Source organism: Rhizobium sp. M10 (assembly GCF_002531955.1).
In the GTDB taxonomy this organism is placed as follows: domain Bacteria; phylum Pseudomonadota; class Alphaproteobacteria; order Rhizobiales; family Rhizobiaceae; genus Rhizobium; species Rhizobium etli_C.
The window spans coordinates 57,385-111,848 of record NZ_NWTA01000012.1 but is presented as its reverse complement, the minus strand read 5'-3'; the positions used below and the strand labels follow the sequence as shown (position 1 = coordinate 111,848).

Genomic DNA, 54,464 nt, shown 5'->3' with positions numbered 1-54,464 from the left:
TTGAACGAAGCCGGCTGGCCACCGCGAATGTCGAAGGAGAAGGTCGAGCCGGCGCCGCTGCATTGCGCGGCGAAGGTGCGGCCGGACGGCGATTCCGGATCGTGGTAGGGCAGGTAGTGGACCTTCTCGACCTTCGGGTGATCGCGCAGGAAATCGGCGATGGCCCGCGCATTGCTGTTTGCCCGCTCCATGCGCAGCTGCAATGTTTCCAGCGAACGGCCGAGCATCCAGCAGGAATGCGGATCGAGCTGGGTGCCGATCGCGCCGCGCAGCGCCTTGACCTGCCTGACGACGGCCTTGCGGCCGAGAACGGCCCCGGCGATCAGATCGGAATGACCGCCGACATATTTTGTCAGTGAATAAAGCGAAATATCGGCGCCGTGCTCGATCGGCCGCTGGAACACCGGCCCGAGCAGGGTGTTGTCGCAGACGATGATCGGCGTATGCCCCTGCTTTGCCCCGATCGCATCGGCAACGCGCCGGATCATCGCGACATCGACCAGGCTGTTGGTCGGATTGGCGGGTGTTTCGATCAGGATGACGGAGACGCGGCCCTTGGTCACCGCCTCGTCGGCCGCCTTCTGCACCGAATTTTCGCTGACACCATCGGCAAAGCCGACCGCGGCGACGCCGAAATTGAGGAAGGTCTTTGCCAGCAAGGTTTCCGTGCCGCCGTAGAGCGGCTGCGAATGCAGGATCGCATCGCCCGGCCGGACGAAGGCGAACAAGGTCGTGGCGATCGCCGCCATCCCTGAGGAAAACAGCGCGCCGCTCTCCGTCTTCTCATAGACGGCGAGCCTGTCCTCGACGATCTCGCTGTTGGGATGATTGAAGCGCGAATAGACGAGGCCCGCCCCCTTGCCGGCCGGCGGCTCGCGGCGGCCCGAGACGTAATCGAAGAAGTCTCGGCCATCCTCGGCAGAATTGAAGACGAAGGTGGAGGTGAGGAATACCGGCGGCTTGACCGCCCCTTCCGATAGCTCGGGGTCGTAGCCGTAGTTCAGCATCTGCGTTTCGGGATGCAGTGCATGATTGCCGATATGCGTTTTGGAAGGATGCGGGGCGGTCATGATCGTCTCCTCTGTCGAACCTGCCGAAGCACAAAATACATCAAAACCGCATCGAAGCAGCGGGCATCAATGCCGCTCCTTAACGATCAGCTCATGGTCTCGCCCAAAGTGTCCGCGACATAGGCCCCGCGCGCACCCATCGGCAGCGGCTGCCCCGTCGTCGTGTCCTTGGCCGTCTGATGCTCGAGCTCGGCGTTCAGTTCCGCACCGACGATGAGGATGACGACCGAAAGCCAGATCCAGATGAGGAAGCCGATCAACGCGCCGAGCGTGCCATAAGTCGCGTTATAGTTGGCGAAATGCTCGAGATAGAAGGAGAAGCCGAGCGACATGACGGCCCAGGCGAGCGTCGTCAGAGCTGCGCCCCATGTCATCCACCGCACTCTGGCGGGCTCGCGGCTCGGGCCGAAGCGATAGACCAGCATGACCGCGACCACCACCACCAGCAGCAGCAGCGGCCATCTGAGAAGGAGCGCCATTTGCTCCTTGAACTGGTCAAGCCACAGAAAGGAGAGCACAAGCGGCATCACGCCGACAAGGGCAACCATGAGGACGGCGAAGAATATTGCGCATAAGGTGAAGCAGAAGCCGATCAGGTTCAGTCGCACGAGGCTGCGTTTCTCATCCTCCTCATAGGCCACGTTCATCGCATCGAAGATCGCGAGCGTGCCGTTATGCGTGCTCCAGAGCGCGATGGCGAGACCCACGAAGAAGGTGATTCCGAGCGTGCTCTCGCGTCGTTCGATGAGCGCCTTCAGTTGGTCGGCGAGAAGATCGAAGGCTCCCGGCGGCAGGAGGACGACCAGTTCGCGAAGATGTTCGGATATCGTGAGCGGATCGGCAACCAGTCCGTAGAGGGAGACGAGCGCCGCCAGCGCCGGGAATATCGCCAGCAGCAGATAGAAGGTCACGCCGGCAGCAATGAGCGAGACCCGGTCGTTCAGGATCTCGTGGAAGACCCGCCAGAATACGTCACGAAGGCCGCTGAGCGGAATGGCCTCCGGCGTCGCCGCGCTGCGCCCATGATCGTCGTCGCCCCAGGCGATATCGCTGGTCACCGCGACAGCCCCGCGCTGCCTTGCCTGGAGGACAACAAACGCGCCGATCGCTGCGGCCATCACCGTCGCCGCGATCGAGAACCTCTTGAGGCGGAACGCATCTGCCATTAGCCTATCCTCCGATTTGCTGCGTGGATAACGCCGATTGCCGCTAAAGGATGCAAGCCATTGCTTTCCTGCGGAAATTCCCGGGGCAGGGGAGGGGCTGACGCCCCTAAAGAGGCCGGACCCATAAGGGTTTCGCAGATTGTAAGCCGCTGATTTTGTTGGAACCCTACCACACTACGGAAGCAAAACCGGACTTTGGTTTCGTTACTGCTGTGTTGGGGTTATATCGACAGGGCCGCAATGTGGCGCCCCTCAGGTCCTGAGGGTCGGAATTATGCCTGGAAAACGCGGCCTGAGGCTGAATTCCGACAGGCGAAAAAGTCCCTAAACACATCAATAGCGCCACCGGCAATGGCCAGCAATAGCCGTTGCCGTTATCCACGACAATCAGCTCCTCGAGCGGAAGGATCTGGCCTGCCGGACCGATAAAGGGAGAGGAACAGGCAGGAAATCTTATTCCGGGAGACCGGCCTTGCGCAACGCCGACGCCAGCCCCTTCATGAGCTGCGGCCGCACGACATCCATTTGCACGAAACCACCTATGGTCCAGTCCGGCGCGACCTTCAGCAATCGCGCGGCGGCCGCTCGCGCAGCCTCCAAGCGATCGAGATTGGCGTAGCTTGCCACCAGGCTAGCGTGGAGAATGCTGAAGCCCGGATTCACCTGAACTCCCAGGGCCGAGTATTTCACGGCATCCTCGAACCGCCCGCCAAACAGGCTGACCCATGCCAATGCGAGATAGGAATGATAGTTCATCGGATCGAGCGGACTGAGCCGAAGGGCCTTGAATGCGTGATCTCGGGACCGGTCATAGGTCTCGTTGAACATATGCACCATCGCACTCAGCCCGTAGGCCAGCGACGAATTGCTGTCCAGCATCAAAGCCCTATCGAGTGCGTTGATCGAGCGCTCGTAGTCATGGGTGATCGTGGCATGGACGAAGGCTCCGAGGCACAGCGCCTGCGGATCGTCCGAGCCGGTGGCGAGCGCCGCATCGGCGTGGCTGAGCGCCGCGGCCCTGTCCTTGGGTTCGAAGCCGCCGCGCAGGAAGCGCTGCTCGTACCCCCAGGCGGCATAACCGTGCGCGGCGGCATAGTTGGGATCAAGACGCAAAGCTTCGGCCAGTAGCCGCAATGCTTCGTTGGTGTCCGCGGGGGTATTGGCATAGCTGTGCGGCAATGCGCGAAGGAAAAAGTCATAAGCGTCCAGGCTGTCAGGCCGCTTGCGGCGCGCCCGCTCTATCTCCGCATGCCTGATTGTCGGCTCGAGCGTGCCGACGATGCGCTCGGTCAACTGATCCTGCAAATCGAAAATGTCTTCGGCCGCACCTTCGAACTTGTCGGCCCAGATATAGGTGGCGCTCTTCCCTTCGATCAATTGCGCGCTGATGCGCACTCGGCTTGCCGCCCGCCTGATGCTGCCTTCCAGCACGTAGCGGACGCCCAGTTCTCTGGCGATTTGCCTGACGTCGGCCGGCCTGCTTTTGTAGGCGAAGGTTGAGTTTCGCGCGATGACGAACAGGCTCGGAATCTTCGAGAGATTGGTGATGACATCCTCGACCAGCCCATCGGCAAAATACTCCTGCTCAGGATCACCGCTCATGTTCGCAAAGGCCAGCACGGCTATCGACGGCTTGTTCGGCAGAGTAGGCGGCCTGGACAGACGCTCCTGCGGGGAGGTCCCTTCCTGCACGAGACGGTGAACCGTGATCGGCTCGGCGATGTTTTTGACCTGCTGCTCACCCATCGCCTCAAACCCGAAGGCGAGCGTCTTTTCGACCTCACGCGCGACTTTGCCGGAGATGCAGACACCGCCAGGATCGGCGAGCTGCTGCAAACGCGCCGATACGTTGACGCCATCGCCATAACAGTCGTCACCATCGACGATGACTTCGCCGAGATTGAGCCCTATTCTCAATTCGAGCCGCTCGCTCTCCTTCACCCCGGCGTTGCGCTCCTTGAGCACGCCCTGCAGCGACACCGCGCATTCGACGGCATCCACGACGCTGCCGAACTCGGCGAGCAACCCGTCGCCCATGAGCTTGAAGATGCGGCCGCGCCGCTTCGCGATTTCCGGCTCGATTAGCTCTTTTCGAATCCCGACGAGACGCTCGAACGTCCCGGTCTCGTCACGCTCCATCAGCGCCGAATATCCAACGACGTCAGCCGCAAGGATGGCCGCAAGCTTCCTCTCCATGGCCCCCTCACAAGACGCCTTGCCAAACGTTAACACACAAACAAGTGGCGACCTATAGACCACGACATCGACCTCATGCGGCGCACCGACCGATGATGACACAGCGAACCGAAACGTTGATCGGCGGCAGCGGCTGCATGAGACGGAGGAGCGCCGATCATCCGGTTGTCCGCGGACAACAAGGATTGCGATGACAGTTTGCTGGAGCAAAAGGCCTCGCCTATTGCGGCGGCAGCGGGATAGTTGTCCGCGGACAACGTAGCACGGAACCGGCTGACGTAGCCGCGCCATGACGCCCTGCACCTGCGCAGTATTGACGCAACACCCAGGCTTGAATTCGCCGTACTGCCTCACTACCTCGTAACGAACCGACGCGCCATACTCCTCCTCGGCTGCGCCGGCCCGACGGACGGCACTCCTCCTCCCATGCTGTCGGTCACTATTGAAGCCCGGCGCCTTCTCCCGCGCCGGGCTTCTGCCCCTCTGAAAAGCATCAGCGCTTCCGCCTGCCCCTTCGAGCACCCCGCGGTCGGGCTTTGAGCGCCAGACCCTACACCCTCCGACATCTCTCATCGAATACCCGTCAGACATCGAACAGGACCAACAGCGCAGCAAGCGAGATTGGACATGGAAAGACTTGCACAATGCCACTGCGGATCATTCCGGGCGATCCGCTGACGGTGAGCCTGTGCCACTGCCGCGATTGCCAGCGCAGAACTGGCGCGGTGGCGGTCAGCGGCGCGATCTTTGAGAAAACCGAGGTGACGATTGAAGGAGAGCGGAAAGTTTTCGTGCGCGACGCGGCGCAGGGGCGCACCGTTCGGTTTCACTTCTGCCCGAATTGCGGGACGTCCTTATATTGGGAAGGCGACTTCAATCCGAACCTTTGCCTCGTGGCCGTCGGCGCCTTCGCGGACCCGACGTCTCCTCCGCCCTCGGTTTCCGTCTTCGAATAGTCCAAGCATGATTGGCTCCAGCTGGCTGACGACATCAAGCATGCACAGCGCGGACTGGTCTCACGCGACCCGGGCGATCATGAATCGGATGTCGGTTAGCCCGCGCTTCATTTAGGTTCGTCGTTCGAAACAGGTTCGGCGACCAACAGGATCAATTGCCGAAGATCTTATTGTTCGTTTCGAGGCAGATCATCTGTGATGTCATAATAGTCGCCCTTGTCGGCGACAAAGATATGCATTTTCAATTTGGCGTGGGTCGGGCTATCCAAGGCGCCCATCGCAACGGCGATCCAGTCGCAATGGATCGGGTCCCAAAACAGCGATGAGCCGCAGACCGCGCAAAATCCCCGTCTTACATTTTCCGAAGAGTGATACCAGGTGACGACCTCGCCTCCGCAAATCTTGATTTGATGCCTCGCAACATCCGCCGAGGCGAAAAAGTGGCCGGACTGTTTGCGGCATTTAGAGCAATGGCACGCATCCGGGGCGCGCAAGTCGCCTTCGATTTCAAACGTTACCGCGCTACAGAGGCATGATCCTTTGTGCATAGGATGTCCTTTTGCTGAAACTCATTCTTGCGCGAAAATGCTATCGGGAACCAGCTCCAATTGGGCGATGACATTGTATGGCACATCTTTCCAGAGAGGTCACGCTGCCATCGTCGCAGAAGTAGCGGAACTAAATGCCACGATAGCTTCTGCAACGCTTGACATCATAATCAAATCAACACGTTATTTTCTCTTCGCCGCCTTGTGTGTGAAGGACCCGCCAGGGTGCCGAAGAAGCCGAAGGCATCGCCTCCCATCTTGTCCATCTGCGATGGCACATTGAGTTTTCCAACTCCCTGTGCCATACGAACCCGCACTCCGTATTGCCGCGGCTGCTGAACCAAGGCACTCACGGAGCACACATGAACGCGCCATCATTCATCAGTCGCACCAGCAACATCGCTGGGCACATCGTCAGGTCAGTCGTAGCACGCGACGAGCCGGAACGAAGTTTTTTACACTCACTTACCGACCTTACGAGCGCCTTGCCGACACCGGAGGCATTGGCTCGGAAGAAGGCCTTGTTGCGGGCGGTCGCTACGACTCCTGACTTTCATCCAGGCAAACCCGTGCCCGTCGGCGTCGTAGCAGACGTCGAAGGTGCGGTTCTTCCGCACATGATTGGATCTGACATTGGCTGCGGGATGCGCATGATCGTGCTCGACAATGTGACGGCAGATCAGTTGTCGACGCCGCTGCTCGACCGTCATCTTCGCCATTTGTTTTTCCGCGGCGGGCGCGACATTGCGCTCACGGGCAAGGATCGGCACGCAATCTTGCGCGAGGGGCTGCCCGGACTCCTCGACAGCCTCCAATGGCAGAGAGCTGGCCTGCTTTCCAAACTGGATCTTGGGCGAGCGTGGGCCGATCTTGAACGACATTCGGATAACGGCGTTTTCTCCTGCGAAGACATTGATGCCGATTTTGCGGACTATGCGCAAATCGACGGCGCCCATCGTCGCGACGCAATCCTCGGCACGATCGGCGGCGGAAATCATTTCGTCGAGTTCGGTTATGTTGATCAGGTCGCGGACGGCGCCTTCGCAAGAGCGGCCGGACTGAAATCCGGCTCCGTCATCCTTGTCATCCATTCGGGCTCTCTCGATTTTGGACAGCGGGTAGGCACGGCAACCAGGGACCGGCTGAGATCCGATTGCAAACCAGGAGAGGATTGGCGAGTGCTCTCCAGGCATACCCGACCAGACCTCTACAAGAGGTACATGGACGGTCATGCGAATGCGGTAAATGCAGCCTTTGCCAATCGCTTCTTTATCGGCCTTGCCGCGGTCGAGGCCGTGGCAAGGACACTGGGACAAGAGATCGAACATCATCTCGTTTACGATGCCCCGCATAATACGATCTGGGAGAGCGGAAATATCGTACGCCACAGAAAGGGCGCCTGTCCGGCAAGAGCTGCGGGAGCCCTGGTTGGCAGCCCATATGAGTGGTTCGGCGAACCGGTCATATTGCCCGGATCGATGGGTGACGGCACCTGGCTGCTTGCCGGATGCGGATCGACCGATTTTCTGGAATCCTCCGCCCATGGAGCGGGACGCAAACTCTCACGGCAGGAAGCGCGTTCGCAAAAGAATGTCGGCAATGCGCTGCGCGTCATCGGTCCTGTCGATCCGCATAGCCCGCAATTGCAGGGCCGGCAGGATATCCTGGGCGAGCTTCAAGCCCGCCTCCGGGAAGAAGCGCCAGCGGCCTACAAGGCGATTGACAGTGTTGTGGAACCCATGGTTGACGCGCGCATGACAAGGAAAGTTGCGCGGATCAGCCCATTGGTGACGGTGAAGGGATAACGCACACGCCACCAGATGATCGCCGCGGCGCGGATTGGGAAAGGCTCGCGCGCAAGTCGCCTTCGATTTCAACCGTTACTGCGGCAACCGAAATCGCCGGCGATGACGCGTGTGACATGATGCAGGATCGCTGCCGCGCTCGCCTGCGCCGTTTTGGAAGTGACATCCAGATCCAGGGTAAACCTATGTTTGGGATCGAGAACCCGCGCTTGTCTGCTTTTGTCTATGGAGGCTTGCACATCCGTTGACTTCAACCGCTCGCGGCGCGTGGGCGTTGAAACACGGCGCGCCAATTCTTCCGCATCGCAAAGCAATCTGACCGGCACCAGCAACGCCTCGTATTGTCGGGCGGCATCGCATATCTGCTGAAACGTGCGGGCACTGCGCTCGTCACCTGCTATACCGGCATGCGTGAAAATGAAGTTCGCCGGAGCGGGCCGATAAACTACAATTGCATCCAACACCGCCTGGCGCACCCGTGCCGTATATTCCCATACTCCCGGTGGAAGTGGCGTTGTTCCATCGTCGTCCAGGAGACGCAGTATCGGATTATTGAACCAGTGATTATCGATGATCTTTGCAGGAAAGAGCGAACTCAATTCAGTCGCGATCGTCAGTTTCCCGACGCCGGGGAAGCCCATCAGCAAAACGAAAACGCCCATGACAGTGCCAGCTTTCCAATTGTCCGCTGAGGACCCGCAGCATAGGTGATCCTTCATATGTCGCAACGCCCCGATCGGCGGCACCCCATACGATATGTACGCCGAGGCCGCTCACACCACCAGCGACCCCTGCCGTTCAGCGACGGTCACCACTGCCCGCGTTCCGGCGTTAAACTCCAGAAAGTCCGCCTCGATGCCGTCGCTGAAGATCACGCCGTGTTCCGGCATTTCGGAGACGATGGTCAACGGCTGGGTATCGGAGACGAGACCGGCGACGATGGTGGCGCCGGTGGTGCGGCTCGGGAAGGGTTCGCGGACGAAATAGCGCAGGTAATCCGCATCCCAGGCGAAGGACATGTCGATCGTCCGCTCAGCGGGTTCGAGGCCGAGCGCGCTCGCGGCCCCGAGGCAGCCGGAATAGAGGCTCTTCAGCCAGCCGGTCGAGCCCATGCCTGTCGAGACGATGATGCCGCTGGAGGACTGGCGCTCCTCGCGCTCCTCGGCCTGCAGGAGATAGCGGGCCGAGACATGGCTTTGCGGGCCGATGAAGAGATCATTGACGGCATGGATGACGGCGCCGGTATTCAGCGTCGCCTTGGCCATGCTGACGCGCCTGATCGGCCGCTTGTTCCTCAGCGCCTCGCCGATCACCTTCGGAAGGCTCTTCGGGTTGAAAGGAAGGAGCAGGCCGTCCCAGCGCATCGGATCCGGGTTGACGCCGAGCACCGGCTGGCCGTCGAGATATTTCAGCGTATTGGCGACCAGCCCGTCCTGGCCGAGCACGACGACGACATCGTCGGGGCCGAAGACGAAGTTCGGGAGGTAGCGGCGGTCGAGCCGCTGCACGCGGGCGACGGCGCGCAGGCTGGCTTCCACCTCGGCGATCGCCGTTTCGTAGCGCCTCTTCTCGGCGAGGTAATCGCTGAAATCGGCGCCGAGATGCTCGACATAGAACTGCGCCTGCTGCACCGTGTTGAACCGGGCGATGAGCTCGTCGAGGCGGGTCGGGCGGACGACGAGGATGATCTTGCGTTCGTCAGTGGCTGGCACGGTCCTTGCCCTCCTGCGGCTGCAATATCTCGCGCAGAAGATCGGGCGAGACGTTGAGCTGGCCGATCTTCGTCGCATTGTCGGCAAGGTCGCGGAAGGCGAGCGCCATCAGCTGGCCGGGCTTCATGCCGACCGAGGCGAGCGCCTGCAGCACTTTCGGATCGGCCTGCTCGAAGGATTTCATCATCGCCGTCAGCGCATAGGCTTGGGCATCGGCCTCGGCCTTGGCGTTGGTCGCGGCAAGCGTCACCAGATCGCGGTTCTGCTCTTCCAGCGCGATCTTGCCGGCCATTTCTTCCCGCCGGATCTGCAGCTGCCGTTCCTGCACGGCGCGCTCGGCTTCCATCTGCGCCTCGCGCACCTGCCGCCTCTTGTTTTCCAGCGTGATCTCGGTGGCGATCTCGTTTTCCTTGATCGTCCGCTCCTGCTCGATGGCGGCATTGCGCCTGCTATAGATGGCCTCGTCGGCCTGGCGGAGCAGAGCCTCGCGGGCATGGGCTTCCAGCGCCTTGGCCGTCTCGGCCTTCGGCATGACGGCGAGCAGCGACAGGCCGAGAATTTCAAGGCCGAGCGCTTCGATCGTCGGATGTACTTTGAGGGCTTCCGCCACGCCGGCGACGAGGGCCTCTCCCGAGGCAAGAACCTCCTTCAGCGACAGCGTCTGAACTTCGGCGCGCATCGCCACCTGCACGCGGTCGATCACCCGGGTCGAAAGCTTCTGCGGATCCTCCGAGACATAGCGACCCTTGTGGTCGAGCGTGAAATTCAGGAGCGCTGCCGTGCGGCGCGGCTCGGCGATACGATAGGTGATCTGCCCCTGCACGGTCACTTCCTGGAAGTCCGACGTCACCAGCGGAAAGATGAAGGGGTCGTTGACGCTCGCCGTCGGCACCAGCACCAGCGAGCTCGACGGCGCAAAATGCCAGAAGGCCAGGCCGGCGCCTTCACGGACGGCTTTGCCGTTTTGATATTGGATGACGTATTGCGTAGGTTCCGTCTTGATGAAGCGCAGTCCGAACATGACCGTTTCCTTGTTCCAGGCGCGAGCCCCCTGCTCGTGTCGAAATGGAGAAAACATGAGTTAGTGATAAATGTCAACTAACTTAGTTGAAGATTTACACTAAGCCTCGCGCATGTTATATTCGCATCATGACAACGCATAACAATGACGCCTTCAAACCGATCGCGACCGTCGATCTTGCGATCTTCTCGCTGTCGCCGGCCGGCCTCGCCGTGCTTCTCGTGCGGCGGGCGAACGCGCCCTTTTCCGGCGACTGGGCCTTGCCCGGCGGCTGGATCCATATCGACGAGGATGCGGATCTCGAGGCCGCGGCCCGGCGCGTGCTGAAGGAAAAGACCGGCGTCGAAACACCCTATCTCGAACAGCTGCAAACCACGGGCAGCCGCACCCGCGACCCGAGGGGCTGGAGCATCAGCATCGTCTACATCGCGCTGCTTTCCGCCGATGACGTCGCCGAACGGCAGGGCGGAATCGCCGGAGAGGCCGAATGGCGGCTGATCGAGGGCGAGGGCGTCGGCTGTCCCATCGCCTTCGACCATGCGGCCCTCCTGAAGGAGGCGCTCGGCCGCATCCGCGGCAAGGTCGAATATTCGAGCCTGCCCGGACATCTGCTGCCAGTCCATTTCACAATGAGCGAGCTGCAATCGGTCTACGAGACTCTTCTCGGCCGCAAGCTCGACAAATCGGCCTTTCGAAAGCGCATGGCCGAAGCCGATTTCCTGGAGCCGGTCGAGGGCGAGATGCGCCGGGCGAGCAACCGGCCCGCCCAGGTCTTCCGATTGAAGGATACCCGGTCGCTGGCGCTCTTCGACCGGACGATCTGACACGCCCGATCAGGCGTTCAAGCTGCTGCGTCTGCCGGTCGAAGGCTCCAGACCTGCCACATATTAGTCAGCAGCCGTTGCGGAACAATGACCTGCCGGTGAGGTTGTGGATAGGCCAATACGGCAAAATTCCCCAAGGAGGATATCCCAATGCATATGAAACTCGTAGCAGCGTCGCTTTTTGCCATCGGCATGGCCACATCGGCCTTCGCCCAATCCAATCCGGCGCCGGCCGGCGCCACGATCGATAAGAACCAGGCCGATCAGGGTGGCGGCGCGACCGGCGACACGAAGGCCAAAAAGCCGATGGCAACCGATACCACCACGACCGGTTCCACGACCGGCGGCACGATGAAAATGGACAAGACCAAGTGCCCCAATCCGGTCAACAACTCGGACAATCTTCAGACGCAGGGCGGCACCAGCAATGCCACGCCGATGGATGAGGCCTGCGCCGCACACAACAATTGAGCGCTGCCTGCGAGAAAAACCCCGCTTCGGCGGGGTTTTACGCGTCTGCGCACTGCGGATCCTGACCGCCCTTTCCGAAACCCTCATTTTCGAACATCGCAAGAATTCTGGTTGAGTTGGCCACAGGGCTCAGGCAAATCTCCGGGAGGCGGCTTGCTTTTGCGTCAGCAACGCCAGCACAACTTGACTTCCAGCAAAACGACCGATATCAATTTGGGTAATCGATAACCCAAAGGGCTCCCGTGACCGCCTCACTCAACGACATAGCCGTCCGCGCAGGCGTCTCGGTCAAGACGGTGTCAGGCGCCTTGCATGGCGGCTCGGCCCGCATGTCGGAGGAAACCCGGCAGCGGATCAAGGAGATTGCCGAGGAGCTCGGCTATGTCACCAACTTCGCCGCGCGCAGCATGCGGCAGGGCTGGATGCCGCTCGTCGGCCTGGTCGCCGATGATCTGATCACCTCGCCTTTCGCCACCGAGATCATCAGGGGGCTCGACGGCGCCGTGCGCGCCGCCGACATGGCCGTCTTCGCCATGACCCTCGGCGGCCACCGGAGCATCGCCTCGATCCTCGACGAGATGCGGCGCTTTCGCCCGCGGGCGATCGCCTATGCCGCCATGTATCACAAGAGCGTCGACCTGCCGGCCGAATTTGCCGATGCGGTCGGCGTCATGATCAACTGCCGCGATGCCAACGACCGCGTCACCTCGCTGGTGCCCGATGAAACGGGGGCGGCGCTCGAGATTACCAACTATCTCATCGATGCCGACCGCCGCAACATCGCCTTCATCAATCTGCCCGGGCTGCTCGCCGGCGAACTCCGGGAACTCGGTTTCCGGCAGGCGCTCGATCAGGCCGGCATCGACGGAGCCGGCGCCATCGTCCTGCCCGCCGTCAGCAAGGCGATCTACAGCGACCGGGCGCACAGCCTCGTGGCCGCGCATGTGCATGCGCTGATGAACGGCCCCCGGCGCCCCGATGCCATCCTGTGCGGCAATGACCGCGTGGCCATGGAAGTCTATGCCGCGCTGCGCCGGGCGGGTGCTGCCATTCCCGACGACGTCGCCGTGGCGAGTTTCGACAACCAGGTCGAGATCGCCTCGCGTCTCGATCCGCCGCTGACCACGATGGCGCTTCCCCATCGCGCCATGGGCCGCCAGGCCGCGCAAATCCTGCTTGCCGAAGACCGGGTCCCGGTCGGGGTGCAGAAACTGCCGTTCCAGCTGGTGGAGCGGGCATCCGTATAAATTGAGATAGGCCCATTCAATTGAGGAGGAATTCTAATGGGTAAACGTTTACTTTGGTCACTGGTCCTGTCCTCGGCACTATCAGCCATAGGGGCGCAGGCAGCCGAGAAAACCGCAATCCAGGTCATGCATCAGGGCGACCCCGGTTTTGTCGCCGCCTATGGCAAGGTCGCCGAACGCTTCGAGGCCGCCAATCCCGATGTCGACGTGCAGTTCATTTATGCGCCGCACGATGCCTATAACGAGAAGTTCAGCGCCGCGGTCATGGCCAAGCAGCTGCCCGACGTGATGGAGCTCGATGCGCCGTTCCTCGCCAACTACGTCTGGTCGGGCTATCTTCAGCCGATCAAGCCGCTGATCGACAAGGATGTCGTCGACGACATGACGGAGTCCAATATCGCCCAGGGCACATACCCGATCGACAAGGACCTCTACGCGATCGGCCTGACCGACTCCTCGGTCGTCCTTTACGGTAACAAGAAATATCTCGAAGCGATCGGCGCCCGCATTCCGAAATCCGTCGAGGATGCCTGGACCCGGGAGGAGTTCGAAACCTATCTCGAGAAGCTTTCCAAAGTCGACGGCGTGAAGTGGCCGATCGACACCTTCCGCGGCTATGGCATCAAGACCGAATGGATCACCTATGCCTATGGCCCGATCCTGCAATCGGCCGGCTGCGATCTGATCGACCGCAAGGCCTGGAAATCCGAAGGCACGCTCGACAGCGACGCCTGCGTCGATGCGCTGGCAATGATGCAGAAATGGGTCAAGAACGGCTGGGTCGTGCCGCAATCGGCGGGAACCAACCAGTTCTTCGCCGAAGGCAATCCGGCAGCGCTGGCGCTCGGCGGACATTGGGTCTATGCGGAGGCCGCCGCGACCATGAAGGACAACATCGTCGTGCTGCCGCTTCCAAAATTCGGCGCCAAGGGCGCGAGCCCCGACGGCACCTGGATCTGGGCGGTCACCAAGACGTCGACGCATCCCGATATTGCAGGCAAGTTCGTCAGCTTCCTGCTGAAGGACAAGGAGTTCCGCGCCTACGTCGCAAGCCAGTCCGGCTATCCCGGCCTGAAGAGCTTCGCTGCCGAATCTCCGCTCTATGCTCCCGGCGGCCCGATGGCGATCGCCTTCGAGCAGGCCTCGAAGACGGCCGTCGCCCGCCCGCCGCATCCAGCCTATCCGACCATTACCTCCGCCTTCATGCAGGCCGTCGACGAGGTGTTCAATGGCGGCGATCCCAAGGAGGCGCTGACAGCGGCCGCCGAGAAGATCGACCAGGATATCGAGGACAATGACGGCTATCCGCCGTTCGGCGACGAGCAATAAGCTCGATCGCCCTGCAATGTCCCCGCCGGACATTGCAGGGCGGGACCGGCGATCGAGACTGGAGAGGAGGAGCCAATGGCCATGCAACAATCGATATCTTCGACATCCGTCCGAAAGGCTCCGGCACGCCGCCATGACAAGGGACGGCTGATGCAGGAAGCGGCCATGCTTGCGCCGGCCGTCATCCTGTTGACGCTCTTTCTGATCCTGCCGTTTCTCCTGTCCTTCTGGACGGCGATGACCAACCAGCCTTTGGTGCCGCGGCCGACGCCGGTCCGCTTCGTCTGGTTCAACAATTTCATCCGCATCTTCCAGGACGACCTGTTCTGGACAGCGCTTTGGAACGTTTCGCGCTTCACCTTCTGGATCATTCCGGCGCAGTGCGGCCTCGCTTTTGCGACGGCGCTGCTGTTGCATCAGAAGCTGCCGTTGCGCAACCTGCTGCGCGGCATGTTCTTCCTGCCGGCGATCACCTCGATGGTCGTGGTCTGCGTCATCTGGGGCACGCTGTTCCAGTATCCCACGGGGCCGTTCAACCAGATCCTCGGCTTCCTCTCCGGCGGGGCGATCCAGCCGATCGATTGGCTCGGCGATCCGCAATGGGCGATGTTCTCGCTCGTGCTGCTCTCGGCCTGGCAGGCCTACGGCTTCCAGATGATCGTCTATCTCGCCGGCCTTCAGGGCATTCCCGATGAACTCTACGATGCCGCAAAGATCGACGGCGCCAATGCTTTCCGCCGCTTCTGGCATGTGACCATGCCCGGCCTGCGGCCGACCCATGTCTTCGTGCTTGTCATCACCACCATCCAGGCGTTCAAGCTCTATACCCAGGTCGCCATCCTCACGCAGGGCGGGCCGAAGAGCAGCACCGAAACGGTGGTGCACTACATGGTCCGCGCCGGCTTCGAAGAGCAGAAGATGGGATATGCCTCCGCCGTCTCGGTCATCCTGTTCGTGATCGTTCTCGTCATCGCGCTGATCCAGCGCCAGCTCCTGAGGCGCTTCGATGTCTGATATCGCCCTCTCGATCCCGCAGGCCCGCGCAGCACGGCCCCGTTCCGCCGCGAGGGTTCTCCGCGCCATCCAAACCGTCAGCATCTTCATCATCGCATTGGTGATCGTCTCTCCTTTGCTGCTGCTGGTCGTCGCCAGCCTCAAGGACGACCGGTTCCAGATTCTCGCCGACATGGGCAGCTTCCGGGCCTTCTGGGTATCGAACCCGACGCTTTCCAATTATGCCGAAGTCGGCCACCTCTCCGGCGAACTCGCCTTCGGACGCTACCTCATCAACTCGCTGATCATCCTGGTCACCACGGTCTGCTCCGGCCTGATCGTCAATTCGATGGCCGGCTTCGTTCTGGCCTGGGGCTCGCTCAAGGGCCGCGCCGTCATCCTCTCCGTCGTGATTGCGCTCTACGTGATCCCGCAGGAAAGCATCATCATGCCGCTGGTGATCATGGTTTCGCGGGCGGGTATGTCCGATACCTTCGCGGTGCAGATCGTGCCCTGGGTCGCAAGCCCGCTTTACATCTTCCTGTTCTACCAGTTCTTCGCGCAGCTGCCGAAGGAATTGCTTGAGGCCGCCGAGATCGACGGCGCCTCGTTTTTCCGGGCCTATCGCTCCATCTTCCTGCCGCTCAGCCTGCCTGCCCTCGCCACCGTGTCGATCCTCATGGGCATCGAGACCTGGAACCAGTATCTCTGGCCGATCCTCGTCACGCAGACCGACTATGCCCGGCCGATCGCGGTGGCCATCGCCACCTTCTTCGGACAGGACAGCATCTACTGGGATCGGGCGATGGCGGCCTCCGTTTTGATGATGATCCCGATCCTGGGGCTCTACCTCGCATTCCAGCGCTGGTTCGTGAGTTCCTTTATCGGCTCTGCCGTGAAAGGTTGAATTGATGGCAAGCCAACCGATTTCTCCCTCCGATGAAGTGGAGCTGGAGACGATCCGCGCCGTGTTGCCTGCGGGCGCCACGATCCATGCCTGGATCAGAGCGTCGCATGGCAGCGCCCCGGGAAGGCTCACGGCACATGTCGACGGAGACCCGGCCGGCGCTGTCGAGACGGCAAACTCCGATGAATTCGAGTTTCGGCCGCTGACGCTGGAAAGAGGCGGAGAGACCGCCTTCTCCTACGATCCCGCGACAACCGAGGTCTCGGTCCTCTATGCCTTCCTTCAGTCCCGCGTTCTGGAAGAAGGCATCCGGCTGCTGCATGTCCGCTCCGCCAATGCCACCCCCGAAGTGCCGGGCAGCTATCATTTCCGCCCGCCTTTCGGCTGGATGAACGATCCCAACGGGTTTGGAAGGTTCGGCGGCAAGCTGCATCTCTTCTACCAGCACTATCCCCATAGCCTTCGATGGAACAACATGCATTGGGGTCATGCGGTCTCGAAGGACTACCTTTACTGGACGCATCTCCCGATCTTTCTTTTCCCTTCGGATGAACTTGCCGCGCGGGCCGACGGGCGGGGCGGGGCATTTTCCGGCTCGGCGATCGCTCTTGCCGGCGATGAAGCCGGCCTTCGCATTTTTTACACCGAGCATATGAAGGACCGGGAACCGGAGGAACAGGTTCAGTTCACCGCCACCAGCCGCGATCTTGTCACTGTCGAGCCGGCGCGCCTGATCCTGCCGGCGCGTCCGGCCGGGCTCGGCCTGACGACCGATTTCCGCGACCCTTACGTCTTCAAGGGCCCCGACGGCAGATGGAAGATGCTGCTCGGCACGCGAGACCGGGAGGGCGGCGTCATCCTGCTCTACGAAACCGCCGATCCGGCCGCGGCGGCGGGATGGACCTTCCTCGGCACGCTTCACCGCGAGAACCGCTTCGGAATGACGGCGGCGGAATGCCCCTGCATGCTGCCGCTCGACGGTCCCGCCGACGACCCTTCGACGCGCTGGGCCCTGATCTTCGGTCTGCTGACCAGCCGCGACCCGGCAACCGGCCGGCGCAACATGACGCTTGCGACCGTCGGCCGTTTCGATGGCCGCGGCTTCTCCGTGGAATTCGAGCAGGAGCTGGATTTCGGCACCGACGCCTACGCGTTCCAGGCCTTCGTCGACGAGGGCGGCCCGATCGGCATCGCCTGGCTTGCGAACTGGACGGATGTATCAAAAGAGATCGACATGCCGACGGCGATGACCCTGCCGCGCCGACTCGCATTGCAGAGCGGTGCGCTGATCACGCCGCCGGTGTCGGGGGTCGAAAGCCTGCGGCAGCGCCGGCTGGATGCCAAAGCTCTTCTGGATGGCCGGACCGTCGATCTCGCCAACGGCGCCGTCGAAATCCTGCTCACCCTCGGCCAGGCCGGCAACGCCTTCCGCCTCGATCTCGAACATCCCGAGGCAACGGTCGCGGTGCAGCTGAACGACGACGGGCTGAGCATTCCCTTCTCGGTGGCGAATGCCAAAGCATCGCCCCGCTATATCGCCGCCGGCGCACGCCCGTCGACCATCCGGATCTTTCTCGATGCCGGCTCGATCGAGGTCTTCGCCGACGACGGCCGTTGGACGGGCACCAAGCGACTACCCGGTTTCAAGGGGGTGACTGCGGTGCGTCTGACCGCACCCGAGGGAAATATCATCGCCGCCGAAATCTGGCAGCTCGGTCTTTGATCTCCGGAGGAGCCGGGGCAACGCACGGCTTGCAGAATGCCGGCTTCCGATTGTGCGGCGCGGGCCATCAGGCCCCCAGCATGCCGCGGGCGAGGTCGTGACCGGTCGGCACAAAGCCGTCGGTCCAGGCTGAACTGCTCGGTTTGTCCGATATCGTACGGCAACGAATAGGACTGCTGGAGCTTTCTCTCTCATTCCAGGAGAGAAAAATGACTTCCTCGTCTTCAGTACGGCCTACGTCGCATTGCAAAGAAACGTCCGCAATCGAGCGTGAGATCGTCGAACTGACGCCGGCGTTGCGCGCCTTTGCCCGCAGGTTTCTGCGCAGTGACGACGACATTGATGATCTCGTCCAGGAGACCTTGCTGAAGGCGTTGAACTCGCTGCACCTCTATCAGCCCGGCACCTCGCTCAAATCCTGGCTTTTCACCATCCTTCGAAATACGTTCTGCACCAATTACCGCCGGCAAAAACGCGAGCCGGCAGGGATGGATGCGGCGATGGAACAGATTGCGATCGCGCCAACCCAGGAGTGGACGCTGCGGGAGCACGAACTGCAGCGGGCTTTGACACGGCTTTCCGACGACAGGCGCCGTGCTCTGACACTGGTGGCTGCCGGAACGACCTACGAGGATGCCGCCAGGATGTGCGGGTGCCGCATCGGCACGTTAAAAAGCCGTGTCAGCCGCGCCCGCGCGTCGCTGCTGGCAATGCTCGGAAACCATCTCGTCGACTGAGCGCCCCACGGTCGATTCATCGGCAGCTCCATCAGGGCTTGGCTTCCCGTGAAAACTGCGTGCTCTGATCGCTTCTGCTGCCCGCGTTCCAAGAGAGCGTAGCGCCGAGCACGATCAAAAGCCCGACCAAGACGATGGCTCCAATATAGATTGCGAAAGCGCGGCGATCCGATTGCTGGCTCATCTTCCTCTCCTTCAGGCCTCGAACCAGCCGAAAGGCGGAATGTTCCGGTCAACGGGATGAGACAGGATTTACCAGCGGAGCAGGCGGGGGCCGGTGAGCGAACCCAGCGCGCCGGTGAGCAGGATGCCGAGCGAATACCAGATCAGCACGAAGGGCATGCCGTTTTCGGTGCAGAACCAGGAATAGACCCAGGCGCCGGCAGCGCCGGCGGCGATGCCGGCGACAAAACCCACCAACCTGAGATCAGCGGGTGCCGCCCGGCGCAATGCCCAGACGACACCGGCATAAACGGGCAGCGCGAAACCGAAGATCAAGACCGGGCAATGGAGCGCCGAGGAGCCGAGGATCAGCACCGGATAGGTCTCGACCGGAGCCGTCATGAGCTGGATGGCCGCGACCGCCGCCATGGCGGCGAAGATCACGGCAAGCAGACCGAAAAAGCTTCCCTCGGAACCATCGGGGCGGGAAAGCCGGAAAACGGCTGCAAAGGCGGCCGCGGCGATCAGGGCATTATAGGCCGACTTGATCCAGAAAACCGGCAGCATCAGCACGTCGGACATATCGATCCTGAGCCCAAGAATGATCAGCATCAGCAACAAGGAGAAAGCGAGGGACGGCACGATGCCGAGCATGAAGCGGCGGCGCAGTGCGTTGCGCGGCACCGGCTTCAGGTCCCCCGCCAGGCGTTCGATAATGTCGTCCGTCTTTGTCACGATGCGCCTCGCAATCTTTCTCCGAGCGCTTTGAGCGCCCGGTGGATGCCGACTTTCACCGCCGATTCAGACTGGCCGGTGCGGTTCGCGGTGTCGGCGACCGACTGGCCTTCGAGCTTCACCTGCCGGATCAGCTCCCGCTGTCTCGGCGGCAGCCCGTCGAGCAACCGCTCGACATCCATGCGAGCCGTCACCGCTTCCTCGCTGAAACCGCTTTCGATCTCCTCGCCAAGCTCGGTCTCAGCCAGTCTGCGCCCGCCGCGGCCGCGATGATGGTCGATCAGCTTGTAACGGGCGATCGAAAAGAACCAGGCGGTGAAAGGTCTTTCCCGGTCATAGGTGGACCGGCGGGAATGCAGTGCCAGCAATGTCTCCTGGACTAGATCTTCCATATCCGCTTTCGTCGCCGCAGCCATCCTGCGGCTGTAGTAACCGACAAGCAGCACACGCAAAGCCGTCAGCAAACGCCGATAGGCAGCCTCGTCCCCGTCAAGGGAGAGAAGCATCAATGCTTTCAGGGCTTCTTCCGAATGGGCGGTTGTCATGCTGTCACGAGTTCATTCGCTGGAAGCGGCCAATCGGTTACAGGAAAGATCAAAATAATTGCGGCATCACAGTCCTATCACATGCGCGTGAAGCTGTAACGCATCCGGCACTCCCGCGAATAACCGGATGTGAGCCATCGGCAGGCCGCCGGTGGACATGAAAAATCCATTCAGGAGAGTTCCATGACCAAGCTTTTTTCCAGCCTCGCAGCCTGCACTTTCATCGTCGGTCTTTCGCTTGCCGGTGTCGCCTCGGCTGAGGACGCCATGAAGTCCGATACGATGAAGAAGGACAATATGCAGAGCAGCGCGATGTCGAAGGACACCATCAAGACATCGGGGCCTAAGACCGACTGCATGAACAAGGCCGACATGGAAAAAGACGCAATGAAAAAGGCCGACATGATGAAGGCCTGCGACGCGATGTAGTAGGCGTTTCGCGTCTCCGCGGCCGCTGAAACTTTCTACAGCGCCGCGCGTCTTTTTAGACGCGCAAAGGACGCTGTAGCACTTTTGATTGCTGCATAATTTTATCCTTAAATCGATTCCGATTTAAGGAATTATGCAGCGGGCGGCGGCCGCGTCTTCTTCTCCCGAAACGTCCATTCATTCGGAGAACAATCATGGCGACGATCGATGCCGGCCCGACAACCGGCCGCACGCTTATCTACCGCCACAGTCTCGCTGTCCGCCTGTCGCATTGGGTGAACGTGCTTTGCCTCACCGTGCTGCTGTTCAGCGGCCTGCAGATATTCAATGCTCACCCGGCGCTCTATTGGGGTCAATACGGCGCCGACAACGATCCGTCCTTCATCTCCATGGAAGCAACAGAAGACGGCGACCGGGTAAAGGGGCTGACGCATGTCGGTCCGTTTACCTTCGATACGACGGGCTTTCTTGGTCTCTCCGATGTCGACGGCGAGGCGACGGCAAGGGGCTTTCCGAACTGGCTCACGCTTCCGAGCTATCAGGACCTGTCGAGCGGCCGACGCTGGCATTTCTTCTTTGCCTGGCTCTTCGTCGTCAACGGCCTTGTCTACCTCGCCTATGGACTGATCAGCCGGCATTTCCGCCGGGATCTTGCACCGGCTGGCAACGAACTGACACTTGCCCATCTCGGCCACGAGGTCGTGAACCACGCCCGGCTGCGCTTTCCGAAAGGCCCCGAGGCGCGGCACTACAACACGCTGCAGAAACTGACCTATCTCGTGGTGATCTTCCTGCTGCTGCCGCTGATGATTGCGACGGGTCTGACCATGTCGCCGGGCTTCAACGCGGTGGCGCCCTGGCTGCTCGATGTCTTCGGTGGACGGCAATCGGCCCGCACCCTGCATTTCCTCACCGCCTTCTCGCTCGTCGCCTTCGTCGCGGTGCATATCGCCATGGTGATCCTGTCGGGTGTGTTCAACAATCTGCGCTCGATGATCACCGGCTATTACGCCATCGAACAGGGAGACGAACGATGAGTCGCCTGATCACCCGCCGCCGCTTCCTGATCGGCTCGACCCTGACCGCCTCCGCATTGGGATTGAGCGGCTGCGACGCATTGGTCGAAAACGACCGGACGAAGTCGGTACTGAAGATCGCCGAGGGCTTCAGCATGACAACGCAGCGCTTCCTGCTCGGCGATGATGCGCTCGCCCGAGAATTCACCGAGGCCGATCTCTCGCCGGTCTTTCGCTCGAACGGCACCAGCATGCCCGATAACCCGCAATATCTCGATTGGGTGAGCCGGCAATTCTCGACCTGGCGGCTTGATGTCGGCGGCCTAGTCGAAAAGCCGTCGCAGTTCACGCTGGCGCAGCTGAAGGCGATGCCGTCGCGCACGCAGATCACCCGGCACGACTGCGTCGAAGGCTGGAGCGCGATCGGCAAATGGAGCGGTCTGCCGCTCGCCGCCCTGCTGCAATCGGTCGGGCTGAAGCCCGAGGCACGCTACATCGTGTTTCATTGCGCCGATGAATACGAAAAGACGCTCGACGGCAGCGGCTGGTACTATGAGAGCATCGATCTCGTCGACGCCTTCCACCCGCAGACGATCCTCGCCTATTCGATGAACGGCCGCGACCTTGAGGTGGCGCATGGAGCGCCGCTGCGGCTGCGGGTCGAGCGGCAGCTCGGTTATAAGCAGGCGAAGTATCTGACCCGCATCGAGGCGGTCGCCGATATCGGCCAACTCTACGGCGGCAATGGCGGCTTCTGGGAGGATCGCGGCTACGAATGGTATGCCGGGATATAAGTCACCGGCAGGCTTTGATCCGCCTGTTCATGCCGGCTGTGGGGACGCTATGTCGGTGAGACCGCGCCTCGATTTCCTGAGAGGCCCGATCAAACGCTCATATTCGTCCTCTGCCTTGCCATAGGCGTCGGAAGCGAAGTCCTCCAGGCCGGCGCGATCCCTGACGATCACCAGGCCGCGGACGGAGCGGATGAAGCGGTAGCCTTCGAGCAGATGCAGGGCGGTGGTGACGCTCGGCCGCCGCACCGCCAGCATCAAGGCAATGTACTCGTGCGTCAGCGCGAGCTCATTGCCGTCGATCCTATCGTGACACATCAATATCCAGCGGGCCAACCGCTCATCGATCTCATGGACGGCGTTGGAGAGCGCAGTGAAACCGGCCTGCGTCGCCAGAACATGAACGACCTTATGGAGAAGGCTGGCGAAAACCGGCTGCGTTTTCATCAGATCCAGCAGCGTGGTTTGCCGCAGACGATAGGCGAAACCCGGCACCTGGACGGTGACCTCTGGGACACTGATGCCTGCGCCTATCGCCGCCGCGACCGGTGCAAAACCGTCGCGGCCGAACAATCCCGCTTCGACGCGATTGCCCTCAGGCGAAATATTGATGACCGAGCCTATGCCCGAGCATGGAAAATAGGCATGCTCGATCACCGCATCTGCCGGGACGATAATGTGACCGCGGGGGATGGCGCAGGGTTCGAGATGAGCAGCGACTGCGGTATATTCGTCCTCCGGCAAAAGACCCAGCAGGCGATTCTCTTTCGGCCGCATCATGGTTTCTGCCATTGTTTGCCCTCCGGCAAGTACGGGATGCTACAGGCAGGACCGCCGAAGCCAGGTCGCGTTCGCCAGCTGCGTTCGCCCAACCCCAACTCACAGGACTTTTGTTGGTTCCCGCCATCGCCGCACCGCTGATCACTGATTCTACGCGGATATTCTTTGCGGGCAGACGTCGCCGAGCACGTCTGTACGCTATTGCACAGTGTATTGCTCAATGATTCTAGATGGTTAGGTTCGCCCGCGACAACGATCGCATCATCATCGTTGCGTGGATGGACATGGAAGACGAACAATTGAATTTTCGGAATGAACTTTTGCGCGCCATGGGGCCGCAAGAGCGCGAGCTTCTGCTGCCTCATCTGGAGCCCGTTACTCTGGACGTCCCCTTGATCCTGGAAACGGAGGATACCCCGGTCAGCGACGTCTACCTCCTGGAGTCGGGTCTCGCCTCGATCGTGGCGAGATTTCCGGGCGGGCGGGATATTGAAGTGGGGATCGTCGGCCGTGAGGGCATGACCGGCGCCGCGGTCGTGCTCGGCGGCGACCAATCGGCGAACCGCACATTCATGCAGGTCTCCGGACACGGTTTCAAATTGCCGGCGCGTATCCTCTCTGCGGCGATGGAAGAGAGCCGTGCCCTGCGCGGCCTGCTTCTTGCCTATGTCCAGGCGCTGCTCGCGCAAACGACATCGACCGTCCTTGCCAACGGTCACGCCAAGCTCGAGGAGCGGCTTGCCCGCTGGTTGCTGATGGTTCATGACCGGACCGACGGCATGACCATCTGGCTGACCCACGAATTCCTGGCCGTGATGCTTGGCGTTCGCCGCGCCGGCGTCACGGTCGCGCTGCACCTGCTCGAAGGCAAGGGCCTGATCCGCTCCACGCGGCGGCAGATCGTCATTCTCAATCGGCGCGGACTGATCGAAGAGGCGCACGGCTCCTACGGAGCGGCCGAGGAGGAATATCGGCGTTTGATCGGCAGGCACCTTGCGCGTTGATGTCGATGCGCAGCCGCCGGCCTCGCAATCCGCGTTACGATCCGGCCATTCCGCCTTCGGGCCGGCCGGCGCCCCTGCAAACGGACACCCTCAATGATAATAGGACAGGTCCGGCCCGAACAACGCTGCAATCATCGCATCGATATCGGCAGGACGGCCGCTGAGGTTAAAGCCGCCGGGCGGCGCTTTGGAGCGCTGATCATGCGCAAAGACAAAGGGTATGCCTCGGATCTCCAGCCACTCGTTCAGCCAGAGCATAGCCTGATCGGAGATCCTGATGTCGATGATCGCGGCCTCGAACACGAGCCCCTCGCTCAAGCACTCCATCGCGCTGGAGACGACGACCGGCCCGGCGATCGAAACCTGACAGGTGATCAGGGCCTGTCTTGCATCGTCCGAGAGGAAGCCCGGCTCACCGATGATGAGGATCGTTTTGCCGGCGACCGGACTGAGCGATTTCATGGCGGATGCCCACAATAGCCTTGGTTTGGACGGTGCTCACGCTGTTCAATGGCGACTCAAACCTCAGACGATCCGCTTCCTCGTGCGTAACACATGCAAGCCCGCCGCGCGACGGTCATTCACCATTCCCGCCGAACCTGATCCGACCACGTTGGTTCCACGGCTTTGGCGGAGGAAGCCCACGGACCGCTCGCCTCCGTACGCTTCCGTACCCGTAGTTGAAAACGAAAATCCGAAGATTAGGATCTGCTCATACATTGGGAGGAATGCGGATGAGCCAGCATTCTGGAATTACGAAGCCGGCGCTGCAGCCCGATGACATAGCCATGCTGCATGCCGTGCTGAGGGGGTGGTGCCGGGAAAAATCCTGCGAAATCGGCAGTCCGGCGGCGCAGCACGTTGCGCGGGAACTCGTCTCCTGGTTCGAATGCGGCATCCGCAATCCGTATAAGCTCGCTGGCCTGATGCGCCACATGCACCTGGACGCGCAAGACCTGCCGACCTCACCAGATGCATCGGGCACGGTCTCGCGGCCCGCCGCGACAGCCGGCCGGCTGGCGTGCCATGGCGGATAGAAGCCGGCGCAGCGCCTCGATCCTGGTCTGTTCCTCCGGTTTGAGCCTTCCGGAACGGCAGATTGCCCTCAGGCAGATCATCGATGAGCTTCAGGATCTCTGCGACGGCGCCTCCGATCGGCGCCCGGTTCTCCATCATCTGCTTCAGACGGTCCGCGAATCGATGATATCGATCGCCAGAGCCGATGACGATTGCTGGGAAGATATCATCAGGGAGCTCTTTCGGCTCCGGGCGATGATGGTGCGTCTTGAAACCGACACGGCCATCACCTGCCATTGATCGGTTTCGCGAACGGATGGCGGATGAGTGCGAGTCTCTCTGATGCGGTGGCTCATCTCCGTATCATGATCTGCTGATGCTCCTGGGCAAAATGCCGATCGGCGTCGTCCCGGCACTTCCGGAATTCCATGTGCTGCCGCACCTCCGCCGACATTGTCCCGTTGCGGACCGTCACCATCCGCAACGCTCGTGTTCTGCGTTTATGCGGCGCATTGACGCACAACCCGGCGGATGATATCGATACATTTAATTGGTCAGGCCAGTTGACCAGCCGCGGCTTGAGGAGAAGCCGCCAGGGAGGCACGATGTTTTCGCCCGTTGAATCCCGCCGCCTTTATCGACAGGTGGCGGACCAGATTCGTTTGATGATCGCGAGCGGCGAGCTTGCCGTCGGCCAGCGGCTGCCGGCCGAGCGCGACCTGGCGGAGCAATTGTCCGTATCACGCCCGACGGTACGCGAGGCGCTGATCGTCCTGGAGGTCGAAGGCCTCGTCAACATTCGCATGGGATCCGGCATCTATGTGGTGCGCCAGCATGCCGCCAATGCTGCGGCAAGCGAACGCGAGCCGGCGGAGGGACCTTTCGAATTGCTGCAGGCGCGCGCCATTATCGAATGTGCCATTGCCGAGGAAGCGGCGGGCTGCGCCAAGCCGGACGGCATCGCCGGGCTCGACGAGGCGCTGATGCGCATGAGCGGCGGCGTCAATGATGCGAGCGCGGTGCTTGCCGCCGACCGGGCCTTTCACACCGGCATTGCCGCCATCGTCGGCAATGCGACGCTGATCCGCGTGACCGGCGAAATGTTCGACATGCGCATGACCCCCTATTTCGCCAGGCTCGCCAGCCATTTCGAGGGGCCGAATACATGGCGCAGTGCTCTCGATGAACATCGGACGATTCGCGATGCGATCGCCGCCGGCGATGCAGCGGGCGCAAAAGCCGCCATGCGCACCCATCTCACCATGTCGCAGAAGAGATTTTCCGAGAGCTTCGGGGAGGAGTTCTCGGGAGAAGAAAAGCGCGGCCACGACAAGGGGCGCGCGAAAGGAACGGCCAAGACTTAACCGAGCTCGGAGGAGAGAGCGATGAAGAGCAGACTGGCAACGATACTTTGCACCGCAGCCGCGATCATGGCGAGTACAGCGATCGCCCACGCCCAGACCGTGCTGAAATGGGCGCACGTCTATGAAACGTCCGAGCCCTTCCACACCGATTCCGTCTGGGCCGCCGAAGAAATCAACAAGCGCACCGACGGCCGCTACAAGATCGAGGTCTATCCGGCCTCGCAGCTCGGCAAGGAAGCCGACATCAACCAGGGCCTCAAGCTCGGCACGGTCGACATCATCATCTCGGGATCGAGCTTTGCGGCGCGCGACTACAAACCGATCGGCGTCACCTATTTCCCGTATATCTTCCGCAGCCCGGACCACCTGATCGCCTATACCAAGAGCGACGTCTTCAAGCGTCTCGCCAAGGGTTATGAGGACAAGACCGGCAATCACATCGCCGCCGTCAGCTATTACGGCACGCGCCATACGACATCGAACAAGCCGATTGCCAAATGCGCCGATATGCAGGGCCTGAAGATCCGCGTGCCCGATGTTCCGGCCTATCTCGCCATGCCGCGCGCCTGCGGCGCCAACACGACGCCGATCGCCTTCGCCGAAGTCTATCTCGCCCTGCAGAATGGCACGGTCGAGGCGCAGGAAAACCCGCTGACGACGATCGAGGCGAAGAAGTTCTTCGAAGTCCAGAAGAACATCATCCTCACCGGCCATATCGTCGACCACCTCAACACGGTGATCTCGAAGACGCGGTGGGCAAGCCTTTCCGACGAAGACAAGAAGATCTTCGGCGAAGTGATGCAGGAGGCCGCCGAGCGCACCACCAAGACGATCGCCGGCAAGGAAAACAGCCTCGTCGCCACCTTCAAGGAAAAGGGCATCAACGTCACCGAGGTCGACAAGGCCGACTTCGAAAAGACTGTGATGGAGAAGGTCAAGTTCGAGGACTTCGGCTACGAGAAGGCCGATTGGGAAGCGATCCGGGCGATCCAGTAAGAGCCGCCGGACGCGGCGTTCCGGCGTCGCGTCCTCTAGATTGCCGGCGAAGACCGCCAACCTCTCTTTCGTCATGCTCGGGCTTGTCCCGAGCATCTGCCCCCGTTCGATAGGGCAGCGGATCCTCGGCACAAGGCCGAGGATGACGCCGAGCGAGGAGCGGGGCTCGTCATCAAGGTTAGGCGCGCCGCGCCCTCCTTCGCCAACAGGAACAAGGCCGATCATGTCGCAAGAAATTCACACGCCAATCACGGCCGAGGAAATCGGCCACGAATTCGAAGGCCATGCGCCGACCGCAAAGGTCTCGGACTACGCCATCGAGGACTGGATCACGCTGATCGTCTTCTGGCTGATGGCGGGCTGCGTCTTCCTGCAATTTTTCACGCGCTATGTGCTGAACGACAGCTACGCATGGACGGAAGAGATCGCGATCAACTGCCTGATCGGCGTCGTCTTTCTGGGCGCCGTGATGTGCGTGCGCACCTCGCGGCATATCCAGGTCGACGTGTTCTATCACTACATGCCGGCGGGGCTGGCGCGCGTGCTCGCCACTTTCGTCGATATCGTCCGCATCGGCTTCTTCGCCTATGGCTGTTATCTGATGTGGCGTTACGTCGATATCGTCGCCGACGAGCAGATGGTCACCATCGAGCTGCCGCGCAACATCGTCTTCTACTCGGTGCTTGTCGCTTTCGTGCTGATGCTGATCCGCGCGGTGATCGTCTTCATCGCCAATATGCGCCGCGGCTACTCCGTTCTGGAGCGCCCGGAAGAATTCCAGACCGTCGAGGGTTGATCCGATGCTGCTGCTTCTTGGCTCCTTTCTGGTGATGATGCTGATCGGCGTGCCCGTCGCCATCTCGATGGCCGTCGCGTCCGTGCTCTACATCGTGCTCTACGGCATCGCGCCGGACATTATCGTCGCTCAGCGCATGATCGCCGGCGTCGAAAGCTTTCCGCTGCTCGCCGTGCCCTTCTTCATCCTGGCGGGCAATCTGATGAACTCGGCGGGTGTGACCGGCCGCATCTATTCCTTTGCGGTCGCGCTGGTCGGCTGGATGAAGGGCGGGCTGGCACAGGTCAACATCATCGGTTCGGTCATCTTCTCCGGCATGTCGGGCACGGCGCTCGCCGATGCGGCCGGCATCGGCACGATCGAGATCAAGGCGATGAAGGATCACGGCTATCCGGTCGAAGCTGCGGTCGGCGTGACGGCGGCGTCTGCCACGCTCGGCCCGATCTTCCCGCCGTCGCTGCCCTTCGTCATCTACGGCATGATGGCGAACGTCTCGATCGGCGCTCTGTTCATGGCCGGCATCCTGCCCGGCATCGTCATGACGCTGCTGATGATGATCACCGTCGCCGCCTTTGCCTACAAGAAGCGCTGGGGCTCGGACGCGCCGTTCGACGTCAGGCAGCTGCTGTCGGCCGGATTGGAGATTCTCGTCGTGCTGATGGTGCCGGTGGCGATCTATCTGATGATGCGGGCCGGCCTGTCGATGAATACCGCCGCGGGCATCGCCCTTCTCGTGCTTCTGGCGCTCGACTGGTATTTCGGCTTTTCCGCCGTCATGGCGCTGATGACCCCGGTGATCCTGATCGGCGGCATGACGATGGGCTGGTTCACGCCGACCGAAGCCGCGGTGGCGGCCGTGCTCTGGTCCTTGTTCCTCGGACTCGTGCGCTACCGCACCATGACATTCTCGACGCTCGCCAAGGCCAGTTTCGATACGATCGAGACGACGGCATCCGTTCTCTTCATCGTCACCGCGGCTTCGGTCTTCGCCTGGCTGCTGACGGTCAGCCAGGCCGCACAGCTGCTTTCCGATGCGATCCTGTCGATCACCGACAACAAATGGGTGTTCCTGATCCTCGTGAACCTACTGATGCTGTTCGTCGGCTGCTTCCTGGATACGATCGCGGCGATCACCATCCTCGTGCCGATCCTGCTGCCGATCGTCGCCAAGTTCGAGATCGATCCGGTTCAGTTCGGCCTGATCATGACGCTGAATCTGATGATCGGCCTGTTGCATCCGCCGCTCGGCATGGTGCTCTTCGTGCTGTCGCGCGTGGCGAAACTCTCGGTCGAACGCACCACCATGGCAATCCTGCCCTGGTTGGTGCCGCTCTTCCTGGCATTGATCCTGATCACCTTCATCCCGGCCGTATCGCTCTGGCTGCCGCAACAACTCGGACTGTTGAGATAGGAGGGCCATGATGCAAACACGTCTGGCACGGCTTTACCAAAAGGGTGATCTCAGGATCGAGGCCGACACCGTTGCGCCCCCCGGCCCAGGCCAGGTGCTGCTGAAAATGGCAGCCGCAGGCATCTGCGGCTCCGACCTGCATTATTATCAGGACGGCGGCTTCGGACCGATCCGGGTGCGCGAACCGATCATACCCGGTCACGAGGCATCGGGAATCGTGGAGAGGGCAGGGGAAGGGGCAGACCTGAAACCCGGGACGCTGGTGGCGGTCAACCCGAGCCAGCCCTGCGGCCAATGCGAATATTGCGGGAAGGGACTGCCGATCCACTGCCTCGACATGCGTTTCATGGGCAGCGCGATGCGCCTGCCTCATGAGCAGGGCATGTTCCGGGAATGGCTGGTCGTGCCGGCCAAGCAGTGCTTCGAAGTGGGAGCGGCGACGACGGCTGCGGAAGCCGCCTGCAGCGAGCCCTTGGCCGTTTGCCTGCATGCGGCATCGCGTGCGGGAGAAATCGCCGGCAAGCGCGTCCTCGTCACCGGCGCCGGCCCGATCGGCTGCCTGATGGTTGCCGCCGCCCGCTATCACGGCGCGGCCGAGATCATCGTGACCGATCTGGCCGATGCGGCGCTGGAGAGAGCCAAGGCGATGGGCGCGAGCCGGACGATCAATGTGTCTCGAGAGGCTGCAGCACTTGCCGAATTCGAGACGGGCAAGGGCTATTTCGATCTCGTCTTCGAATGCTCGGCCGCCGCACCCGCCATCCGCAGCGCCATTGCCGTCATCAGGCCGCGCGGCACGATCGTGCAGGTCGGCGTCACCGGAGAGATCCCGATCCCGCTCAACGCCATCGTCGGCAAGGAACTCCATATCCACGGCACGCAGCGTTTCGACGATGAATTCGCCGCCGCCGTCGAGCTGATCTCCAGCCGCGAGATCGATGTCCGGCCGATCATCAGCCACAGCCTGCCCCTCGAAGAGGCCAACACAGCCTTCACACTGGCCGGCGACCGGACGGCCGCCTGTAAGGTACAGCTTACGTTTTAGAAGCCTGTGTCACTCCCTGCCGGCGCGCCATTCGCGCCAGGCGAGATGGATCTTCGCGCCGATCGTCGTCAGCGGCTGCGGCGGCAGCAAAACCGGCTTGGTCATCCTGTCATAGACGCGGCCGAGGTCGGATTCGTGTCCCAGCAAACGTTCGGCCGCCGCAATGCCGGCGGCAGTCGAGTTCGACGCGCCGAGGCCGTTGCAGCCGCAGGCGGCGAAAACGCCGCGTTCGATTTCCCCGAAGGCCGGCACATGGTTGTGCGTCAGCGCCATCGCACCGCCCCAGCGATACTGCATGCCGACACCGGCAAGCGTGGGGAAGCGATGGGCGAACTTGCCGTCATGCAGGCGGCCGGCGCTGCGGATGGCGGCATCGCTGGTTTCGATGCCTGGATTATAACTGTATCGCGAACGCACCAGAATCCGGTCTCCGCCACCGGTGTTTATCCGCCGCACTGTCGTTCCCATCGGCAGCGCAGGCGTCGCCGCCCAATTTCTTTCGCCGCCGAGCCGTGCCGGATCGAACTCTTCCGTCAGGGATGCGTAGGTGAAGACGTGGAGGAGGCGGCCGCGGAAGAAGCCGAAGCTTTCCGCATGGCCGTTATTGGCGAGGATGATCTTTGCCGCCTGCACCGATCCATGCGGCGTCTTCAGCAGCCAGCCGCCGGCGAAGCGCTCGAAGGAGACAACAGGCGTCTGCTCGCAAAGCCGCACCGGCGCCTTCAGGCAGTCGGCCACGCCTCTTACATAGGCGGCCGGCTGGATGATGACCGTGCCGGGCGAGAACAGGCCCGAGGTGAAGGCCCTCGATCCGGTCACGGCCTCGATTTCTTGCCCTTTGAGTAGACGATGCGCTTCACCCATCTTCGCAAGCTGCCGCGAATAGGCTTCGAGATGCTTGTCGCCTTCAGCGCTCATCGCGATGCTGTAGCGGCCGCACGGATCGAACAGCTCCTTCCCCCAGCCGTTCTCTGCCGCGAGCTCGCTCGCGAGCGCGATTGCCGAACGCTGCAGCAGCACGGAGTCGCGGAACTTGACTTCCGACTCGCCGCTGAAATCATCCGAGGAAACTTCGTGCGGCAGGTCGATGATGAAGCCGGAATTGGCGCCGGCCGGACCCTCGCCGACGATGCCCGCTTCGAGAACGGCGACCCGCAGCGTCGGATCGAGCCGCGAGAGCCGGTGCGCCGCCGACAGGCCGGCAAAACCGCCGCCGATGATCGCCACATCGGCTAAGATCGCTTCGCTCAGTGCCGGCCGGGGCTTCCGCGGCGGGAGTGTCGCTACCCAACCTGAAACGCCGGCGCGTTTGGGAAGCTTCGATGCGACGAAGACGTTCTTTGCGGCCCGGCTCACTGTCAAATCGCCTCCCGCTCCATGAGCGGCGCGAGCGAGCGCCGCAGCGCCGGCAGCTTTTCGGACGCAAGGGCGCGCAGCGGCTTTCGCGGAACACCGGCGCCATAGCCGACCATATCGGCGGCGGCATAGACCGACTGCACGTAATCACCCTCCCAGATCAGACCCATCGCCGGCTCCAAAATTTTCCAGAGTTCACGCACCTCGTCCCATTTGCGCTGAGACGCCGCCTCGACGAGAGCGACTGAGGTCTTCGGCGCGAAATTCGCGCCACCCCAGATCAGACCGTCGCATCCGGCATAGAGCGCGTAGGGCACAAGAGGATCGGCGCCGTTCATGACGAAGCGGCCGGTGCGGATGAGCCCTGCCTGTTTTGCGAGGTCGCCGCTGCTGTCCTTGACGGCGGAGAAGCCCGGAATTTCATTGAGCTTGCCGAGAAGCTCGGGCGTGATGGCGACGCCGACCGCCTGGGGCACGTTATAGCCGATCACCGGAAGGCCTGATTTGGCGACCTCGGCGTAGAAATCGAGAATGCCCTGGTCGTCGGTCGGGCCTTCGAAGAAGGGCGGCAGCACCATGACGCCCTCGGCGCCGGCGTCGCGGGCGCGGGCGGTCCGCTCCACCACATCTTCCACCAGCAAGGCCGAAGTCTGGGCGATCACCTTGGCGCGGCCGTTGACGATCTTGACGCCACGGCGGACCAGCTCCTCGGATTCCTGTTTGGAGAGATAGACGTGCATGCCGGTGCCGGAGCTGAACAGGAAGCTGCGCACGCCTGCGGCAAGATAGCGTTCGACATTGGCTTCGAGCCGTCCGTAGTCGATGCCGCCGGCAGCGTCGAACGGGGTGGTGATGGCGAGATTGAGTCCTGGAAAGGGAAAGGTGGTCATCGATAAAATCCCGTTGCGTTTGGCCGAACTGTCGAGCCGGATTGTCTTGAGCTGGGTGTATTGATCTCGGGCGGCTTAGAGGGTCGGCGTCTCCAACCCTTCGGGGGCCGCGTACATCGCCATGTTCCGCCGGGAGAGTTCGATATGGAGACGCGCCAGCTCACCGGAGGCTTCGGCGTCACGCCGCTCGATCGCCTCGATCATCTCCTCGTGCTGATCCGACGCCAGCTCGAGTTCCTCCTGCATGCGCGGCATATTCGGATGCTGGTAGAAGATTTTGCCGATGCGGGCGTGGTCGATCTGCAGGCGGCGCAGGCTCGGGACGACGTAGACATTGTGGGCCATTTCGCCGATCTGGCGGTGGAACTGGTCGTTGTAGAAGACCCGGCCTTCGACATCGCAGTCCTCGACCGCCTTGCGGAAGGAACGCTGGATCGTTCTGAGGACCTCGAGTTCGCCTTTCGTCCGGTTCTCAGCCGCGAGCTTGTTGGCGGTAATATAAATCATCGGCGCGAGCAGGAAGAAGTCGCGCAACGCCTGATAACTCATCGAGCTGACGCGCGCGGCGCGGTTGGTCTCGAGCTCGATATAGCCCTCACCGGCCATCTGCCGCATCAGTTCGCGCACCGGCGGACGGGAGAGCCCGAACTCTTCGCTTAACGACACTTCATCCAGCACCGAACCCGGCGGCAGCTCCATCGTCAGGATGCGCCTGCGCAGCGCAAGTTCGAGGCTGGCTTTGCGATCAGGACTGGCAGTCTCGCTATTCATCTCGTCGCAGCTCCTCATAATTCTTTTAGAAGACATTAAGTAGACAATATGGAAACGTCAAGCTGCAAACCGCTGTTTCGCAGCGCCAACAAGCTTGGCAAGCTGCGAGATGGTGCGCAGCGGCGTGCCGAGTGGTTCAAAAAAGTGCAACGCCCTGTGGAAACAATGCGGGCGTGGTTTGTTACTGATAGACCCGCGCAGGAGTGTTCCTGCCGGGCGGCGGCCGAAACGGGAGCAGAATCATGGAGACAGCAACGCAGTGGGCGCTTTTCTTCGGCGCACTGACGTTGGCGAGCTGGATAGCGGGAGGCATTGCGGCCGTCCTTGGAAGTGTCGAGCTCGGCCACCGACAAAGAGCGACAGAATATCTGACGTTCGGGCTCAGCGCCGCCGGCTTCATCTCGGCAGTCGCCATGGCGGCGGTTTTGGTGATCCGCTGACGCTGATTGCGCCGATGCGCGTCGATTGAAATCCCACGCCAGCTGCGCCTTCAGCGGCGGGCGGCGATCTGCTCGGCAGCGGGTGGCGGACGGTGGAAGACGCAGACCTGGTTGCGGCCTGCTTCCTTGGCGCGATAGAGTGCGACGTCGGCTTCGTGCTGGAGATTGGCCAGGGAAACGCCGGTGTCGGCCGCCGATTTGAAGGCCACCCCGACGCTCAGCGTCACCGACGGGCCGACGCCGGAAGACGGGTTCGGAAGGGCGGCAGCTTCCACGCTTTCACGTATTCGCTTCGCCACCGCGACAGCCTCTTCTTCTTCCACATCCGGAAGGACGATGAGAAATTCCTCGCCGCCGTGTCGTGAGACGAGGTCGCGATCGGCGCGCACGCAGCTCTGGATGATGCCGGCGACCTTGACAAGGCAGCGGTCGCCTTCGCCATGCCCGAGCTTGTCGTTCAGCGCCTTGAAGTGGTCGATGTCGCACATGAGCATGGCGACGATGCCGGTTTCACGGCCGTGGCGCCAAAGGCTCTCGAGCGTTTCCATCATCCAACGACGGTTGGCGATCCCCGTCAGCGGATCGGTTCTGGCTAGCCGCTCCAATCGGGCATTGGCATCGGCCAATTCCGCGACGCGGCGCTGATCCCTGCAGTCCAGAAGAAATGTCTTCTGCGCCAGAATGTTCATCGTTCGCCTGGCGACCACGGTCGCGATGATCCCGCAGGAAAAGAACAGCGTCCCGGCTATGACGCTGCCCGCGTCCACGAGCGGGTTGTACCATTGAAAGGTGAAATAGAGGCAGAGGGCATAACAGGCGATTGCGATCGTCCAGGCGAGCGGCACGCTGAAGATGGTGATTGCGCTCGTGGCAACGAACAGCATGATGGTCAAATGGCGCTCGTAGAATTCGCCCCCCGCAAAGACGCCGACGAGTGCGACCGACAGCAGGATGACGCACATTCCGCCGAGGAGCGATGCGCGTTGAACCGCCGCAGGGCGCGGCTTGGTCCAGACGAGCGCCGTCAGGATCGCCGCCGGCGGCAGCAGGCAGGCCGGGGCGACCATCAACAGGGCAACCTCACGCGGAAGCAGCATGGCATTCAGCGCCAGCGTCAGAACATCGACGAAGGCGACCCAAGTCATCCAGGAACGGATGACTTTCGCCCTCTGGCGCCATAGCCTTTCGTCGAACCGGCGCCGCAGGTCGCCCGTCAGGCGAATATCGCGGGTTCGCCCCGATAAAAGGCGTTCCACCTCATCCGCCATCGCGCCGGTCAGCGGCCGCGGCGAAAAGGACCCGGCTGCAGAACCTTCGAAGGACGTGCTTTTGGCATCATTCATCTTTGCACTATCTAGCCGCAATCGTAAACTCGGCAAGGTTGCCGCGCGGACGTCCGGATTCCTGCGTTGATATTTTGTAAACAAGTTGATCTGGGCCAGACCCTCTCGGACATGCTACCTACCTTATTCCGAGAGGAAACAGGATGAGACTTAAGCTGGTCGCAGTTGCGGTCGCGGCGCTGGCGCCGGTGGTGGCGATGCTCGTTTACAACGAAGTCGCGCTGCGCCACCAGCGCAATGAAGAAGTGCGCGCATCCGCGGCACAAGCGGCCAGACAAGCCTCGTCGGAAGTCGAACGGATCATAGAGGGCCTGCACGCCCTTCTCGTCTCCGTCGCCGCCATGCCTTCCGTCCGGCAGCTCGACGTCCCGGCTTGCAATGCGGCGCTCAAGGCGGTTGTCGAAAGCATTCCGAACATCCGCACCATCTTCGTCGTCGGGCTCGACGGACAGCCGATCTGCGGCAGCATGGCTTTTCCCGAGGGCGTGACGTTCTCCGATCGAGATTATTTCCAGCAGATGCTCACGACCAAGGCTTTCGTCGTCGGCACTTATACGCAGAGCCGCCTTGTCGACAGACCCGTCCTGCCGCTCGCCATGCCCCTGATCGAGGGCGACGCCATGAAGGCCGTCATCGTCAGCGGAATCCGGCTGGACTGGCTGCAGAACCGCATCACCGAGCGCGGCGTTGCTCCCGGCAACGCGGTGACGATAGCCGACGGCAACGGAACGATCGTTGCGCGCGTTCCCTCGCCCGAGCGCTTCGTCGGCACCGTCGTACCCGATGCGCTTGAGCGCCTGATCCATGCCGAGCAGCCCGACGTGATCGATGTGGTGAGCCAGGACGGAACCGAACGCATCCTCGGCTATCGCCCGATCGCGCTGCCCTCCAGCCCTCTCTATGTCAGCGCCGGCTTCTCCAAGGAGGAAGCTTTCGCGCCGATCAACCGGGCGACGACGATGAATACGCTCGCCATTGTCGGCGGTGCGCTTTTTGCCTTCCTCGCCGCGATCTTCATCGGCAACCGCTTCATCCTCGTGCCGATCTCCAGGATCGCGGATGTGATGGAAAAGTGGCGCAGCGGTCAAACCACGGCGCGCACCGGCATGAAAGGACCGGACGAGCTCGGTGTCGTCGGTGCGACCTTCGACCGGCTGCTTGACGAACTCGATGAACGAAGACGCCAGAGCCAGGAGGCGGAGGAGGAGCGCAGCCTCCTTGTCCGCGAACTGGCGCATAGGGTCAAGAATGGCTTCACCCTCGTTCAGGCGATCGCCCGGCAAACCTTCTCACGCTCCGATCCGGAAAGATACAATTCCTTCGCCGAGAGGCTCGCAGCGCTCGCCGGCACTTATGATCTCATCCTGTCGCGCGAGGGATCGGCCTCGTCTGTCAGGGAGATTGTCTTCGCGGCCTTGCGTGCCCACGTCGCCTCGCAGGCCGAGCGCATTCGCATGGATGGTCCGGAAGTCGTTCTTCCCGCAGACGTCGCCCTGCCGCTTTCGCTCGTGGTGCACGAGCTGGCGACCAACGCAACCAAGTATGGAAGTCTCGGAAGTGAAAATGGAACAGTCACCATCGAGTGGAAGCAAGATGACGGACGCGTCCTTCTCGTCTGGACGGAAGCGGATGGGCCGCCGGTTTCGACACCGACGAAAAGGGGCTTCGGCTCGATACTGATAGAACGGGCCTTCCCGGCGAAGGCGCAGGCGCGATCCAGGTCGGACTACAGGCCCGGGGGCCTCGTCTTCGAAGTTATATTTTTGATCGGGGAACCGGTTGCGAGAGGCGAAGTTGACCCTCTGGGTAAGGATGACATGCATGCGAGCGAAACATGAAAACCAAGGTAGTCGTGGTCGAGGACGAAGCTCTGCTGCTGATGATGGCGGTCGGCATCGTCGAGGAAGCAGGCTTGGAGGCGCTCGAAGCACGCAATGCTGATGAGGCTCTGATGCTTTTCGAAAGCGTGCCCGGCATTCGGATCCTGTTCACAGACATCGACATGCCGGGAAAGATGGACGGTTTGAAGCTCGCAAAAGCCGTCCGCAATCGCTGGCCGCCCGTTGAAATCATCATCGTCTCCGGCATGAAGCAGCCGGACAAAGATGAATTGCCCGAGCGCGGCGTCTTCTTCCCCAAGCCTTACGACACCCGACAGCTCTGCGACGCGCTCATCCGAATGGCTGCCTGATACGTGAGCCGACGCACGGGCTTGCTCATGTGAACACTTCAGGCAATCCCTTGGAATCTCGTGCGTTTTCCCTGCTGCAACAGCAGGCGATCGCGGCGACCATCACGCCAGAAAGCATTGAAACCAAGACAGCGATCGGGATGTCGCGCCGCCGGGAGCAGCGAGCGGCCTGCTATCTTTCTGCCGTCGAGGGCCGCTGCAAATCGATGCGACTGGTCACGACCGGCTGGCCGGAAGCAGGATCTTGGTCGACGGTCTGCAGTCGAAGCCGGTTCTGCCCGACTTTCTCGATCATCAAAACTGCGTCTCGATCGCCGTTGACCAGCCGCGCCCAGGTCACACGCAGGTTGAGGGCAGCACCTTTCCTGCTGCCGGCAAGCTTCGACGGCTGTCCTGACGGCCCGACATAATTGCCGGTATAACGCTCTCCGGCGGCCTTGACGGTCGCCGAAAAGCTTCTGGTGAAAACCGCTAGGCCGCGACACTTCCCGTTCATCGAAACGGTGGATGCGCTGGCATCAGATCGGAGGGTGCAGGAAACCTTCAGATTCGTGCCGCCAATCCGCGTGAGCACCCTTCCAGTCCCGCTCCAGTCGCCGGCCAAAGACTGCAAAAAACCGACCTCCGACGCCACTGCCCCGACAGGCAGGCAAGGCAGCAAGAGAAAAGTTGCGATCAGGACCATACGCATGGCAGCCCCCCTGGTTTGCGTCTCCGGACAACAGGTCGGCATGGCAGATTGTTCCCGGCGTCAGATTGTTTTTGCCGCCCGCGCGCGTGAAGGGCGGCCGCTTCCCGACGACCCCGCCGTCGCTGCGGTGGCATCGATTCTTCGCAGCTTGAAGAAATAACGACGGGCGTCGCCCGTAATGCACATCATGCCAGCCAGCTCTTGGCCATTCATTCTGCGAAAGCAATCGACGATCGGCTGCCTGTCGTAACGCATTGCGGCGGTGACCCCGTCCCCCGAGGTCTGAAGCGCAAGGGACGCGGTCGTGCCCCTCGCACGCAATGCCTTCTGCAGATAGGAGAACCAGCTCCGGGCGACCCTTGTGCGCCCGAACGGTGCGGCTTTGATGGCCAGCCCGATTGGAAAAAAGCCGGGTTCGATGGCGACCAGCCGATCGGCTCGCCACTGAAAGAGGAGGGCGTCCGCGCGCATGTCCGCGTGAAACCGCTTGCCGAACCAGCCAAGGTTCTCGAGAACGCCGTCGAGCGGGTGATCCGACGGAATACCCGCCCCCCTCCACAAGCCGATCATCTCGACCGGCTGGACCGGCTCCAGCGAAGAGAACCAGGCCTTCATCTCGTCCTGCCGGCCCATGCTTTCCATCCGTTTCCAATCACGCGATGCGGCCGGATCACAGCGCTCGCTCCGTTGACAACAAGGCGTCCAGCGACACCGGCCTGAGACCGTTCGCATCGACGCCGACATCGTACTGGCGGGGCAGGGGCTTCAGGCGGCCATGGGAATGTCCGTGCAGATTGATCGATTTCTTGCCCATCTTGTTCCAGGTGCGGAACGGGTAGTGGCACAGGATCAGCAGATGATCGTCCAGCGTCATCTCCTTGTAGTGCTGCACGCTCGCCCATCCCCTCGCCTCCGTCGTCGTCGGCGGATCATTATTCCCGATGATGAGGTGCTTGCGCCCGTTCAGCATCGAAAGGAGCTGGTCACAATCCCCGCCACGGAAGGACATGACGTCGCCGAGGTGCCAGATGTCGTCCTGCGGATCAACGATTTCGTTCCAGTTCCGGATCAGCGTCACGTCATGCGAGGCCATGTCGGGGAAGGGGCGTCGGTCAATGCGAAGGACGCGCGGATCTGCAAAATGGGTATCGCCGGTGAAGTAAATCATCTGACAGAGATGGCGCAGCTCGCCCGGTTGGAAAGTCACCGCTTTTTTTCAATGGCCGGCTGTCGGGATCGAATGTTTGACATCGGCAAGGGACGGGCTGCGCACGACGCGATAGCGCGCCTCGACGAGATTATAGACCCCGAAGGCCGCCAGTCCGGCCGCGATGGCGATATAAAGGATCGAGCCGAAAGGCAACTGTCTCACCCATTCAAGCGCGTCCGCCATGCTGCCCGCCTGTTGCGGGTCGACGCGAAAACCCGCATAGGCGAAGAAGATTCCCATGATCACGAAGACGACGCCGCGGGCGACGAGGCCGTAGACACAGACCGTGGTGACCACGCCGCTGGCATCGGCGAGCCTGAGATAGCGCTCGAATTTCCTGGTGATGCCCTTGGCTGCCGTCACGACCCCGCCGATGATGAAGCCGAGGCCGACGGCAACGGCAAGATAGGCACCGAACGGCTGCGACATGATCCACTGAGCCAATCCCTTCTCACCCGAGCCTTGGCTTGCGCCACCGCTGAAAAACGCGTGTGCCAGCGCGTATCCGGCAAGCCCGAGGTAGACGATGGCGCTGCCGAAGAGAAACGTGCGGATGGCGATCGCCTTGGCGCCGGTGCCATGCCCGTCCGAATCGGCCAAGGACTGGGCCAGCCGCCAGGCCACGAAACCGAGAAGGCCGATGCCGATCAGCCCCACCCAGACGCGGCCGAAGGGCTGTGCGAGCAGCGTCGAAAGCGCCGACTGCGTTTCCGGCCGTCCGCCGGCAACGCCGGAGAACACGGCCAGGCCCGCCACAAGCAGAAATACGACGCCGCGCGCCACGTAACCGCTCTTGGCAAGCAGGTCGAAACGAAATCCTTTGGCCATGATATACTCCGCGCATCTGTGTGGCTGTCACCCCTAACGCGCCACCACGCGGAAAGTTGTCGACGAAAAGGCCACGCTCATGCCGGGAGTTGCCGATGCCGGTCCGTAGCGCCGGACTTCTCATCCACCGCCTTTCCGAGACGGGGCCCGAGGTCCTGCTCGTGCATCCCGGGGGTCCGTTCTGGGCAAAGAAGGACGAGGGCGCCTGGTCGATCCCGAAGGGATTGATCGAAGCTGGTGAAGACGAGCTGTCGGCGGCAATTCGGGAGGCGCGGGAGGAGCTCGGCGTGGAAATCCAGGGAGCCTTCGCCCCGCTCGGCGAATATCGCCAACCGGGCGGAAAAATCGTCGTCGTCTGGTCGGTGGAGGCGGAGCTTGATGTCGCGAAGGTGCGCAGTTCAGTGTTTCAGCTCGAATGGCCACCGCGATCGGGCCGTTTGCAGAATTTTCCCGAAGTCGACCGCGCCGAGTGGTTTCCCACCGCAGAGGCTGAGATCAAGATTCTCAAGGGGCAGGTCGCAATGCTTGCAGATCTGGCAAAACAGCTCGGTCGAGACCGATGAAAGGAGGTATTGCGATCACTCGGTTCCGACAAGAATGAAGGAGCGGCCGGCGGCCTCGAGCAAAGTATAGGCGATCAGGCCATAGGATAGTGTTTCGGCGGCACGCCGGCCGGACGACGTCTATCTGCCTCGCAGACGCCATCAGCCATCCGCGATCGGATGCAGATAGGCTTTGTTGACGAGCGGTTGCTGGAGCTTAATCGACGCCGGTAATCTCGGGATCGAACACGATGATCTTTTCGGAAGGCGGATTTCCGTCACTTCTGCTCGCAGCAAGCAGAAGTGCGGCGGCAGCTTCGCCCATCTGACGCCGCGGCGAGATCGAGGTCGCGATCTTGACGGGCAGGGCGCGGGCGACATCAAGTCCGTTGAATCCGGCAATCAGAATATCGGCGGGGCTGGAAACGCCGAGTTCCAGGCATGCGAAGGCGCCGCCGGTCGCCATGTCGTCGTTGGAATAGTAAATGCAATCGAGATCGCGCGTTGCCGCGAGCATGGACATCGTCAGCCGCTTGCCGTGGGCCACCGAAGAATAGGCGGCGTTGAACCGCTCCGCCACGAAAGAAAGGCCGCTCTCGCGCAGGGCCTTCTCAAAGCCGGCCTTCCGCTTGCCGGCCCGCAAGTCCCTGTCGATTGCGCTGCCGATATAACCGAACCGCCGCCGGCCTGCCGCCAAAAGCGCTCTTGCCATCTCCTCTCCCGCCTTGCCATGAGAAAGCCCGACGTTGAAATCGATGGGCGTGCCGTCGAGGTCCATCAGCTGGATCACCGGGATCTCCGCATTCTGCAGCATTCTGACCGTTTCCGCCGGCTGATCGAGGCCTGTCACGATGATGGCGGCAGGCCGCCAGGAGAGCATGTCGCGGATGATCTCACGCTCTTTCGCCATATCGTAGTCGGAGATGCCGAACACTGCCTGCATGCCGGATCCCCGCAGTCCGGCCGAGATGCCCGCCAGCATCTCGGGAAAGACGATGTTGGACATGCTGGGAACGACGACGGCGACGAGGTTGGTGCGCTGCGACGACAGCGAGAGCGCCAGCCGGTTGCCGACATAGCTCAGCCGTTCGGCCTGCTGGAGCACTTTTGCGCGGGTCTCCTTGGAGACGTCGGCCGCGCCGCGAAGGGCCCGTGATGCCGTCATCTTGCTGACGCCGGCCGCGGCAGCAACCTCTTCCAGTGTGGATTTACGCATCGCACGATTCCTTAGTCGAATTGCCTCGCCAGCGGCCAACACCAGATTCATAGGCTCTTTTCCAAAAAAGGAAAACACGCACTACTTGACACATGCGACCAAAATAGGCGTTGTTACCGATACCGGTATCGATACCAACGATCAAACCCTGGAGCAGAAACGGGACGGACACAGCTTCGGGCGTCCCGCATCGTACGAATATTTGACTGCGAGGATCTGCGGATCAGCCAAGCCGGCTTGACCTGCGGGTTGCAGACCTATCTGAATTCGATCGGACAGATTCCGATCGCGCCGCCAGCTGCGACAGGCACTGACCGCCAGGACAATGCGACGAGCAGCGCGATCTTGCCGACGACACCGGCCGAACGGGAGGAAGAGCCGCCATGCATGTGATGATTTTGGGCGCAGCCGGTATGGTCGGCCGCAAGCTGGTTGAGAAGATCGCGCGCGAGCCGCTGGCTTTCGGCCGGCCCGTCACCCGGCTGACGCTGGTGGACGCCTTTCAGCCGCCGGTGCCGGAAGCGCTCCGGCCGGTCTCGACGGCGCTGACGGTCGACCTCGCCGGTGCCGGCGCCGCCGACAGGCTGATCGAAGGCCGGCCGGAGCTGATCTTTCATCTCGCCGCCATCGTCTCGGGTGAGGCGGAAGCGGATTTCGACAAGGGTTACGCCGTCAATCTCGACGGCACGCGCGCCCTGTTCGATGCGATCCGCCAGGCCGGTCTGACGAACCCCTATGTGCCGCGCCTCGTCTTCGCGTCCTCGATCGCCGTCTTCGGCACACCGTTTCCCGAGGTCATTCCCGACGAATTCTTCACCACGCCGCTGACGAGCTACGGCACCCAGAAGGCGATCGCCGAACTGCTGCTCGCAGATTATTCCCGCCGCGGCATTTTCGACGGCATCGGCATCCGGCTGCCGACCATCTGCGTGCGGCCCGGCACACCGAACAAGGCGGCATCGGGCTTCTTCTCCAATATCCTGCGCGAACCGCTGGTCGGCAAGGAAGCGGTGCTGCCGGTCAGCGACAACGTGCGGCACTGGTTTGCAAGCCCGCGCGCGGCCGTCGGCTTCTTCGTCCATGCCGCGACGATCGATACGGCACGGATCGGGGCGCGGCGCAACCTCACCATGCCGGGCCTTTCCGCGCTGGTCTCCGAAGAGATCGAAGCGCTGCGCCGCGTGGCCGGCGACAAGGCGGTCGCGCTCATCAAACGCGTGCCCGATCCGGTGATCGAACGCATCGTCGCCGGCTGGCCGACCCAGTTCGACGCCGAGAGAGCGTCTTCGCTCGGCTTCAAGGCGGAGACGAGCTTTGACGAGATCCTGAAGGTGCATATCGAGGATGAACTGGGCGGGAGGATCGCATGAGCATATCGGCCAGCGGAGAGGCAAGGATCGCGCTTGTCACCGGCGGCGGCACCGGCGTCGGGCGTGCCATATCGCGGGGGCTCGGCGCTGCCGGCTACACGGTCGTCATTTCAGGACGGCGGGCCGACGTGCTTGAAAAGGCGGCAACCGAGCTTGGTGGCGAAACCGGCGCGGAGTTCTTCGCGGTTTCCGCCGATGTCGGCGATCCGGACTCCGTTCGCGCGCTCTTCGATGCGATCTTGGAAAAATACGGGCGGCTCGACCTCCTGGTCAACAATGCCGGCGTCACTGTGCCGGGGGTGCCGCTGGAGGAGGTTTCCTTTGAGCAGTGGAGCGCCATCGTCGCCGCCAATCTCACCGGCGCTTTTCTCTGCACCCAGCAGGCCTTCCGGCTGATGAAGAGCCAGAACCCGCGCGGCGGGCGCATCATCAATAACGGCTCTGTTTCCGCCACCACGCCGCGCCCGAATTCCGCACCTTACACGGCGACGAAGCATGCCATTACAGGACTGACCAAATCCACCGCCCTCGACGGGCGCGAATTCGACATCGCCTGCGGCCAGATCGATATCGGCAATGCCGCAAGCGACATGACGACGAGGATTGCGGCCGGCGTCTTGCAGGCAAACGGCAGTATTGCCGCGGAGGCGACGATCGACCCGGCGCATATTGCCGATGCGATCGTCTACATGGCGGGCCTGCCGCTCAGCGCCAATGTGCTGACCATGACCGTGATGGCGACAAAGATGCCATTTGTCGGGCGGGGGTGAGAAGGCGGGCTGCCGCCGGCCGAAAACGACATAGATACAGTGCTTGCGTAATGCTCATGATCTGGGAGGAGGGAGTATGGCAAACGTTCAATTCGAAGATGTCCGGAAATCATTCGGCGCGCATCCCGTTATCAAGGGGGTGGACATCGATATTGCCGATGGGGAATTCGTCATCCTCGTCGGCCCCTCGGGCTGCGGCAAGTCGACCCTTCTGAGGATGCTGGCCGGGCTCGAGAATATTTCCGGCGGCGAAATCAAGATCGGCGGGCGCGTCGTCAACACGCTGCCGCCGAAGGACCGCGACATCGCCATGGTCTTCCAGAATTATGCGCTCTATCCGCATATGACGGTGGAGCAGAACATGGGCTTTTCGCTCATGCTCAACAAGGCGCCGAAGGCGGAAGCCGAGAAACGGGTGAAATATGCCGCCGGCATCCTCGGCCTCGACAAGCTGCTCGACCGCTATCCGCGCCAGCTTTCCGGCGGCCAGCGCCAGCGCGTCGCCATGGGCCGCGCCATCGTGCGCGATCCTGAAGTTTTCCTGTTCGACGAGCCGCTCTCCAACCTCGACGCGAAACTGCGCGTCGCCATGCGCGCCGAGATCAAGGAACTGCACCAGCGCCTGAAGACGACGACCGTCTACGTCACCCATGACCAGATCGAGGCGATGACGATGGCCGACAAGATCGTCGTCATGCATGACGGCATCGTCGAGCAGATCGGTTCGCCGCTCGAGCTTTACGACCGTCCCGCCAATCTCTTCGTCGGCGGTTTCATCGGCTCGCCGGCGATGAACATGATCCACGGCAGGCTCGATCCGGAAAATCCCGGTCAATTCGTCGCGGCCAACGGCACGCGGCTGCCGGTCGCCAATCCGCCTGCGAGCGCTGTGGGCCGCGACCTCGTTTACGGGCTACGCCCCGAATATATCTCGCTCGATCCGAATGGGCTGCCGGCCGAGATCGTGGTGATCGAGCCGACCGGTTATGAAACACATCTGACCGTGCGCCTTGGCGGCAGCGAGGTCAGCTGCGTCTTCCGCGAGCGTGTCGATGCCCGCCCGGGTGAAGCCATCCGCGTGGCGATCGACGCCGCGCATGTTCACCTCTTCGATGCCGAAGGCGGCAAGAGGTTGACCGACTGACGCCATCCGGCGGCGGCACGGGAGAGGAGGAGTTCTCCCTGCCGCCGGAGAGCAAGCATCCCGGGAGCGCAAGCTCCCCCGGAGATGCCAGGCCGCCGTTCACCAAGCGGGAGGTGGATGCCGGAGAATTGCTCCCGCTGTTTCAATGAGGAGGAATCTCATGACGATCAAGAGACGTGAATTTCTTGCCGCATCGGCAGCCGTTGCCGGCGTTGCCGGTCTCTGCATCAGGCCATCTCTGGCGCAGGCCGAACCGACCTACACGCCGGAAAGCGGCGCGAGCCTCAGGCTCCTGCGCTGGACGCCTTTCGTGAAGGGCGATGAGGATGCCTGGATCGCCAATACCAAGAAATTCACCGAAGCCACTGGCGTGGAAGTGCGCATCGACAAGGAAAGCTGGGAGGACATCCGTCCGAAGGCAGCCGTCGCGGCCAATGTCGGCTCCGGTCCCGACCTCATCATGTGCTGGTTCGACGACGCGCATCAATATCCGGACAAGCTGGTCGATCTCACCGAACTCGGCAACTATCTCGGCAACAAATATGAGGGCTGGTACGACGGCGTGAAGGGTTACGCCACCCGCGACGACAAGTTCATCGCCATGCCGCTGACGGCGATCGGCAATGCGGTCGTCTATCGCGACAGCCACGTCAAGGCGGCCGGCTTCAACGAATTTCCGAACGATACCGCGGGCTTCCTCGAGTTATGCAAGGCCATGAAGGCGAAGGGCACGCCCGCCGGCTTCCCGCACGGCAAGGCGGTCGGCGACGGCAACAACTACGCCCATTGGCTGCTCTGGAGCCATGGCGGCAAGATGGTCGATGAAAGCGGCACGGTGACGATCAACAGCCCGGAAACGCTCGCCTCGATCAACTACGCCAAGGAGCTCTACGCAACCTTCATTCCGGGCACGGAAAGCTGGCAGGACGTCAACAACAACCGCGCCTTCCTGGCGGGCCAGGTATCGCTGATCGCAAATGGCGTCTCGGTCTATTACACGGCCAAGAACGATCCGAAGCTCGCCGAGATCGCCAAGGACATGCGCACGACGAACTTCCCGATCGGACCGGTCGGCAAGAGCGTCGAGCTTTTCCAGACGAGCTCGCTGCTGCTCTTCAAGCACACCAAATATCCGGAAGCGGCCAAGGCCTACATCAAGTTCATGATGGAAGCCGACCAGATGAACGCCTGGATCCAAGGCTCCAGCGCCTATTGCTGCCAGCCGCTCAAGGCCTTCGCCAAGAATCCGGTCTGGACCGCCGACCCGGTCCACGCGCCCTATGCGCGCGCTTCGGAAAGGCTGCGCCCGAACGGCTATGCCGGCCCGCTCGGCTACGCCTCGGCGGCGACCATGGCCGATTATGTGCTCGTCGACATGTATGCTGCCGCCGTTACCGGCCAGAAGTCGCCCGAGGACGCAATGAAGGAAGCCGAACGCCGGGCGAACCGCTACTACCGCGTCTGATCCAGAGTCAGGCGGACGGCATGCCGGCAGCCGGCATGCCGTCCGTCTCTCAAGAACTGAATGCAATCTGGAGACAAGCAATGTCGACCTTGAAATCCGGGGATACGCGTGGACCGATCTCCTCGCTTATGCAGAATAACAATGTGCTCGGCTTCCTGTTCATGCTGCCGGCCGCGGTGTTTCTTGTCTGCTTCCTGACCTACCCTCTGGGGCTCGGCGTCTGGCTTGGCTTCACCGACACGCGGATCGGCCGTGACGGCATCTTCATCGGCCTGGAGAACTACCAGTTCCTCGCCGACGACGCCGTCTTCTGGCTGTCGGTCTTCAATACCATTCTCTACACGGTCATCGCCTCGGCGCTGAAGTTCGCGCTCGGCCTCTGGCTGGCGCTGCTTCTGAACCAGCACCTGCCGTTCAAATCCTTCTTCCGGGCGATTGTGCTCCTGCCCTGGGTGGTGCCGACGGTGCTTTCGGCGCTCGCCTTCTGGTGGATCTACGATTCCCAGTTCTCGATCGTCTCTTGGTCGCTGATGAAGCTCGGGCTGATCGACGCGCCGATCAACTTCCTCGGCGATCCCACCAATGCCCGCATCTCGGTCATCGTCGCCAATGTCTGGCGCGGCATCCCCTTCGTGGCGATCTCGCTGCTCGCCGGCCTGCAGACCATCCCGGCCTCGCTGCAGGAGGCCGCCTCGCTCGATGGCGCGACGAGCTGGCAGCGCTTCCGCTATGTGACGCTGCCGATGCTGACGCCGATCATCGCCGTCGTCATGACGTTCTCGGTGCTCTTCACCTTCACGGATTTCCAGCTGATCTACGTGCTGACCAAGGGCGGGCCGGTCAACGCCACGCATCTGATGGCGACACTCTCCTTCCAGCGCGGCATTCCGGGCGGGCAGCTGGGCGAGGGGGCGGCCATCGCCGTCGCCATGGTGCCCTTCCTGCTCGGCGCCATCATGTTCAGCTTCTTCGGCCTGCAACGCCGCAAATGGCAGCAGGGCGGCCAGGATTAGGGGGAATAACGATGTCGACCAATCTCAAAACCGCCGATCAGGTCCTGACCGACAATGCCGAGGGCATGAGCTACCTGAACCGGCTGCCGCGGCGCGTGGTGATGCTCTATCTGCCGATGGCGGTCTTCGTCTTCGTGCTGCTCTTTCCCTTCTACTGGATGGCGATCACCGCCGTGAAGCCGAACGAGCAGCTGACGGACTACAACAATTACAGTCCCTTCTGGGTGATCGGGCCGACGCTCGACCACATCGAATACCTCTTCCTCGAAACGTCCTATCCCGGCTGGCTGTGGAACACGATGCTGGTGGCGGTGGGATCGACGGCGCTGTCGCTGGTGGCCTCGGTCTTCGGCGCGTATGCGATCGAGCGCGTGCGTTTCACCGGCTCGCGGCAGATCGGCCTCGTCATCTTTCTCGCCTATCTCATCCCGCCGTCGATCCTGTTCATCCCGCTCGCCTTCATCGTCTTCAAGCTCGGCATCTACGACTCGCGCCTGGCGCTGATCTTCACCTACCCGACCTTCCTCATTCCCTTCTGCACCTGGCTGCTGATGGGCTATTTCCGCTCGATCCCGTTCGAACTCGAGGAGAGCGCCCTGGTGGACGGCGCCAACCGCTGGCAGATCCTGGTCAAGATCATCCTGCCGCTCGCGGTGCCCGGCCTGATCTCGGCCGGCATCTTCGCCTTCACGCTGTCGTGGAACGAGTTCATCTACGCGCTGACCTTCATCCAGTCCTCGGAGAACAAGACCATTCCGGTCGGCGTCTTGACCGAACTGGTGCGCGGCGACGTCTTCGAATGGGGATCGCTGATGGCCGGGGCGCTGTTCGGCTCACTGCCTGTGGTCATCCTCTATTCCTTCTTCGTCGACTACTACGTGTCGTCGATGACAGGGGCGGTGAAGGAGTAGCGCCCGGACCGGGCTTAGCGGCAACGGGCAAGGCAAGTCATTTTGCCTTGCCATCGAAACTGCTCTGCACGCAGCCTGAAAGTGCAGGGTAGCAGTGCGATTTCGCTCCAACGCGCCGATACTCAGTCGCCCGGTTTTCGGCAAGGGCTCTACCCACCGATCTTGCGTCTTTCGCCTCAGTCGAGAAAGTGCGCCCGGAAAGCCAGGCGCCGGAACCCTCCTCGATCGCCGCAAACTTCTATGGCACGATCCACTACACGAATATCCTCGACGCGCTCGCCTGAAGGCCACGAGATGGCGCCTATGGCATGCCTCGCTTCGGCTTCCCCGTCCCGGACGAGGGTGAGTGCCCCGGGACCTGAGAGGTCGTTTTCGCTGGAGTGGCTGAGCAAGGCTGCGGCCGCACTCTCTTCGACCCCCAAACAGCCGAAGTGTCGGCTCGACCACGGGGGATAGTCGCGGCCGCCGTTGGAATGCCAGAAAATAGTCATGGGCAAGCGGCGGGCATTCCGGAGGGAAAGGAACAGATCTCCCTCGACCGGCCGCGTCACTGCGGTCCAACCCAAGCTGTGTTCGCGGCCTTCTATGGCGATGACGACATCCTCATGCCGCGGGTTCCACGGGAACCGGCTTAGATCCACCGATCCGTCGATCCCAGGAAAGCGGTCGGGCGCCGTTGACCGCGAGGGGTAGCGCAGGCCGGAACGCCCACGGGCGGAATCGACTTCGGGCGGCGCCGGCGGCGTCTCCCATGCCGATTTGGGGGAGCAACTGATGAGTCCGCCCCGAGGCAGCGACACGTTGGCATGGTTCGAGATCGCAATGCGACCGCTCCCGGCGGCGAAGACATGGCGCTGATAGACCCAGGCGTGCCCGTCTTCAACCTCGAGCTCCTTGGTGACGGTCGCGCCGCAGACGGTGCGCTGCAGCCTGGCCCGCAGCCGCCCAGCCACCTGTTCGACCACGTCCCAGGGCGAATTGGCGGTCCAGCCATGAAGGGGTGATCCCTCTTGGCTGCCTGCGAAGGGTGCGCAGAAGAAATCGCCGCCGAGCACCATCAGATGCGGCGGCGTACCGGGCGGCATTATCTCCTCCGTGCCGACCCAGGGCGCACGGTGCAGCAGAGCGATTTCGTGCCCCTCATCTTCCACTGTAAAGCCGTCGAGGAGACCGGTCCGCGCATCGAAGCCGAAACGGATTCCCTTGGCACGGATCTCGATCATGCCGCGATATGTTCGCCGGTGATGATATTTTCGACCTCCTGGATCGATGAGGTAGCGGGGCTTAGATCGTCGGCGACGACGGTGCCGCGTCGCATCACCACCATGCGGTCCACCACCTGGAAGACATGATGGATGTTGTGCGCGATGAAAATGCAGGAGTGGCCGGTGTCGCGTGCCTCGCGCACGAAACGCAGCACACCCTGGGTTTCGGCGACACCGAGATTGTTGGTGGGTTCGTCAAGGACGATGAGGTCGCTGTCGAAGTACATGGCGCGCGCGATTGCCACCGCCTGCCGTTCCCCACCGGAAAGCGATCCGATCGGCGTAGTGGGCGGAATGTTCTTCGAAATTCCGACTCGCTTCAGAAGATCGGCGGCAACCGCGTTCATCCGCTCCTGATCCAGCCGGTCGAGGAAGCGGGGGCCTGTTCTGAGCTCCCGTCCAAGAAAGAGATTGCGGGCAATGGAAAGCTGCGGGACCAGGGCGGAGTCCTGGTAGATGGTTTCGATGCCGCTCGCGATCGCGTCGTTGGTGCTGCGCAACCGCACTTCGCGGCCCTTGATGAAGATCTGGCCGGACGTGTAGGGAACCGCGCCCGACAGCACCTTGATCAGGGTGGACTTGCCCGCGCCGTTATCGCCGAGAAGGCCGACGATCTCGCCCTTTCTTATGGTGAGGTTGACATCGCGCAAAGCGTGGACGCGACCATAGAATTTCTCAATGTGTCGCATCTCGACGAGGGTTTCGGTACCGCTCATCCTCAGACCCCCGTATTGTGCCGGCGCTCAAGGCCGGCATGGAGCGCCATCATCGCCAGGATGATCGCACCGATGAAAATATTGTAGGCGAGACCGGGCACCCCGATCAGGACGATCCCGTTGCGCATCAGTCGCAGGATCAGGACGCCGAGCAGGGTCCCAAGAATTGTCCCGCGGCCGCCATTCAGCACGGTGCCGCCGATCACCACCATCGCGATGACCTCGAGTTCGTAGCCGGTTCCGGCATTGGGGTTGGCGGCCGAGACGCGGATCGACGAGACGATGCCGGCAAAGGCCGCCATTGCGGCGGACAGCATGAACAGGATGACCTTGACCCTGGCGATCGGCACCCCGCGGTTTCGGGCAGCATTGGGGTTGCCGCCGGTCGCCTGGATCCAGTTGCCGAACCGGGTGCGGGTCAGGACGTAGTGTAGCGCCAACGCTAGCGCCACGAACCAGATGAGGCTCATGAAAACGCGCAGGTCGCCGATATAGAAGTCGCCGACCAGCAATTGCGCCAACCACTGCTCTTCGGCGTCCCAGGTGCGCTGCGGAAAGCCGGCCGTCAGCCACAAGGCCGTGCCGCGGATGACCAGCAGCGTACCCAGCGTCACCAGGAATGAAGGGATAGCGAGACGGGTGACGAACAGACCGTTGAAAAGACCGATCGCCAGAGCGACGGCTATTCCCGCAAGGAACGCCAGCGGTAAGGGAAGCACGTCCGCATTGAACAAAGTCCACATCACCACGGGGGCGAAGCCGAAGACCGAACCGACCGAAAGGTCAAATTCCCCCGCGGTCATCAGAAGGGTCATTGCGAGCGCAATGAGGCCGAGTTCGACGGTGAAAGTCAGGGCATTGCCGACATTGATCAGCGACAGGAAGGCGGGGTTGATCGCCGTGAAAACGAAGAGCATCGCGATCAGAAGGACGAAAGGCCCGAATTCCGGATAGGCGATAAACGTCCTGACCACGCTAGGCCTGTCACGTTGCGGAGTAAGAGCGTCGCTGCTTTGCTCGATCATTGTGGACTCTCGCGTTGGGGCTGGAACAGGCATCCGCGGCAAGGTACCGCGGATGCCGGGATGGCATGCTTATTTGCCGCCCATGATCTTGGCGTAGAACGGCGCCTTATCGGCCTCGTAGAGTGCGCCTGTGATGATGTCGAAGTTGATCGGGATGCCGCTCGCTTCAGACATGAGCGCCGAGAGGCACATGTATGAGGTTGCCAACGGATCCTGCCACATTCCGGCATTCACATAACCTTCGCTGACCTCTGTGGTCGTATCCAACGAGTTGCCCCATCCCACCACCGGAATCTCGCCTTTGGCGATGCCGGCCTGATCCCACACGCGTTTGACGGAGCCGGTTACGAGATCGCCGAGACCGATGACGGCATTGATCTTCTTACGGTTGGCGGTCACGTAGTCGGTCATCCGGTTGATGGCCTCGGCCTGGTCGTAGGACGCATCCTGGATTTCCCAGGTGATCCCGAGCGGCTTGAACACTTCGTCGGCACCCGCCGATTCCTCTTCGCCGTAGCCTGCACCCGGAACTTCGAGCGGCATCCAGACGAAATCTCCCTTCTTCACCAACTTATGGTCGACCAGATACTGTGCCCAGGTGCGGCCGACGACCTTGAGGTCGACGCCGACATAGGCTCTCCAGGCCGGCGCCGGGTCCTTGGTGTTGAAGTTGATGACCGGGATGTTGGCCCGGTTGGCCTCGTTGACAACATCCACCAAGGTGCCGGGCCCCGGGCTCGTTGTGCAGATGCCGTTCGCGCCGGCGGCGATGGCGGCGCGGATGGCTTCCTGATGGCTCGGTACATCGTTCGAATGGAAGGACGTGTTCACCTTCACGCCGGTATCGGCAGCGAATTTCTCGGCACCCTGAAGAAAGTAGGTCCAGACCGGATCGGTCGGGGAGCCGTGCGATATCCAGTAAAAGGTTTTATTCGCCGCACTCTGCGCCATTGCTGCTGCCGGCATCAGCGCCAATGCGGCCACCGCGCCCAGAAAAGTCCGTCTCAGCATGTCCCGTTTCCTCCCTTTGGTTTGGCCGGTCTCTAGCTCCTCCCGGCCGGTGAAAGCTGTTGTATGACGCGCGACGTGGCGGCGGGCGGCCTCCTCATTGCCGATCGACCCCGTCGATGAACTTCTCCAGTTCGCGCGGATCCATGCGGATCAGATGGCAATCCTGCGGGAAGGCCCCACCGGCGACGTCCGCGGCATATTCGGTGAAAGCTGCGATCCGCTCGCGTTGCAGCCGCGCATATTCCGCACCGAAATCGCGATAGGTTCGGGCGTGGCGTGGGACGTGACCTTCGGTGTAGCCCAGTATATCGTTGGCGAAGAGATACTGCGCGTCGCAGCCAGCCCCGGCACCCATCGACCACAACAGGATTTCGACCCGTTTGCTGATCTCGGCTGCGACTTCTGCGGGCACCACTTCGATTTCGACCGCGAAGGCACCGGCGCTCTCATAGGCTTTGACTTCCTTGAAGAGCCGCAACGCCGCCTCGGCAGTCTTGCCGACGGCCTTGAAGCCACCGGTCCAGGTGGCGCGGGTAGGAACCAGCCCGACGTGACCAACGACGGGAAAATATTCACGGGAGAGCTTTTCGACCGTCTTCAGCGAGCCCGAACAGTAGACCGCGTCGGCGCCGCGGCTCAGCGCATTGCCGCACCAGCGCAGATAATCGTCCGGGGTACCCATCTCGAGATGGGTCTGCCCGGTCATCGAGAAGACCGTCGGCGCAACCGCGCGGTAGCGTGGATCAAGGACGATCTCGGCCGGCACCGAGGCGATATCGATCCCCGCCGCTTCGGCGGCTGCCGCCTCATCGAGGCTGAAATAGCGCAGCATGGTCAACTGGCGCCGGCCTTTCCAGGCGCACAGGTCCGCCACCGTCGGCAAACGGCGTGATGCGGCGCCCCGGCTCTCCTGTTTTCTCAACTCTGTCATTCGACCAACACCAGGACTTGCCCGCCCTCGCGCCGGACGGAATAGGTTCGCAGGTTCTCGCAGGCAGGCGAGCGCTTGGCCTCTCCCGTTCGATAGTCGAATTGGCCATTATGTCTGGGACACTCGATCACATAGTCGAGCACCAATCCGTCTGAGAGCTCCACCTGCTCGTGGGTACAGAGCCCATCGGTGCAAAAGAATTCGTCGTCAGGGCTGCGAAAGATTACAAAGCTCCGTCCGCCATGGACCCAGCCCAAAACGTCTTCCTTTTCGATGTCGTCTTCGGCGCAGGCAGCAATCCAGGGCATATGGTCCTCGCTTCCATGTTCAATGGGCATCTCTGATGGCGGGGCGATCATGCGAGGGACCTTTCCGGCACAGCCGCATGCAGCTCTTCGCGATAAGGCTTCGCCCCTTGCGGCAAGGCACGCTTGAGATAATAGCCGGGCTCCCGTCTCTGCCGCATAATCGCTTGAAACATCTCGCGATAGCCGGCCCAGATCGAGGTGTTGGCGGGCGGCAGGTCGTGCTTGATCGCCTCGTGCAGCCTTGCCAGCGCATGGTAAGGC

The 54,464-nt window shown here is 61.9% G+C and carries 59 protein-coding genes (2 of these 59 only partly in view); 31 read left to right on the top strand and 28 right to left on the bottom strand.

Going from position 1 to position 54,464, the window contains the following annotated elements:
- The 3 genes from CO671_RS20180 to CO671_RS20170 form a co-directional block, all read right to left on the bottom strand.
- Positions 1–1,070 carry the 5' portion of a cystathionine gamma-synthase family protein gene (locus tag CO671_RS20180; RefSeq protein WP_097607398.1) on the bottom strand. Its footprint begins 214 nt before the window's first position, so only the first 1,070 of its 1,284 coding nucleotides appear in the window; the start codon lies at positions 1,068–1,070; the stop codon falls past the left edge of the window.
- Positions 1,071–1,156: 86 nt separating this feature from the next.
- Complete coding sequence (locus CO671_RS20175; protein ID WP_097607397.1) at positions 1,157–2,236, bottom strand: YihY/virulence factor BrkB family protein; 1,080 nt, start codon at positions 2,234–2,236, stop codon at positions 1,157–1,159.
- A 453-nt stretch (positions 2,237–2,689) separates the two neighbouring features.
- A complete protein-coding gene (locus CO671_RS20170; RefSeq protein WP_280953344.1) occupies positions 2,690–4,432 on the bottom strand; it encodes an adenylate/guanylate cyclase domain-containing protein in 1,743 nt (580 codons plus the stop codon).
- A gap of 644 nt (positions 4,433–5,076) precedes the next feature.
- Here CO671_RS20170 and CO671_RS20165 point away from each other — a divergent pair.
- Positions 5,077–5,388, top strand: coding sequence for a GFA family protein (locus tag CO671_RS20165; RefSeq protein ID WP_245425006.1), 312 nt, complete (start codon positions 5,077–5,079; stop codon positions 5,386–5,388).
- Between the two features lie 167 nt (positions 5,389–5,555).
- On the opposite strand, the gene CO671_RS20160 is transcribed toward CO671_RS20165, so the two are convergent.
- A complete protein-coding gene (locus CO671_RS20160) occupies positions 5,556–5,936 on the bottom strand; it encodes a GFA family protein (RefSeq protein WP_097607395.1) in 381 nt (126 codons plus the stop codon).
- 362 nt (positions 5,937–6,298) lie between these two features.
- Between CO671_RS20160 and CO671_RS20155 the strand changes: the two genes are divergently transcribed.
- Positions 6,299–7,741: an RtcB family protein gene (locus tag CO671_RS20155; RefSeq protein WP_097607394.1), complete on the top strand. Its 1,443-nt coding sequence runs from the start codon at positions 6,299–6,301 to the stop codon at positions 7,739–7,741.
- A 68-nt stretch (positions 7,742–7,809) separates the two neighbouring features.
- Here CO671_RS20155 and CO671_RS20150 read toward each other — a convergent pair whose 3' ends face one another.
- The 3 genes from CO671_RS20150 to CO671_RS20140 form a co-directional block, all read right to left on the bottom strand.
- Complete coding sequence (locus tag CO671_RS20150; RefSeq protein ID WP_097607393.1) at positions 7,810–8,403, bottom strand: chloramphenicol phosphotransferase; 594 nt, start codon at positions 8,401–8,403, stop codon at positions 7,810–7,812.
- A gap of 111 nt (positions 8,404–8,514) precedes the next feature.
- Complete coding sequence (locus CO671_RS20145; RefSeq protein WP_097607392.1) at positions 8,515–9,453, bottom strand: sugar kinase; 939 nt, start codon at positions 9,451–9,453, stop codon at positions 8,515–8,517.
- Entirely contained in the window at positions 9,440–10,474 is a 1,035-nt protein-coding gene (locus CO671_RS20140) for an SPFH domain-containing protein (RefSeq protein ID WP_097607391.1), read from the bottom strand. Before CO671_RS20140 ends, CO671_RS20145 begins: the two co-directional genes overlap by 14 nt.
- 128 nt (positions 10,475–10,602) lie before the next feature.
- Between CO671_RS20140 and CO671_RS20135 the strand changes: the two genes are divergently transcribed.
- The 8 genes from CO671_RS20135 to CO671_RS20100 all read left to right on the top strand — a co-directional run bounded on the left by CO671_RS20135 (position 10,603) and on the right by CO671_RS20100 (position 18,705).
- Positions 10,603–11,298 (top strand): NUDIX domain-containing protein, encoded by a 696-nt coding sequence (locus tag CO671_RS20135; protein WP_097607390.1) that lies wholly within the window; start codon positions 10,603–10,605, stop codon positions 11,296–11,298.
- A 150-nt stretch (positions 11,299–11,448) separates the two neighbouring features.
- On the top strand, positions 11,449–11,769 hold the full coding sequence (locus CO671_RS20130) for a hypothetical protein (RefSeq protein WP_097607389.1): 321 nt from the start codon (positions 11,449–11,451) through the stop codon (positions 11,767–11,769).
- Positions 11,770–12,011: 242 nt separating this feature from the next.
- On the top strand, positions 12,012–13,016 hold the full coding sequence (locus tag CO671_RS20125) for a LacI family DNA-binding transcriptional regulator (protein WP_097607388.1): 1,005 nt from the start codon (positions 12,012–12,014) through the stop codon (positions 13,014–13,016).
- 36 nt (positions 13,017–13,052) lie between these two features.
- Positions 13,053–14,345 carry a sugar ABC transporter substrate-binding protein gene (locus CO671_RS20120; RefSeq protein ID WP_097607387.1) on the top strand — a complete coding sequence of 431 codons (1,293 nt, stop codon included), beginning with the start codon at positions 13,053–13,055 and terminating at the stop codon, positions 14,343–14,345.
- Between the two features lie 75 nt (positions 14,346–14,420).
- Positions 14,421–15,359, top strand: a complete 939-nt coding sequence (locus CO671_RS20115; protein ID WP_097607386.1) for a sugar ABC transporter permease — start codon at positions 14,421–14,423, stop codon at positions 15,357–15,359.
- Complete coding sequence (locus CO671_RS20110) at positions 15,352–16,245, top strand: carbohydrate ABC transporter permease (RefSeq protein WP_097607385.1); 894 nt, start codon at positions 15,352–15,354, stop codon at positions 16,243–16,245. The genes CO671_RS20115 and CO671_RS20110 overlap by 8 nt, the downstream gene beginning before the upstream one ends.
- A gap of 4 nt (positions 16,246–16,249) precedes the next feature.
- Positions 16,250–17,968 (top strand): GH32 C-terminal domain-containing protein, encoded by a 1,719-nt coding sequence (locus tag CO671_RS20105; RefSeq protein WP_097607488.1) that lies wholly within the window; start codon positions 16,250–16,252, stop codon positions 17,966–17,968.
- 209 nt (positions 17,969–18,177) lie between these two features.
- Positions 18,178–18,705 (top strand): sigma-70 family RNA polymerase sigma factor, encoded by a 528-nt coding sequence (locus CO671_RS20100; protein WP_097607384.1) that lies wholly within the window; start codon positions 18,178–18,180, stop codon positions 18,703–18,705.
- Positions 18,706–18,736: 31 nt separating this feature from the next.
- On the opposite strand, the gene CO671_RS33795 is transcribed toward CO671_RS20100, so the two are convergent.
- From CO671_RS33795 to CO671_RS20090, 3 genes are all read right to left on the bottom strand, one after another.
- Entirely contained in the window at positions 18,737–18,889 is a 153-nt protein-coding gene (locus CO671_RS33795; RefSeq protein WP_010031536.1) for a hypothetical protein, read from the bottom strand.
- Positions 18,890–18,957: 68 nt separating this feature from the next.
- Positions 18,958–19,602, bottom strand: coding sequence for an NrsF family protein (locus tag CO671_RS20095; protein ID WP_097607383.1), 645 nt, complete (start codon positions 19,600–19,602; stop codon positions 18,958–18,960).
- Entirely contained in the window at positions 19,599–20,147 is a 549-nt protein-coding gene (locus CO671_RS20090; RefSeq protein ID WP_097607382.1) for a sigma-70 family RNA polymerase sigma factor, read from the bottom strand. Before CO671_RS20090 ends, CO671_RS20095 begins: the two co-directional genes overlap by 4 nt.
- Before the next feature lie 183 nt (positions 20,148–20,330).
- Here CO671_RS20090 and CO671_RS20085 point away from each other — a divergent pair, with 183 nt between their 5' ends.
- The 3 genes from CO671_RS20085 to CO671_RS20075 all read left to right on the top strand — a co-directional run bounded on the left by CO671_RS20085 (position 20,331) and on the right by CO671_RS20075 (position 22,386).
- Positions 20,331–20,576 carry a pentapeptide MXKDX repeat protein gene (locus CO671_RS20085; protein ID WP_097607381.1) on the top strand — a complete coding sequence of 82 codons (246 nt, stop codon included), beginning with the start codon at positions 20,331–20,333 and terminating at the stop codon, positions 20,574–20,576.
- Positions 20,577–20,770: 194 nt separating this feature from the next.
- Positions 20,771–21,613, top strand: coding sequence for a cytochrome b/b6 domain-containing protein (locus CO671_RS20080; RefSeq protein WP_097607380.1), 843 nt, complete (start codon positions 20,771–20,773; stop codon positions 21,611–21,613).
- On the top strand, positions 21,610–22,386 hold the full coding sequence (locus CO671_RS20075; RefSeq protein WP_097607379.1) for a molybdopterin-binding protein: 777 nt from the start codon (positions 21,610–21,612) through the stop codon (positions 22,384–22,386). Before CO671_RS20080 ends, CO671_RS20075 begins: the two co-directional genes overlap by 4 nt.
- Before the next feature lie 27 nt (positions 22,387–22,413).
- Here the strand turns inward: CO671_RS20075 and CO671_RS20070 are convergent, their stop codons facing one another.
- Positions 22,414–23,175 (bottom strand): Crp/Fnr family transcriptional regulator, encoded by a 762-nt coding sequence (locus tag CO671_RS20070; protein ID WP_097607378.1) that lies wholly within the window; start codon positions 23,173–23,175, stop codon positions 22,414–22,416.
- Positions 23,176–23,447: 272 nt separating this feature from the next.
- Between CO671_RS20070 and CO671_RS20065 the strand changes: the two genes are divergently transcribed.
- The gene (locus CO671_RS20065; RefSeq protein ID WP_097607487.1) at positions 23,448–24,167 is read left to right on the top strand and encodes a Crp/Fnr family transcriptional regulator; all 720 of its coding nucleotides are present in this window, start codon (positions 23,448–23,450) and stop codon (positions 24,165–24,167) included.
- Positions 24,168–24,257: 90 nt separating this feature from the next.
- On the opposite strand, the gene CO671_RS20060 is transcribed toward CO671_RS20065, so the two are convergent.
- Positions 24,258–24,629 carry a hypothetical protein gene (locus CO671_RS20060; RefSeq protein ID WP_097607377.1) on the bottom strand — a complete coding sequence of 124 codons (372 nt, stop codon included), beginning with the start codon at positions 24,627–24,629 and terminating at the stop codon, positions 24,258–24,260.
- Positions 24,630–24,901: 272 nt separating this feature from the next.
- Between CO671_RS20060 and CO671_RS20055 the strand changes: the two genes are divergently transcribed.
- From CO671_RS20055 to CO671_RS20025, 7 genes are all read left to right on the top strand, one after another.
- Positions 24,902–25,204: a hypothetical protein gene (locus tag CO671_RS20055; protein ID WP_097607376.1), complete on the top strand. Its 303-nt coding sequence runs from the start codon at positions 24,902–24,904 to the stop codon at positions 25,202–25,204.
- Entirely contained in the window at positions 25,194–25,484 is a 291-nt protein-coding gene (locus CO671_RS33790; RefSeq protein ID WP_170965016.1) for a hypothetical protein, read from the top strand. Before CO671_RS20055 ends, CO671_RS33790 begins: the two co-directional genes overlap by 11 nt.
- A gap of 305 nt (positions 25,485–25,789) precedes the next feature.
- Positions 25,790–26,548 carry a FadR/GntR family transcriptional regulator gene (locus CO671_RS20045; protein WP_097607375.1) on the top strand — a complete coding sequence of 253 codons (759 nt, stop codon included), beginning with the start codon at positions 25,790–25,792 and terminating at the stop codon, positions 26,546–26,548.
- A 21-nt stretch (positions 26,549–26,569) separates the two neighbouring features.
- The gene (locus CO671_RS20040; protein WP_097607374.1) at positions 26,570–27,544 is read left to right on the top strand and encodes a sialic acid TRAP transporter substrate-binding protein SiaP; all 975 of its coding nucleotides are present in this window, start codon (positions 26,570–26,572) and stop codon (positions 27,542–27,544) included.
- Between the two features lie 223 nt (positions 27,545–27,767).
- Positions 27,768–28,340 (top strand): TRAP transporter small permease, encoded by a 573-nt coding sequence (locus CO671_RS20035; RefSeq protein ID WP_097581446.1) that lies wholly within the window; start codon positions 27,768–27,770, stop codon positions 28,338–28,340.
- A gap of 4 nt (positions 28,341–28,344) precedes the next feature.
- Positions 28,345–29,751, top strand: coding sequence for a TRAP transporter large permease (locus CO671_RS20030; protein WP_097607373.1), 1,407 nt, complete (start codon positions 28,345–28,347; stop codon positions 29,749–29,751).
- Positions 29,752–29,761: 10 nt separating this feature from the next.
- Positions 29,762–30,796: an L-idonate 5-dehydrogenase gene (locus CO671_RS20025; protein WP_097607372.1), complete on the top strand. Its 1,035-nt coding sequence runs from the start codon at positions 29,762–29,764 to the stop codon at positions 30,794–30,796.
- Between the two features lie 9 nt (positions 30,797–30,805).
- On the opposite strand, the gene CO671_RS20020 is transcribed toward CO671_RS20025, so the two are convergent.
- From CO671_RS20020 to CO671_RS20010, 3 genes are all read right to left on the bottom strand, one after another.
- Positions 30,806–32,152, bottom strand: a complete 1,347-nt coding sequence (locus CO671_RS20020) for an FAD-binding oxidoreductase (protein WP_097607371.1) — start codon at positions 32,150–32,152, stop codon at positions 30,806–30,808.
- A gap of 2 nt (positions 32,153–32,154) precedes the next feature.
- Positions 32,155–33,042 (bottom strand): dihydrodipicolinate synthase family protein, encoded by an 888-nt coding sequence (locus CO671_RS20015; RefSeq protein ID WP_097607370.1) that lies wholly within the window; start codon positions 33,040–33,042, stop codon positions 32,155–32,157.
- A 75-nt stretch (positions 33,043–33,117) separates the two neighbouring features.
- Positions 33,118–33,813, bottom strand: coding sequence for a GntR family transcriptional regulator (locus CO671_RS20010; protein ID WP_097607369.1), 696 nt, complete (start codon positions 33,811–33,813; stop codon positions 33,118–33,120).
- Positions 33,814–34,055: 242 nt separating this feature from the next.
- On the opposite strand from CO671_RS20010, the gene CO671_RS20005 reads away from it, so the two are divergent.
- A complete protein-coding gene (locus tag CO671_RS20005; protein WP_170965015.1) occupies positions 34,056–34,253 on the top strand; it encodes a hypothetical protein in 198 nt (65 codons plus the stop codon).
- Positions 34,254–34,303: 50 nt separating this feature from the next.
- On the opposite strand, the gene CO671_RS20000 is transcribed toward CO671_RS20005, so the two are convergent.
- Positions 34,304–35,596, bottom strand: coding sequence for a diguanylate cyclase (locus CO671_RS20000; protein WP_097607367.1), 1,293 nt, complete (start codon positions 35,594–35,596; stop codon positions 34,304–34,306).
- Between the two features lie 143 nt (positions 35,597–35,739).
- On the opposite strand from CO671_RS20000, the gene CO671_RS19995 reads away from it, so the two are divergent.
- Together CO671_RS19995 and CO671_RS19990 are read left to right on the top strand one after the other, a co-directional pair.
- The gene (locus tag CO671_RS19995; RefSeq protein ID WP_097607366.1) at positions 35,740–37,434 is read left to right on the top strand and encodes an HWE histidine kinase domain-containing protein; all 1,695 of its coding nucleotides are present in this window, start codon (positions 35,740–35,742) and stop codon (positions 37,432–37,434) included.
- Complete coding sequence (locus CO671_RS19990; protein ID WP_097607365.1) at positions 37,431–37,787, top strand: response regulator; 357 nt, start codon at positions 37,431–37,433, stop codon at positions 37,785–37,787. Before CO671_RS19995 ends, CO671_RS19990 begins: the two co-directional genes overlap by 4 nt.
- 172 nt (positions 37,788–37,959) lie before the next feature.
- Here the strand turns inward: CO671_RS19990 and CO671_RS34600 are convergent, their stop codons facing one another.
- Genes CO671_RS34600 through CO671_RS19970 form a run of 4 tightly spaced genes read right to left on the bottom strand, consistent with a single transcriptional unit; the run spans position 37,960 to position 40,516 of the window.
- Positions 37,960–38,478: a hypothetical protein gene (locus CO671_RS34600; protein WP_097607364.1), complete on the bottom strand. Its 519-nt coding sequence runs from the start codon at positions 38,476–38,478 to the stop codon at positions 37,960–37,962.
- Positions 38,479–38,538: 60 nt separating this feature from the next.
- Positions 38,539–39,120: a GXWXG domain-containing protein gene (locus CO671_RS19980; protein ID WP_097607363.1), complete on the bottom strand. Its 582-nt coding sequence runs from the start codon at positions 39,118–39,120 to the stop codon at positions 38,539–38,541.
- A gap of 28 nt (positions 39,121–39,148) precedes the next feature.
- A complete protein-coding gene (locus CO671_RS19975) occupies positions 39,149–39,646 on the bottom strand; it encodes a metallophosphoesterase family protein (protein ID WP_097607486.1) in 498 nt (165 codons plus the stop codon).
- Positions 39,647–39,694: 48 nt separating this feature from the next.
- Positions 39,695–40,516 carry a DUF1206 domain-containing protein gene (locus CO671_RS19970; protein WP_097607362.1) on the bottom strand — a complete coding sequence of 274 codons (822 nt, stop codon included), beginning with the start codon at positions 40,514–40,516 and terminating at the stop codon, positions 39,695–39,697.
- 95 nt (positions 40,517–40,611) lie between these two features.
- Here CO671_RS19970 and CO671_RS19965 point away from each other — a divergent pair, with 95 nt between their 5' ends.
- Complete coding sequence (locus CO671_RS19965) at positions 40,612–41,079, top strand: NUDIX domain-containing protein (protein ID WP_097607361.1); 468 nt, start codon at positions 40,612–40,614, stop codon at positions 41,077–41,079.
- 196 nt (positions 41,080–41,275) lie between these two features.
- Here CO671_RS19965 and CO671_RS19960 read toward each other — a convergent pair whose 3' ends face one another.
- Positions 41,276–42,274: a LacI family DNA-binding transcriptional regulator gene (locus CO671_RS19960; protein ID WP_097607485.1), complete on the bottom strand. Its 999-nt coding sequence runs from the start codon at positions 42,272–42,274 to the stop codon at positions 41,276–41,278.
- A 383-nt stretch (positions 42,275–42,657) separates the two neighbouring features.
- On the opposite strand from CO671_RS19960, the gene denD reads away from it, so the two are divergent.
- The 6 genes from denD to CO671_RS19925 all read left to right on the top strand — a co-directional run bounded on the left by denD (position 42,658) and on the right by CO671_RS19925 (position 48,947).
- Positions 42,658–43,644, top strand: a complete 987-nt coding sequence (gene denD, locus CO671_RS19950; protein WP_097607359.1) for a D-erythronate dehydrogenase — start codon at positions 42,658–42,660, stop codon at positions 43,642–43,644.
- Entirely contained in the window at positions 43,641–44,414 is a 774-nt protein-coding gene (locus CO671_RS19945; protein WP_097607358.1) for an SDR family oxidoreductase, read from the top strand. Before denD ends, CO671_RS19945 begins: the two co-directional genes overlap by 4 nt.
- Before the next feature lie 76 nt (positions 44,415–44,490).
- A complete protein-coding gene (ugpC, locus tag CO671_RS19940) occupies positions 44,491–45,558 on the top strand; it encodes a sn-glycerol-3-phosphate ABC transporter ATP-binding protein UgpC (RefSeq protein ID WP_012489698.1) in 1,068 nt (355 codons plus the stop codon).
- 160 nt (positions 45,559–45,718) lie between these two features.
- Positions 45,719–47,023, top strand: coding sequence for an ABC transporter substrate-binding protein (locus CO671_RS19935; protein WP_097607357.1), 1,305 nt, complete (start codon positions 45,719–45,721; stop codon positions 47,021–47,023).
- Between the two features lie 80 nt (positions 47,024–47,103).
- A complete protein-coding gene (locus CO671_RS19930) occupies positions 47,104–48,036 on the top strand; it encodes a sugar ABC transporter permease (RefSeq protein ID WP_097607356.1) in 933 nt (310 codons plus the stop codon).
- An 11-nt stretch (positions 48,037–48,047) separates the two neighbouring features.
- Positions 48,048–48,947 carry a carbohydrate ABC transporter permease gene (locus tag CO671_RS19925; RefSeq protein WP_097607355.1) on the top strand — a complete coding sequence of 300 codons (900 nt, stop codon included), beginning with the start codon at positions 48,048–48,050 and terminating at the stop codon, positions 48,945–48,947.
- A 176-nt stretch (positions 48,948–49,123) separates the two neighbouring features.
- Here CO671_RS19925 and CO671_RS19920 read toward each other — a convergent pair whose 3' ends face one another.
- The 7 genes from CO671_RS19920 to CO671_RS19890 form a co-directional block, all read right to left on the bottom strand.
- The gene (locus tag CO671_RS19920; RefSeq protein WP_097607354.1) at positions 49,124–50,170 is read right to left on the bottom strand and encodes a hypothetical protein; all 1,047 of its coding nucleotides are present in this window, start codon (positions 50,168–50,170) and stop codon (positions 49,124–49,126) included.
- On the bottom strand, positions 50,167–50,928 hold the full coding sequence (locus tag CO671_RS19915) for an ATP-binding cassette domain-containing protein (protein WP_097607353.1): 762 nt from the start codon (positions 50,926–50,928) through the stop codon (positions 50,167–50,169). The genes CO671_RS19920 and CO671_RS19915 overlap by 4 nt, the downstream gene beginning before the upstream one ends.
- Positions 50,929–50,930: 2 nt before the next feature.
- A complete protein-coding gene (locus tag CO671_RS19910) occupies positions 50,931–51,953 on the bottom strand; it encodes an ABC transporter permease (RefSeq protein WP_097607352.1) in 1,023 nt (340 codons plus the stop codon).
- Positions 51,954–52,022: 69 nt separating this feature from the next.
- A complete protein-coding gene (locus CO671_RS19905; protein WP_077989851.1) occupies positions 52,023–52,964 on the bottom strand; it encodes a substrate-binding domain-containing protein in 942 nt (313 codons plus the stop codon).
- A 94-nt stretch (positions 52,965–53,058) separates the two neighbouring features.
- Complete coding sequence (locus CO671_RS19900) at positions 53,059–53,895, bottom strand: 3-methyl-2-oxobutanoate hydroxymethyltransferase (protein WP_097607351.1); 837 nt, start codon at positions 53,893–53,895, stop codon at positions 53,059–53,061.
- The gene (locus tag CO671_RS19895) at positions 53,892–54,203 is read right to left on the bottom strand and encodes a MocE family 2Fe-2S type ferredoxin (protein ID WP_097607484.1); all 312 of its coding nucleotides are present in this window, start codon (positions 54,201–54,203) and stop codon (positions 53,892–53,894) included. Before CO671_RS19895 ends, CO671_RS19900 begins: the two co-directional genes overlap by 4 nt.
- 47 nt (positions 54,204–54,250) lie before the next feature.
- Positions 54,251–54,464: the final stretch of a fatty acid desaturase family protein gene (locus tag CO671_RS19890; RefSeq protein ID WP_097607350.1), read on the bottom strand. It continues 932 nt past the right edge of the window; only the last 214 of its 1,146 coding nucleotides appear in the window; its start codon lies off the right edge, out of view — the gene reads right to left on this strand; it ends in the stop codon at positions 54,251–54,253.

Excerpts from the sequence above, each read along its gene's own strand:
- CO671_RS20065 (WP_097607487.1), top strand. The coding sequence starts at position 23,448 with ATGGAAGACGAACAATTGAATTTTCGGAATGAACTTTTGCGCGCCATG.
- CO671_RS20035 (WP_097581446.1), top strand. The coding sequence starts at position 27,768 with ATGTCGCAAGAAATTCACACGCCAATCACGGCCGAGGAAATCGGCCAC.
- CO671_RS20005 (WP_170965015.1), top strand. The coding sequence starts at position 34,056 with ATGGAGACAGCAACGCAGTGGGCGCTTTTCTTCGGCGCACTGACGTTG.
- CO671_RS20015 (WP_097607370.1), bottom strand. The coding sequence starts at position 33,042 with ATGACCACCTTTCCCTTTCCAGGACTCAATCTCGCCATCACCACCCCG.
- CO671_RS33790 (WP_170965016.1), top strand. The coding sequence starts at position 25,194 with ATGGCGGATAGAAGCCGGCGCAGCGCCTCGATCCTGGTCTGTTCCTCC.
- CO671_RS20030 (WP_097607373.1), top strand. The coding sequence starts at position 28,345 with ATGCTGCTGCTTCTTGGCTCCTTTCTGGTGATGATGCTGATCGGCGTG.
- CO671_RS19910 (WP_097607352.1), bottom strand. The coding sequence starts at position 51,953 with ATGATCGAGCAAAGCAGCGACGCTCTTACTCCGCAACGTGACAGGCCT.
- CO671_RS34600 (WP_097607364.1), bottom strand. The coding sequence starts at position 38,478 with ATGCGTATGGTCCTGATCGCAACTTTTCTCTTGCTGCCTTGCCTGCCT.
- CO671_RS20000 (WP_097607367.1), bottom strand. The coding sequence starts at position 35,596 with ATGAATGATGCCAAAAGCACGTCCTTCGAAGGTTCTGCAGCCGGGTCC.
- CO671_RS20055 (WP_097607376.1), top strand. The coding sequence starts at position 24,902 with ATGAGCCAGCATTCTGGAATTACGAAGCCGGCGCTGCAGCCCGATGAC.
- CO671_RS20080 (WP_097607380.1), top strand. The coding sequence starts at position 20,771 with ATGGCGACGATCGATGCCGGCCCGACAACCGGCCGCACGCTTATCTAC.
- CO671_RS19905 (WP_077989851.1), bottom strand. The coding sequence starts at position 52,964 with ATGCTGAGACGGACTTTTCTGGGCGCGGTGGCCGCATTGGCGCTGATG.
- CO671_RS19995 (WP_097607366.1), top strand. The coding sequence starts at position 35,740 with ATGAGACTTAAGCTGGTCGCAGTTGCGGTCGCGGCGCTGGCGCCGGTG.
- CO671_RS20140 (WP_097607391.1), bottom strand. The coding sequence starts at position 10,474 with ATGTTCGGACTGCGCTTCATCAAGACGGAACCTACGCAATACGTCATC.
- CO671_RS20025 (WP_097607372.1), top strand. The coding sequence starts at position 29,762 with ATGCAAACACGTCTGGCACGGCTTTACCAAAAGGGTGATCTCAGGATC.
- CO671_RS20045 (WP_097607375.1), top strand. The coding sequence starts at position 25,790 with ATGTTTTCGCCCGTTGAATCCCGCCGCCTTTATCGACAGGTGGCGGAC.
- denD (WP_097607359.1), top strand. The coding sequence starts at position 42,658 with ATGCATGTGATGATTTTGGGCGCAGCCGGTATGGTCGGCCGCAAGCTG.
- CO671_RS20115 (WP_097607386.1), top strand. The coding sequence starts at position 14,421 with ATGGCCATGCAACAATCGATATCTTCGACATCCGTCCGAAAGGCTCCG.
- CO671_RS20135 (WP_097607390.1), top strand. The coding sequence starts at position 10,603 with ATGACAACGCATAACAATGACGCCTTCAAACCGATCGCGACCGTCGAT.
- CO671_RS33795 (WP_010031536.1), bottom strand. The coding sequence starts at position 18,889 with ATGAGCCAGCAATCGGATCGCCGCGCTTTCGCAATCTATATTGGAGCC.
- CO671_RS19930 (WP_097607356.1), top strand. The coding sequence starts at position 47,104 with ATGTCGACCTTGAAATCCGGGGATACGCGTGGACCGATCTCCTCGCTT.
- CO671_RS20010 (WP_097607369.1), bottom strand. The coding sequence starts at position 33,813 with ATGAATAGCGAGACTGCCAGTCCTGATCGCAAAGCCAGCCTCGAACTT.
- CO671_RS20105 (WP_097607488.1), top strand. The coding sequence starts at position 16,250 with ATGGCAAGCCAACCGATTTCTCCCTCCGATGAAGTGGAGCTGGAGACG.
- CO671_RS19945 (WP_097607358.1), top strand. The coding sequence starts at position 43,641 with ATGAGCATATCGGCCAGCGGAGAGGCAAGGATCGCGCTTGTCACCGGC.
- CO671_RS19935 (WP_097607357.1), top strand. The coding sequence starts at position 45,719 with ATGACGATCAAGAGACGTGAATTTCTTGCCGCATCGGCAGCCGTTGCC.
- CO671_RS19970 (WP_097607362.1), bottom strand. The coding sequence starts at position 40,516 with ATGGCCAAAGGATTTCGTTTCGACCTGCTTGCCAAGAGCGGTTACGTG.
- CO671_RS20175 (WP_097607397.1), bottom strand. The coding sequence starts at position 2,236 with ATGGCAGATGCGTTCCGCCTCAAGAGGTTCTCGATCGCGGCGACGGTG.
- CO671_RS20110 (WP_097607385.1), top strand. The coding sequence starts at position 15,352 with ATGTCTGATATCGCCCTCTCGATCCCGCAGGCCCGCGCAGCACGGCCC.
- CO671_RS19990 (WP_097607365.1), top strand. The coding sequence starts at position 37,431 with ATGAAAACCAAGGTAGTCGTGGTCGAGGACGAAGCTCTGCTGCTGATG.
- CO671_RS19960 (WP_097607485.1), bottom strand. The coding sequence starts at position 42,274 with ATGCGTAAATCCACACTGGAAGAGGTTGCTGCCGCGGCCGGCGTCAGC.
- CO671_RS20155 (WP_097607394.1), top strand. The coding sequence starts at position 6,299 with ATGAACGCGCCATCATTCATCAGTCGCACCAGCAACATCGCTGGGCAC.
- CO671_RS19920 (WP_097607354.1), bottom strand. The coding sequence starts at position 50,170 with ATGATCGAGATCCGTGCCAAGGGAATCCGTTTCGGCTTCGATGCGCGG.
- CO671_RS19965 (WP_097607361.1), top strand. The coding sequence starts at position 40,612 with ATGCCGGTCCGTAGCGCCGGACTTCTCATCCACCGCCTTTCCGAGACG.
- CO671_RS20165 (WP_245425006.1), top strand. The coding sequence starts at position 5,077 with ATGCCACTGCGGATCATTCCGGGCGATCCGCTGACGGTGAGCCTGTGC.
- CO671_RS20075 (WP_097607379.1), top strand. The coding sequence starts at position 21,610 with ATGAGTCGCCTGATCACCCGCCGCCGCTTCCTGATCGGCTCGACCCTG.
- CO671_RS20160 (WP_097607395.1), bottom strand. The coding sequence starts at position 5,936 with ATGCACAAAGGATCATGCCTCTGTAGCGCGGTAACGTTTGAAATCGAA.
- CO671_RS20085 (WP_097607381.1), top strand. The coding sequence starts at position 20,331 with ATGACCAAGCTTTTTTCCAGCCTCGCAGCCTGCACTTTCATCGTCGGT.
- CO671_RS20040 (WP_097607374.1), top strand. The coding sequence starts at position 26,570 with ATGAAGAGCAGACTGGCAACGATACTTTGCACCGCAGCCGCGATCATG.
- CO671_RS20070 (WP_097607378.1), bottom strand. The coding sequence starts at position 23,175 with ATGGCAGAAACCATGATGCGGCCGAAAGAGAATCGCCTGCTGGGTCTT.
- CO671_RS19980 (WP_097607363.1), bottom strand. The coding sequence starts at position 39,120 with ATGGAAAGCATGGGCCGGCAGGACGAGATGAAGGCCTGGTTCTCTTCG.
- CO671_RS19925 (WP_097607355.1), top strand. The coding sequence starts at position 48,048 with ATGTCGACCAATCTCAAAACCGCCGATCAGGTCCTGACCGACAATGCC.
- CO671_RS20130 (WP_097607389.1), top strand. The coding sequence starts at position 11,449 with ATGCATATGAAACTCGTAGCAGCGTCGCTTTTTGCCATCGGCATGGCC.
- CO671_RS19900 (WP_097607351.1), bottom strand. The coding sequence starts at position 53,895 with ATGACAGAGTTGAGAAAACAGGAGAGCCGGGGCGCCGCATCACGCCGT.
- CO671_RS20100 (WP_097607384.1), top strand. The coding sequence starts at position 18,178 with ATGACTTCCTCGTCTTCAGTACGGCCTACGTCGCATTGCAAAGAAACG.
- ugpC (WP_012489698.1), top strand. The coding sequence starts at position 44,491 with ATGGCAAACGTTCAATTCGAAGATGTCCGGAAATCATTCGGCGCGCAT.
- CO671_RS19975 (WP_097607486.1), bottom strand. The coding sequence starts at position 39,646 with ATGATTTACTTCACCGGCGATACCCATTTTGCAGATCCGCGCGTCCTT.
- CO671_RS20120 (WP_097607387.1), top strand. The coding sequence starts at position 13,053 with ATGGGTAAACGTTTACTTTGGTCACTGGTCCTGTCCTCGGCACTATCA.
- CO671_RS20060 (WP_097607377.1), bottom strand. The coding sequence starts at position 24,629 with ATGAAATCGCTCAGTCCGGTCGCCGGCAAAACGATCCTCATCATCGGT.
- CO671_RS19915 (WP_097607353.1), bottom strand. The coding sequence starts at position 50,928 with ATGAGCGGTACCGAAACCCTCGTCGAGATGCGACACATTGAGAAATTC.
- CO671_RS19895 (WP_097607484.1), bottom strand. The coding sequence starts at position 54,203 with ATGCCCTGGATTGCTGCCTGCGCCGAAGACGACATCGAAAAGGAAGAC.
- CO671_RS20090 (WP_097607382.1), bottom strand. The coding sequence starts at position 20,147 with ATGACAACCGCCCATTCGGAAGAAGCCCTGAAAGCATTGATGCTTCTC.
- CO671_RS20170 (WP_280953344.1), bottom strand. The coding sequence starts at position 4,432 with ATGGAGAGGAAGCTTGCGGCCATCCTTGCGGCTGACGTCGTTGGATAT.
- CO671_RS20150 (WP_097607393.1), bottom strand. The coding sequence starts at position 8,403 with ATGGGCGTTTTCGTTTTGCTGATGGGCTTCCCCGGCGTCGGGAAACTG.